The sequence below is a fragment of the Methanosarcina subterranea genome, from assembly GCF_055385895.1.
In genome coordinates, this window is sequence record NZ_AP042426.1 from 3,344,756 (window position 1) to 3,402,426 (window position 57,671).

Below are 57,671 nucleotides of genomic sequence, written 5' to 3' on the forward strand. Positions count from 1 at the left end.
ACGGGCCTTGGGAAAGCTATAGAGCTTGCAACAGGCGAAATTGAAGAAACGAATAAAACTCTTCTGGAGATGAGAGAGCGCCTGGTTGAAGGGCTTCTGAAGATCCCTAAAACCCACCTCAACGGGCATCCTACGCAGAGACTTGCAAACAATGTAAATGTCACATTCGAATACATAGAAGGGGAGTCTCTCCTGCTGCTATTGAACGCAAAAGGGATCTTTGCATCCACAGGAAGCGCATGCAACTCCACATCCCTTGAGCCCTCACATGTGCTTACAGCCTGCGGAGTTCCGCATGAAATCGTTCACGGTTCCCTCAGGTTGAGCCTTGGGAGGATGAATACGCATGAGGATGTGGACAGGGTGCTTGAAGTTTTGCCTGAAATTGTTCAGAAGCTCAGGAATATGTCACCATTGACCCCTCAGGAATACAGGACTTTTTGAGAAATACCTGGATTAATCTGGATAAAAGTTCATGATGACTCGAATAAAGAAAAATTCAGCTATTTGAGCAAAAAACTTCAGCTATTTGAGCAAAAAAGACCCGATCAGGTAGGCCGTTTTAGAGATTTGAGAATAGAAAAACAGTGCAGGAGGGCAATTCATGGATTATAGCGTTAAAGTGATAGACCATTTTTCGAACCCCAGAAACATGGGAAGCATCGAGAACAGCGACGGAGTAGGAGAGGTTGGGAATGCAAAGTGCGGAGACATAATGAAGATCTTCCTTAAAGTAGAGGAAGACCGGATTGTCGATGTGAAGTTCCAGACCTTCGGGTGCGGGGCTGCAATTGCATCAAGCAGTATGGCAACCGAACTTATTAAAGGAAAAACACTGAAAGAAGCCTGGGAACTCTCAAATAAAGCAGTTGCAGAGGCGCTTGACGGGCTCCCTCCTATAAAGATGCACTGTTCGATGCTTGCAGAAGAGGCAATCCATGAGGCAATTAACGATTATCTACGGAAAAAAGGACTTGAACCGTGGACAGAATAAGCTGCAGCATGTTTGAAAAATAGTCAATTTGAATAAGAAGCTATCTATAAACTAAAGTCGCTTTGAAATGAAATCTTTTTAAAAAAGGAACTATTAAGGAAAACGGAATTACTATGGAAGATCAGTTAATTGCAGAAAAAATAAAAAAACTTAAAGAAGAAAGAAATGCGATAATTCTCTCCCATTTCTATACACGCAGAGAAGTACAGGAGGTTGCGGATTTTGTAGGTGATTCTCTTTCCCTCTGCAGGGCAGCTGTGAATTCAAAAGCCGATATTATAGTTTTTGCAGGCGTCCATTTTATGGCAGAGTCCGCATCGATCCTTTCTCCTGAAAAATCAGTTATTTTGCCCGTCCCGGATGCAGGCTGCCCTATGGCAGATATGGTCACTGTAAAGGCTCTTAGAGAAGAAAAAGAAAAACACCCTGACGCAGCAGTTGTCTGCTACGTAAACAGTTCAGCTGCCGTAAAAGCGGAATCGGATATTTGCTGCACATCTGCAAATGCAGTAAATGTCGTAAATTCAATTGAGAACCGGGAAGTCATTTTTGTCCCGGACAAAAACCTTGGTGCATTTGTGTCCCTTCATACTGACAAAAAAATCCACCTCTGGCCCGGGTTTTGCCATGTTCATGACAACATCAGCGAGGATGACATCCAGAAATTAAAAAATGCTCATCCTGATGCAGAATTTCTTGCACACCCTGAGTGCAGGCCCGAAGTCCTTCTCCTTGCAGACCAGATTCTCAGCACCACCGGAATAGTAAAGCAGGTGGAAAAATCAGACTCCGGAGAATTTATAATCGGCACTGAGAAAGAGCTTTTTGAAAAATTAAAAAGAAAGCATCCGGATAAAAAATTCTATCCACCTTCTGAGAAGGCTCGTTGCTATAATATGAAAAAAATCACCCTCGAATCTATTCTGAACAGCCTTGAGAATATGGAATATGAAATCCATGTCCCTGAACATGTAAGGGTGAAAGCAAAAAAAGCGCTTGACAGGATGGTTGAGATCAGCGGAAGTTATTAAAGAAAGGATGGGAATCCCCCTTACTTACAAACGATCTTATTTCTTCAGGGGACATTTTCTAAATTTCTAATTTTTTTCTTTTCCTTTTTTTCTTTTCCTTTTTTTCTTTTTTCTTTTTTCTTTTTTCTTTCATTTTTCGACTGGCTGCCAGCTTGCCTGGCGGGGGATTTTATAATATCGAGATTTAAAAGTGGCTGGTCTGGTAGGTATTTGTAGGTATTTATTCCTGGCTGGCAGACCTGTTACAGTCTAAGATTTAATTAGAATATAACCATAGGGCACCTTTTTCTGCTAACAGAAAACGATATCAATCGATCAACAAGGAACTACTTTTCGGGCGTGATATCTTTTTCCAGTAAACAGATACTTATTTATTTCAGCGATAATTATTTATATTTATATCACAATTGTGAAGATGCAATCACAATTGTGAACATATATAAAACACGGATTTGTCAGAATGGCAGAGTGGTTATGCTTCCGGCTGCAACCCGGAATTATGTGAGTTCAATTCTCACTTCTGACTTCAAAACAGCTGAAAAGAGAAAGGAAAAAGGGAAACGTGTTCCGGAGATAAATGACGAGTTCTGGAGATAAGACGAAATGACCAACGAAAACGGGAATAAGGAAAAAGGGTTGAGGGAAAAAGCCCTTGAAAATCCGGGCATTTCTACCCTTGCGGTACATGCTGGTGCAAAGCCTGACCCTGCAACAGGAGCAAGATCAGTTCCGATTTATCAGACAGCAGCGTATGTATTTAATGATACCGAACATGCAGCTGACCTTTTCGGGCTTCGAAAAGAAGGCAATATTTATACGCGCCTGATGAACCCCACAACCGATGTCTTTGAAAAAAGAATCACTGCCCTTGATGGAGGCATAGGAGCCCTTGCAACAGCTTCCGGAATGGCTGCGATTACAACAGCTCTTCTTACTTTTACAAGACCCGGAGACGAGATCGTTTCAGGGGACAAGCTCTATGGGGGAACCTACGAGCTTTTCAATTATACATTCCCCAAACTCGGAAGGACCGTCAAATTCGTAGATTCGGGTAGCCCCGAAGAATTTAAAAATGCAATCTCCGGGAACACAAAAGCCCTGTATGTGGAATCAATCGGAAACCCAAAACTTGATGTCCCTGATTTTGAAAAGCTTGCAGAAATTGCCCATGAAGCAGGAATCCCTCTTGTAGTGGACAATACGGTAGCTCCCGTGATATTGAGGCCAATAGAGCACGGCGTGGATATAGTAGTATACTCTGCAACGAAATACATAGGAGGGCACGGGACTTCCATAGGAGGAGTAATCGTGGATTCCGGAAACTTTGACTGGAGTCCTGAGAAATTCCCTGAAATCTGCGACCCTGACCCCGGATACCACGGCTTGAAATATAAGGAAGCCTTCGGGAAGGCAGCTTTTATTGCAAAAGCAAGGGTGCAGTTCATGAGGGACACCGGAGCCTGCATCTCACCTTTTAACTCGTTCCTTTTCACCCTTGGGCTTGAGACGCTTCCCCTGAGAATGAAAAAACACTGTGATAACGCCCTTGCAGTTGCAAAATTCTTGCAGGACCACCAAAAAGTCTCCTGGGTCTCCTATCCCGGACTCGAGTCTCACAGGAGCCATGAACTTGCAAAGAAATACCTGAAATCCGGCTACGGCGCAATAATCGGGTTCGGGATCAAAGGCGAAACCCGGGAGTCCAAGAAGTTCATTGAAAGCCTTGAGCTCTTTTCTCACCTTGCAAATATAGGAGATGCCAAAAGCCTCGTAATCCACCCCGCATCAACAACGCACGAACAGCTGTCAGAGGAAGAAAAGAACGCATGCGGAGTAACTGAGGATTTTATCAGGCTTTCCATAGGAATCGAGGATGAAAAAGATCTTATTTTTGATCTGGAGCAGGCGCTTGCAGAGGTTTGAAAGGATTGAAAAGTTTGAAAAGTTTGAAAGGTCTGAAAGGTTTAAGCGAGAGGTTTAATCATGGCAATTTCTTCCGGAAGCTCCTCTTTTAAAAATCTTTTTTCGGGAAAAAAAGGTCAGAGTGTCGGAATAGTCCGTTCAATGAACTATAAAATCCCCGGAGCCTTCAGGCTTGAGAATGGAAAAGCCCTTTACGGCGTCAGGCTAGAATACGAAGTGTACGGGAAAATGAATGCCGATAAGAGCAATGTTATCCTGATCTGCCACGCCCTGACAGGCGACGCCCACGCTGCGGGGTTCTATGAAGGTGACAAAAAACCCGGCTGGTGGGACATTGTAATTGGTCCCAATAAGGCATTTGACACCGAAAAATACTGTGTAATCTGCTCAAACATACTCGGAGGCTGTAAAGGCTCTACAGGCCCTTCCTCCATAGATCCTGAAACCGGAAAAATTTACGGCATCTCATTTCCCGTAATTACTATAGGGGACATGGTAAATGCCCAGAAAAAACTGGTCGAGCACCTTGGAATAAAACAGCTTTTTGCGGTTGCAGGCGGCTCCATGGGTGGAATGCAGGTGCTCCAGTGGACAGTCAGCTACCCCGATATGGTAAAAAAAGCAATTGCAATAGCGACCACAGCATCCACAACCCCGCAGCAGATCGCATTCGGAGCAATCGGCAGGAAAGCCATAACGGATGACCCTAAGTGGAACGGAGGGGATTATTACGGGAAAAAGATACCTTCCCAGGGACTCTCACTTGCCCGCATGATAGGGCATATTACATACCTGAGCGACGCTTCCATGCAAAAGAAGTTCGGAAGGCTCGAGCGAGATGCGGATGCAGCAGGCGTGACAGGCACGACAGGCACGAATTTGTCTGAACTCTCTCCTGAGCTCTCCCATGATTTTACCCCGAACTTCCAGGTCGAGAGCTACCTGAACTACCAGGGAGACAACTTCACAAAACGCTTTGATGCCAATTCATACCTGTACATTACAAAAGCCGTGGATTATTTTGACCTTGCAAAGAACGGCTCCCTTATAGAGGGTTTTTCCGGGGTCACTGCAAAGTACCTAGTAATTTCCATCTCATCAGACTGGCTCTATCCCCCTTACCAATCTCAGGAGATTGTATCGGCTCTTACTGCAAACGGAGTCGATGCCAGGTACGAAGAAATCAGGTCTCAATACGGACACGACGCTTTCCTGCTTGAGGAGGGACAGTTGAGCTACCTGCTGAGGAGCTTCCTCTCGCAGATTCTTGTAAGTGATGTCATGAACCGGAACTTTTACACGGTTTCGAGAGACGAAACAATCGAGCATGCATCAAAGCTGATGGTAAAAGAACGTATAAGCCACCTGCCTGTCATATCCGAGGACGGAAAGCTTGAAGGCATAGTCACTTCCTGGGACATTACAAAAGCAGTAGCCTGCAAAATCAATGAGCTGGATGAAATAATCACACGGGATGTAAAGTACGTATACGAAGGGGAAAGAATTGAAAGCGCATCCTCAATAATGGAAGATTATTCAATCTCCGCACTTCCGGTTATCGACTCTGAGAACCGTGTAATAGGCATTGTTACAAGCGACAGCATAAGTGCTCTTATTTGTAAGTAAACGTAAAAATGAGTATTGATAAGTCAATGCATAGCGAAAATATCAACGCGTAGTAACTGTAAAATATCCACAGCACATTTTGAGGGAATTAAATTTGAGCCAGTTTGATAATCAGGTGACTAAGACGGAGGGAAACATAATAACTGGCTCATAAATAGATATACTCTGATGATTAATAAACTTTTTTAGAGGGTTTCTCTTAATAAGAGGTGTTTTAGTGTAATTGGGTTCGAATCGCACCCCTCACACTTTTATCGAGGGATATAGGTATCTCTAAATTTTTGTACGCATTTGTGTAAGGATCATGCAAAACCGCATTTTTTAGGAAGTTGTCCTAACAAAAAATTACTTTATTACGACATGTATAACTATTAAGGTAGTTATAATGTGGCAAGATTTGAAAAAATTAAAAAGTATTATTTTTTAGTTGATATTAATAATTTTAGGATTATATCTTCTATGCGATTTCCAGGCTTACTGTTAGCACTTCCAATGTATTGAATAGGTTTAAAAAACTGAATGAAGGGAGGTCTTGGAGAGAGCAGATAAAACCTTTTAACTTCTTCCTTGTAGGATTTCAGGCAATTGAAGAAAATGATAAGGCGGTTAAGCCTCTGGCTCCTTTTACAAAGGATTATCAGAAGATAGTTTATGAGCCGTTTATTGATTATGAAACTGGAGAAACTAAGGAAGGATCTCAATATTTCAAACCATTGAGTAGAACTATTTTGCAGTACGTTGAGCATATGGAAAATAAGTTTAAAGGAGATATAGGAGTTTTAGGGAGAAAACAGATTCAAGCTAATGGCCTAGTATCGTGAAAATTTAATTATGACACATAATGTTTTGACAGCTTCTCATCAGCATTCTTCTTCGTAAACTTCCAGTTTATTTTCTTTTTATTCTTATTCCTTCTGTGCATCCATGCATCTACTTCTTTGCTAAGTGTTTTTATGTCAGGTATTCGCCTTTTTGTACATTGTGTATCCATCACATTAATCTCTATTTCTGCAGCATTTAGCCAACTTGCATGCTTTGGTGTGTAATGGAACTCTATTTTTTCCAGTATCTTTTTTGCTTCTTCTTCGCTAAATGTCTCGTAAAATGATTTTTCTTTGTGGATATTTAGATTATCCGTAACCAGTCTGATGACTTCAGCTTTTGAATATTCTTCGATAACAAGATCTTTCATAAATTGTGCAAAATCTATCATTGTTCTTCTTTCAGTAACTTGAGTTATCCTTTCTCCCACTTTGAATTCCACAGCCATAAATATGTTTGCTGTTCCTTTCCTGATATATTCATAATCATACTTCTCTAGACTTCCAGGCTTCATGGGAATGGGCTTTCGCTTATCTTCGATAAGTTGTTTTGGTTTCTCATCGAGACAGACAATAGGTCTTTTCGGGTCGTAATCTTCTTCATATAGGTCAAGAACATCGTACATTCTCTTTCTGTATTCGGAATCAATTGTCTTAATGCACCACATCTTTTTCAGTCAGGGCTTAATTTTGCTTTTTTTCAAAATAAGTCTGATACTTTCTTTGTTTATTGTTTCAAAGCCTTCTTTTTTTCTTAATTCCTCACAGAGTAGTGAAAGTGACCATCTCTTTCTTCCTTCAGGAGGTTTTGTACATGCTTGAGCTATTATTTCGGCAACGTGCCTTTCAATATATTTTTCAGGTTGACCTGATCTTGATTTATCTACCAAAGCACTTTGTAGACCTTCTTCAAGATATCTTCTCCTTATCCTTAAAGCAGTGCTTCTCCCAACACCTAATATTTTAGCGACCTCAGTGTCTCCTTTTCCCTGATTTGCCAGTAATAGAATACGTGCTCTGGTAAGAGATCTAGCATTTTTCTTTCCTTTTCTTATAAAGTTTGTAAGGAATATAACTTCACTATCTTTAAGATTAATATTTAACATAAGATATAATATAGAATTCAAAATATATAACTGACTCATAACTATATTGTCACGATACTAGTTTACATTGGAAAGGAAGCCAACAACATTGAGGATCAACCTTTAGATGTGACAAAAACACAGGTTTTTATTAATTAGGAAGAGATCATAAAAAAGATTCTGACTTTAACTCCTGAAGAAGCTCGAAAAATAGGGATTAAGCATAGGAGTGAATTAAAGTATCTAAAGGAAAAAGCACGAGAAGGAAAGTTAAATTTTAATACACTAGTTATGAGAAAATTTTAAAATATAGGACTTTCGCAGTTAAAATGAGAAATTAATAGTATTAAATCTTTAACTTCAAAATATAAAAAAGAAGACTCAGTTCCAAAATCTAGTGGTAAAAGTCAGTGTAACATCACTACACAAAATTATAATTCTATAATTATGTAATGATGTTACGGCACAAACAATGGTAACTATAAACCTTACTCCTAATAACTTTTCGGAGCTTCCTGCTCTCTTAGATGTTTTTGGTCGTTTTGGAAACGATTATGAATATACCACACGAGGAATTTTTCGTAGAAAAATTCCTCCAGTCTGTTCTATTTGTAGCACTCCAATGATTCATAATGGCTATAATCCACATATCAAACAGGGTCTTGGAGAAATCAACATTGGTCGGTATAAATGCTCAAATTGTGGTAGTACATACGAAGAAAATCATAATTTTTGGAAAGATCTGAAGACTTTACTTTTTGATTCATTCAATGATTTCTTCCAGTTACTCAGATACCATAACGTTTCATACGATGGAATTTCTGATATAATGGATTTCATCCATCCAAGATCAAGAAGCACTATTTTAAGAGCATTCTACAAAGAAATGGAACAGGAAACTGTTCCATTTTCAGAAAACATACGTATAGTACATTATGACGAACAGCATCCAAAAGAAGGACGGTGTCAGAAATACCGTTTAACTTTACTGGATGCAAAAACTCAAAGAACGGTAGCAGATGAACTTTTTGAAAATAAGAGTTCAGAAACCATCAAGGAATTTCTACGGAAAAATCTTGATGCATCAGAGCCTGTGTTTATCGTTAAGGATTTTGATAAGAGATATCCTGATATATTAAAGGAAATTTTTGGGGATAAGTTAGTCCATCAATATTGTTTGATGCACTTAAACAAGCTTATAGTTAGTGATTTCCCAAAGAATACAACGATTGAACAGGAACTATTGAAATACAGGTTATTGAATATATTTTACAATCGAGAGAATGAGATTAAATTTCTGGAGGAACTTCTATCTGAAGAACTCAACGTAATTAATAATGAGGAAAAACATCAAGAATGGAGTAAAAAAGCAAAAAAGGAATTTAACCAATTTAGGCATAAATTAAAGCTTGAAAGAAGACGAAAAAAGGAAAATCTTCCACTTAATAGTCTTGAAAAAGCAAAATATAACTTCAATAAATTAATGGAAAATATAAGAACATATGATGAAACGGTTCAAAAACGATTGTTGATGATCAATAAACATTGGTTAAATCTTACTTTGTTCCATTATCTCCCAGGAGCGCCAGCGACAAATAACCCTATCGAAAGCTATTATTCAAAAAGTATAAAAACTGATAACAAGAAGCAGTTCAGGACTGATAAAGGAATTGAGAATCAGATTAAACTTACTCAAATGAGAGGATTAAATTTGCTCAAGAAACCACAAAAGTCATTTCTGGAATTGTTCAGATTATTTACTCCATTTAAGATTTAGTAAGATATAATTTTGAGAGATGAGTTAAGGATTAAATAGCGGAGCGTATTGATTTTAGTCTAAAAATACAGTGAAAAATTACAGGAGTAAAATAATTTCTTTGGCATTCATGCCAAAGAAATTATTTCTCAAGGATTATTACAGTTTATTTGGTCAGTTCGCAGAGAAAAATGAAGTTTTAAGGAAGGAAAAAATGAGAAATCACTAAATTATGGAATTGTGTCAAAAAAAAAGCGCTTTATGAAAATAAAGCGTTATTCCTGCTTCTTATGGTCTTATTCCGTAGTTACACCGTCAAATTTCGCTTCATTGGCTTCGGCTTCCTCCTTTGTGGCGCGCACGATGCCATCCTTGTGAACAGGCGGCGAATAGATCGTATAGAGTTTTAAAGAACCCGTTTTCAAAGTATTGATGACATTGTGCTGGGCACCTGCCGGCACCATCACAACAGATCCATTACCTACTTCATACTCGTTACCGTTAACTATGCACTTACCCTGCCCTTCTTCAAAACGGAAAAATTGGTCATTTTCCTCGTGAACTTCCATTCCTATTTCTTCACAAGGCTTGAGACTCATAATTACCAGTTGGCTGTACTTTGAAGTATAGAGTACCTTGCGGAAATTGTTATTTTCCAAAGTTGCCTTTTCGATATTAATAGAAAATCCTTTCGCTTTATTCTCTGTTGTCTTTCCAGTTACATTGGTCATCTCTTTAGCACTTACTGCCACTGCTGCCACTGACAGTAAAAAACAAACTGCCAGTAAAATACTCAGTGTCTTTTTTACTCTGCTAAATTGCATTCCCATCTTTCCACATCCCAAAGTTGTATCCAAATATATATAATTATTAAACGATTTCCAGGATCACTAGATTATTATTGGTATTAAATATATAATATAAAGAACCATTAATCAGAACTTATATATGATAAATATACATTAACCAATATTATAATTAAAATATAATATTGGCTCTGTAGAAATCCTTAATTTGATGCAAATTATTTCTACAACTTTTTTGTTTATATTGTAGACTAACAGTTTAAGTTTTATTTCTTTTACTTGGTTGAAGTACTTTCTTGCCCTGAGCACTTCTCCAAACCTCCTTTTGACAACAGAGAACGTTGTTTCCACTATATTCCGTTTATTGTATTTGATTTTGTCAAAGCTTAAATGCAGCTTTTTTCTGTATTTTCCCTTTACTTTCTTCCTCTTTCTTTCTCTTAAAGGTATAATTGAGTCTGCTTTGATTTCTTCTCTAACTAGAGCATGAATTTTTTCAGAATCATATCCTTTATCCATCACATAACATTCTGATTTTCTTGTCCTATTTGATTGTCTTATCAGAGCATTTGCATGTTTGACATCATGATCTGTTTTTTGACTGATTTTCCATCCTAATATCACTTTTTTATCTGTGTCTACTGCTATTGAAGTTTTCAGGAAGCTCCTTCGGAGCTTTCCTGTTCTTCGAGAGTAATAATAACTTGCATAAGAACTCGTAAACCCAGTTGCATCAATTGCAGTGATAGAGACACTTTCTCCGTGTAAGTAAAATAACTTTAGTACTTTTGACAAAATGAGATTAAACAGTAAAGAAGGAATTCGGGATACAAACTTTTGAAGAGTAGTGTAATGAGGAATCTTATCAAGGTCAAGTTTTTCCTTTATACCGTTCATGAGCTCGATAAGTTCTACAAAATCACGATAGTCTGTGCTTATATACTCCTTCAACAAAACCAGAACAAGAAGCTGATGTTGAGTATAAACGTGTTTGGAATATTTGCAGGAGTAAAGGTTCAGTCTAGAAGACTGAACCGTCTCAAGACTAAGATCAACAAATTTAATATACTTATTTGATGACAATAGGGATTGCTCCTTCGTTTTTTGTGGGGACAAAAAATAAGGAGCAATTTTACAATTTAATTTTTATAAATTTTTGGGTAAAAACAGAATTTAGAGGATTTCTACAGAGCCATAATATTGTAGATTTAATTATCACATAGGTATCCTATAATGAACTTTTTCACAATATTGTCCAATATTAGCAAAATTTTAAGTATTAAAAAGTTCTGTAAAATTGTAAACCTCAAATAGTCGCTAAACCAAATATAATACAGTGCTCAGAAATTTGGTTTGAAAAAGCCAGCTTCTAAAAAAAGAGATTTATTCATTTTCATAGGGCGACCTTTGAAAAGAGAAACATTGTTTTTTGGGAGGAAAACTTTCTAAAAGCACGGTTGTGTATTATACTTAGGCAGTGTGCCGATTTTTCTGTAAAATCACAAATTTTAATAAGTTTTTGAGTCAAAAATTCCATATCAAAAGATCCATTTTCCCCACAGTACACAATAACTTTACTTTGAATTTACAGCAAATTCGTGACACTGCCTTGCTTTCTCCCTCAGATACTTTAGTTCACTTCTATGTTTAATCCCTATTTTTCTGGCTTCTTCAGCAGTTAAAGCCAGAATCTCCTGTTTAATCTCTTCCTTAGTAATGAAAACTTGAGCCCCAGTAACATCCAAAGGCTGATCCTCAATATTATTAGCTTCTTTTCCCTATATAACCAGATAATAAGCTTGAATGTTTTTTTTAAGATTTCGAGTAAGTGGAAGCAAAATACAAGCAGTAAAACAGTAATCAAAAGGCTTATTTTTAGACTGGATATATGTTCCTCAAAATGATTTTGCTCTAAATAAACCGGTAATCGGTCAAATATTGTGTATTCCTATGGTATATGTAAATCTGAGTTCAGAAAAGATAGTAAAGGGGTAAGTAAAATAATAAGAAAGTGATGCAAACAAAAAAATAAAAAAGTGACTCAAGTTTTCCAAAAATCATCTAATGATTCAAGTAAATCCGAGAATTCGTTTACACATATTTTTTGGTTATTTATTCTAAGTAATGGTTTGTTTGTTTTTATATTTTTTACAGCAAATACAGAATATAAAGAATTCTTAAGATCCTCTTTGTCTTTATCTGAACTGTTATTAAGTATGCGACTTAAATGTTTAAGAGAATTTATTTCATTTAATTTTAACCATTCCTTAATAGACACTTTTAATTCTGGAGATTCTAGAAACTTACGTTCTTTAAAAGAAAGATCTTCTTGTGTATCTGTTGACAAATATTCAAGAACGTTTAATTGGTCAACAATGTCTAAAATATTTATAGTGTTATCAAGAGCAGAAACAGCTAATTTTTGTTCGTCTTTAAGATAATCAGAAGCCAAAGATGCAATTTTTTCCGTGATGTTTAGATTAATTAACTCAAGCTGACAAGTCTTTTCAATTTCTGTATCTAGAATTCCAAAGCTATATTTTGATGGACTGATTCTCACTACAATAAAGCCTATATTTTTCCATTTCTTTTCATCAGTTAGATCTTTAGTCTCTTCCCTTAATAAAGTTTCAACATCAGAAGTAATATCTTTAACGAAAGTTGAAAACTCAATATCTTTATGTAAAATACCAATTCTAGTAGAAGAAGAGTATTTATCAAAGTTATACTTTGCAATACATGAACCGTCTTCTAAAATATAATGCAAAGAAATATGGTTTTTTGTTTCAAAATCTTTAATCTCTTCATCGTTTTTGAAACTACTAATTAACAGACGCCCCACTACTTTGTCAATTAATTCCCCATGTGATGAATTTGTAAGAATGAAATATACCGAAAAAAGACCAGCATCTACAGCTCTATCCAAAGTATTTAGATTTATCTTCTTGAAAATATTAGAAAACGCTTTCTTAAACGCATCAAATTTTTCTTTATTCTTTATTGTTTTAGACAAATCTTCGATCATTTTTTGCATTATTATTTTACTCGATTCATGCCATTCCCCGCTAGACAATGAGCGTTCCATATATACACAGGTCTCTTTAGCAAATTTATCATTTTTAATTTTCTTTTCAATATCAGACGGGGTTTCTACGTTTTCATCAAAAAATATATCTGACAGGGAAAAACGTTCATTATTACCGGCTTTATGTTCACGTAGATTATGATAAGCCATCAAGACATGTATGGATTTACGGTTTTCTGATGCTTTTTTACACACCTCATTCCTAAAATTAATATCCGGATTTAAAATAATTGCTATTAATGCGACTACATAAGCCTTTTTGGTATCCACATCTACATCTATACCTAATGATTTACTCACTTTTTTCACATCTAATAACTTATCTAGTTCTTCTTCAAAAACACTCACAAAATTTTCGCTGAAAGATTTTTCAAAATCGATATTATCAATTGTTTCTTCACAATTTAATTGATTTTTCAAAGGAATGTTTTCTTTCTGAAGTTTTTCAAAATAATTTTGGAGAATGCTACATAAACGAAGATATAACGAAACATTATTTTTTATCAAATTTAACTCAAATTTTTGAGTCTTTAATAATATTTTTTGTAATGTTTCGTTTTTTAATTCGGCTTTTTTAGCATAATCGAGTTCTTTTACGTCAAGTAATATTATTGCCAACTGATACAATTGTTTGTTATCATTCTGAACCCGCGTCCAGAAAGATTCAGTCTTCAAACTATCTTCATAATAACACGATACAAAAAGATCCATTAATGTCTCATTGATAGGACATTTTCTACAAATATTAATAATGATAGCTTTTCTAATTTCGGAATCATTTTCCCCTTTGTGTTTAATTATAGGTTTTTTTGCTAAATCCACAATTTCATTATCCAGTTTATTGTCCTCTTTGTTCAAACCGAAATAATCTGTCACCATTTTAACTTTATAACATTCCAAATACCATTTTTCTCTGAATTTAGCCATGTCATCTATTTTTTCGCAAGTAGAACTCATACTGCGAACTACTGCGCCTGTTTCTTGAAGTGAACGTTTAAATTCCTCAAAAAAACCACCTATTGTTTCAATATCAGAGTTTATTGAACATTTATCATCATTTAACTCTTTTATATCAGCATCATTTTTTTGTACATTTTTTTCATCAAAAAATTGTTCAATTTTCGTATTGAGCTTAGACTTCGGCTTCAATAACGCGATATGAATTAAACCTATTTGAATAAGATAAACAAAAAACATTAGAGAAATTTTATAATATAAAGGAGATTCATCCGCAAGTCCCCAATCATATCCCAAAACAGTTATGGCTGTGAAAAATACAAAGCTTATTCCTCCAACAACGATGAGCAATTGCTGACTAAACCACCCTACCTGATCACCAAACCAATCTGTAAAAGTACCGATGTCTTTTTTAGCACGATTCAGGTACTTATTCAGATATTGATTGATTTTTAATTGAGTCGACTTGCCTACCTGGTCAAGTTCAGCTTCGTTTTCACTCCATTTAGTTATGAATTTTTCTTCGTGGTCTTCAAGTAAAAGAATAACCTATTGTTTAAACTCATCATCTAAACTGTTAGTATCATTTTCCATTGGGCATCCAGCTACTATTTAAAATACAAACAACCAAAAGCAAATTAACTTTTCGAAATGTACCAATATAGAATATTATAAATAAAACAAAAAAGTCAGGCATTTACCAAATTTTCCACTACGGCTTTTTTCTGTGACTTCAGGCAAAAGCTTGGTATTTAACTTGCTGTTTTCTTGAATTAAGCTCTGTATATGAACAGCCTGTTTCTGTGTGACCTCGTTTAGTTGGCTTATCTGGTCACCTTGAATCATGCTTTTTTCAGTTTCAGCTCTCAGAAAACCAAATATGTCAACTTTAAAACCATCTGCGTTTTTAACTCCTGCCCTCTCTACAATTCTATGAACTACTAGCTATTCTCATTGATTCTCTCTTACTTCTGTGCAGAAAGCCCTCAAAAAGCCCTACAAAGGGTCGAATCTATTTTCTTGATAATCACATGTCTTAATTTTCAAGTTCTTATGAACTCAATATACCCCATTCTGTCAATCGCATCTTAATATCTCTCATTTCATATCTCTATTCCAAGAACTTCTTTCGGGAGGTCTTTTTCCGTCTAAGAATCGTTTAAAAACATGTTTGAATGTAGAAGGAAGCTATCATTAGTCCTTTTTGGAGTTTTTTGTTTAACTTTTAATTGAGCTTCTTTTGGCAGAATGATTTGATTTCTTTCTCTGTAGTACCACTGCGGATTATCGTATAGTCTCTGTAGTTCTACATATCTCATTCCTGTCATGCAGTTCAATTCAAAAATGATTCCCAATGCTTCGGGGAGATATTGAATGAAATGATCGTACTCTTCCACGGTCAGAACTTTCAGATATTAACAAGTTATATTAAAAATAAATTAGGCAAATATGAATATAAAGTCCTTTCAAAAGATCATTCGATTAAACATGATCTTATTTTAAGCACATGCAAAAGATGTTTTGATCACCCGCAGCTTTCTCTTCAGATATCACAAAAACGCAGCCAGGAATCTGATTTCTCGTGTGCTTAACTTGATCATCAAGTGTATAAGGTTGCATAAGAAAAGAGCTATAATGAGCTTGAAATTTTTTACGTCAAACAATTTTTTGCTTGAAAACAATTTTTTGTATAATTTATTTAATATAATTTATGCTATTACTATATGCTGGAGTTGGGAAGTAAAGGGGTATCATCAAAATAAAAGAATTTCCTGGAGGTCGCTGATCCTTCTTCGAATCAATGTGCTTGGGGGAGCATAATATTCGAAGAGACTGTATTGGGGGATACGGTAGAACAGCTCCTCTGGGCTTCTTCTTACATCGCTTTTTACTTTTCTTTCATTGAGTTTATTTTAAAGCTTCATTTCTGCCTTACCAGGGTTTTATGAACATACTTTGGAATTGCAGTAATAGAAAGCCACGAAATTTTTAGCTTCAGGTTATAGCTTCAGGTAGTTCACAATGTTAGACTGTTAAATGATTTTCAAATAATATTTCATATTTAAGACGACTTATGGGGGTTAAAAACTTAATGAATAATGAAATGAAAGAACCAGAATATAATTTAGACAGAGCGATAGAATTTCTTGAAAATAGGAAAATAGAATCATTGAATAATATAGCTACTGAGGTTGAAAGAAAGGATTTGTTAAAAGAGTTCGAGAAGGGAATACAAGTACTCAAAGACAGGAAGAAAAGACTAATGAATATTCAGAAATTGACAGAAAAGAAAAAAAATGAAGAAGCTGATAAGGGAATACAAGTACTCAAAGATAGGAAGAAAAAATTATCAGATGTTCGAAAAGTAACAGAAAAGAAAAAAAATAGGGAAACCGAAAAAATGGGGAAACCGAAAAACGAAACGTGAAGAATATATAAAGAGGATATTTAATCAATCCTTCATTTCTTCAGCTTAATATTTCTTCAGCTTAATCCAAAACCAATTTTAGTAGGTGAGATAATTTCCTATTTGGTATGCAAGTACAGCATATCTTTTTATTAAATAGTTCTCCATTGGTCATCGGTTAAGGAAAAATCGTTATCACTTGCATTGATTTTCATAAAATTTGTTAAATTATTCATCAAATGCAAAACTGGAATCTGATATCGATTTCAATTTAAACACTAAACATTTGGGTTTGAGTTTTTCCGTCGAAATCGAGATCCGCAGCTCAAAATCCTTAACCGATGACCAATGAATAGTTCTCTGATTATCATAATGTAGAGTGAAGGTCAAAAGGAGAATAGAATTAAGCCACTAATCATTATCGAGGCCGGGTTTTCTTTAAGCTTGAATTCTTTGTATATCAGATTCGAGTCTATTCTTAAGTCGCTTGTAGTTGGGTTGGTAGGGTTTGTCTGAGAACTTTAGTAGACAGCTATATCAATGCAATAAAGAGGTTGGTCAAATATAATTTGCTCATCTTTGTTCTAACATTCATTTATAGATTGGTCATAGATATCTAGACCTAGTTTCTAGAAAAAATCCAAAATATAATGTAAATAATCTTGAGCAGACCCTCTCAATTTTGAGTATAGTTTTTTACACGAATAATTAAAAATAGAGTTTTAAGTGTCGCTCCGACAAAATGGATAGACATACAACCCTATACTAGTTTTGAAATTTTTGATCTGAACACTTTTTTTGCTTTGAGACAATTTTTCACGTAAGTAATTTAATATAAATTAGAAAAAGTATTGAATTTCAGAATCAACTACATACTTTTGAACATAATCTATGAATTAATGTCGGTAAACATCGAATATTGAGTTTTAACAGGATGGAGAATCCCCCCATGAAAGTATTGATTGTAGACGATAACCCCTTGTTTTTAGAGCTATCAAAGACATTCTTAGAAGTATTCCACGATATACCCTCCGATACCGTGGACTCTGCAAGAGAAGCTCTCAGTATGTTAGAGAAAGACTCCTATGATGTGATAGTCTCGGATTATAATATGCCTGTTATGAATGGTATCACGTTCCTGAGGACTATCCGTGATAAGAGGATCAACATTCCTTTCATTCTATTTACGGGAGTCGGAGAAGAACTTATGCACCAGGCAATAGAAAATGGTGCAAATTCTTTCCTCCAGAAAACGGGTGACCCAAAAACTCAGTATTCAGAGTTGTCAAAACGAATCTTGCAGGTTGTGAATAGCAGTACAGACCTTAATCCAGGTTCTTAGTGTCATGGCAACTTAATTATGGGGCGTTAATATTTAGATTACTCCTCATTGGTCATCGGTTAAGGAAAAATCGTTATCACTTGCATTGATTTTCATAAAATTTGTTAAATTATTCATCAAATGCAAAACTGGAATCTGATATCGATTTCAATTTAAACACTAAACATTTGGGTTTGAGTTTTTCCGTCGAAATCGAGATCCGCAGCTCAAAATCCTTAACCGAATACAAATGGATTACTCCTTACAAGTAGTCTTTTTCGTAATTATAATGGCTCATAAATAAATTTTCTAGATACTAGTGTTGAGTCAATCACCAAGTATTGAATAGTAATGAATTACTGTAATCTATTTCATACGACATTACTTGGTTGGCAGGACACTAGTAACTTTTTCTTAACTTTCTATATACATATACAGATTTTAAGAATCAACGTTCTGTACCTCATGTTTAAGAGAATTTAAAAATGAGTCAGGTTAGAGTTGAGTTTAACTGAACTCACCTCTCAGGTTCGATTTTTTATAATTCTAGCCGAAAGGCCCTTTTTTTAAGTTATCCGGAATTTCAGAGCTATTTTCAGCTTTTAAGCCCCACACCACGGCTTAGTTTTCAAGAACGGTAGTCCCAGGGTCCCGAAACAAAAAATTCAACTGGAAATTTCAGCCTCATGAGATAAAAACCAAATTTGAAGAATCCCATTTGTCAGCGACCTTTTGTATATATTCATTTTCTTAAGGTATCTCTATTGTTTATTGAAATAGTTTATATATATTCACTTTCTAAACTAAATATATGGAAGAGGGCAAGATCAAGAACACGATAACAAGGAGTTTCGAACTTCAGGACTACAAGATCGAAGGTGCAGAGCTTTCCGGCTTCTGGGCGGATCTTTTGAGCAAAGAAGAACTGACGGTTGAGGTAAACTACAGGTCTGAAAACAAAAAAAATTTCAGTCTCGAAGAAATAGAAACTCTTATTCGCAAAATCTGCGGGAAATGCGGGAGCTTTGAGGCTCAGCTGCCCGAAAACATAAAATGCGAAGTCACCTTCAAAAACTTCGGCGAAAAAGTTTATAAAACAGACCAGTCGGATTTTAAACCGGAGCCAAGGGAAATGGACGAAATTAAGGTCGCTTATCGCTTCTATGTAGCTTATAATGTTTAACTTATTACATTTAGATTATTACATTTAGATTATTACATTTAGATTATTACATTTAGATTATTACATTTAGATTATTACATTCAGATTATTACATTAACTTGTTATGTTTAGTTTAATATATTTAACCTGAAATCGGTAAAGATATCTCCCATTAAAAGAATTAACCAAAAACAGAAAACCGTAAGGAGCTTGAAAAAATGCCTCAACCCAGGAAAAATCCAGGTATCGCTGCAGTACTGTCATTTTTCATCCCTGGCCTCGGGCAGATCTATAACGGGCAGATCATGAAAGGGATTATTTTTATTATTCTTGCCTCGATTTTCGGATTCTTGACAGTGGTTTTAATTGGTTACATCCTTTATCCTTTGTTCTGGATCTACAACCTCTATGATGCTTATAATACTGCCAGGGAAATTAATGAGAGGCACAGCGGATATTACTAAAAGAATTAAAATGAGCTTTCAGGAAGAAGATTTTCTTCCATTTTTCAGAAACTGACAAATATAACTCTCACTAACTTAAACGGTGACCGGGAATGAACATCGAACCCACACTGAATATGGTATTCATTTTTTTGCTGATTGCATTTGTTGCCCTGCTGTTAATGTTTATTTATACAAAGAAAGTCACAAAAAAAATGCGTGAAGAAAAAGAGAAAGCAGAAGCTGACAGAATTGCCCGACAGATTGCCGAGAAAAAAAGACTTAAAGAGCTAATGGAAGAAGAAGAAGAAACAGAGCACACTCTAGGAAGGAAAATTTAAAAATGGAGAAAAGCCCTTTATCCTGTGAAAAGGGCATTCAATATTAAAGACTAAAACTAATTTCATTTGTATTCGGTTAAGGATTTTGAGCTGCGGATCTCGATTTCGACGGAAAAACTCAAACCCAAATGTTTAGTGTTTAAATTGAAATCGATATCAGATTCCAGTTTTGCATTTGATGAATAATTTAACAAATTTTATGAAAATCAATGCAAGTGATAACGATTTTTCCTTAACCGATGACCAATGAAACTAATTTAGGTATTTTTTCTAACTCCTTATTCCTTTCTTTTGTTGCCCAGAACGAACATTATTCCAAGTACTGCTGCAACAGGCAGGGCAATTGTGGGGAATTCGGGAATTTATGTACTTCCTGCAGTCCATGTACTGCCCACCAAAAGGTCTTTCCCTTCTTCACCAAATGAGATATGAACAATAATGCTATTTCCGTCAGCATTTTTTTGAAGATTACTGAATGAATTTTCTAGCTGAAGTACAATAGGCCCTCTTGTTTTCACGTTATTTTTTTTTGTACACATCGTTGAGAAATCTCCGAATCCGGCTTTGTTGAAGTCACCCTCTGCAATTGTCCAGATACTGCCTTTACCGCTATTGTCAGTCACCTGTACGACAGAATTGTCAGGAGAATTAACAATCCCGATCGCTTACATCTACATTTGAGGTACTGTCAAGAGCGGAGCTAACATCCTGAACAGTTATTGTATTTCCATCATAAGTCACTTTAATTTTAATCAAACCATCGTATTTATTATCATTTACATCAGTCAAATAAAATGTTGCTGCACTCGCAGAACCTACCGTAAATAACAAAAACACCATTATTCCTATAATATGTACTGCTTTCATTTTTTCAAACCCCGTTTAAAGAAACTGCGGAAATGTTTTTTAATATAATTATAAATAGATAAGCTTATTTAGTTAAATATACTTTGAACAGTATAGTTTCAAAAGAGTAAATTATCAGCCGCTATAGCCATCGAGTATTAAATTAAATTAAATTAAATTATGAAAAATATTGATATTTAAATTATATAAGAGTGCATATATAATACCTAAAAAACAGGAGAGGAAATGTATTTGACTTTTGGTCCTGAAACTTCATTGGGTGCTTATGGTTCTATGCTCAATATAATGCTCATTTTTTTACTTGCTTCAATTATAGCGTTGATAGCCATGTTCGTCTATACAAAGTATAGCAAAAAAAAATCTCTAGAAATGGGGAGGGTGGCTGAAGTCGAAAGGGAGCTCATGAAAGTAGAAAAGGAAACAGAAGAAGCAAGAAGGATAGAAGAAACAGGATACTCAGAAAGAGATGAAAGAGAATATGAAGACTGTGACTCTGACGATGATGGAGAATAAAAGTCAGGATGAATTCCTAAAAAATATTGAAAAAAAGAAAGTTTTAATTTTAGGGGGGTTAACGCTCCAGGAGGTTAATGTCTAGGGGGTTAACGCTCTAAAAAACTAATCGTTTATTCTTGTTTTCTGCGCCCGAAAATAAACATTAAACCCAATATTGCTGCAACAGGCAGGGCAACTGTGGGGAATTCGGGAATTTCTGTATGGCCTCTAACCTTACCACTACAGTCTATAGTTACATGTTCTCCAGTAGATTTGTCAAATGCAACATGTGCAGCTACGACATAACCGTCCCCTGAATTTGCTATAAGATTGTCTAGAGTAAGATCATTGGCTAATTTGATGGTAACAGGACCTGGCGATTTAATCTTTTGGTCTTTCGTAATCTGGGTTGCAAAGGGTCCAAAATTACCTACATTACCACTGTCAGCAGTAGGAGCATTCCATGTGCTGGTAGGTGCTATGACGCTAACTTTATCAGGTGTGGTTTTGATCCAGATATTCTTAAGATCTAGGTTTGAAATAGTGTAACCCTCATATGCTTTATTTTCAGGTTCGATGACCTTTAATGTCATAGTATTGTCCGTAGGATTATAATCTACTTGGACTTTTATAGATACCCATAATTATAATCATTAGTCGTCTCGGTCAAGTAAAATGTTTGTGCACTTGCCGTGCCAGCTGTAAGTAGCAAAAGTATAAGAATTCCCATAATGTATTTTAATTTCACCAGCAAACCTCCTTTAGAGAAATAAGCGACTGTTTTTTTATCAATCTATAAAGAGATAAACTTATTTAGTTAAATATACTTTAAACCGTATATTAAGGAAAAATCAGTATATTCGGCACTGGTAGAGATTTGAACCGAAGAGAAATTACAGAAATTCTTAAGACTTGAATAATATAACAAGATATATATAATTATAAAGACGGATAAGATAGAACCAAACTGTTAATCTGTTCTAAAATCCGTATCGAATTTTGGAAAGCTTGCTCTTTAAACGAGAATACATAACAAAAAATAAGATTAAGTATATATACATATGAAAAAATTAATATACATGCATATTTAAGGCGGGACAACGGGAAAAGAACTATGAAAAAGTAAAAAACTGACGGAAACGATCTTTACCTTTCAGGTTACTCCTACCTGCGCGCTGTTATATCTCTTTTTTCTGTTTCTTTATGAGCTTCCTTATCCAGATTAAACCCTCGAAATCCAGCCTATTGACAGCTTTACTCAGATCCTTACCAAATTACAGGATGATATCCAGGATATGGTTCTCAGAGCCACATAGTGTTTGTTTGTATGCATGAGTTTTTCTTTTATGAATCTGAAAGGATGCCTGAATCTGATGTCGGCACCCGGATTTTATAACTCATCGGGACAGGACATGAATCATTTGTTTTCAAAGCATGTTGATTATTGTAACAATTTATTCATAATTAGTAACATAAAATATTAATTGCATTAGAGACACTACTATTTTGAGTTCAGAAGTTCTGAGGTAAGCTCATGAAATTAAAACCGAGTAAAAGAGAGCAAATTTTTCCCCTGCCTGTTGCCCTTATTTCCACTGTCTCAAAGGAAGGAATCAGAAATGCTGCCCCCTGGTCTAATATAACTCCAATCCTTCGCCCCCTCAAAGAAGTGGTGCTTGCTTCCTGGCTAAAGCGCGACACTCTTACAAACATTCGTGAAACAGGAGAGTTTGTTATAAACATTCCTTCCATAGATATGGCAGAAGCTGTCATGGTCTGTTCCCGAAATTATCCACCAAAAGTAGACGAATTCGAAATGGCCGGGCTAAAGTCTCATATCTCTGAAGAAATAAGGGCTCCTGGTATTGAAGGATGTCTTGCCTGGGCGGAATGCACCCTTGTGGAAGAGGTCCTGAGAGAAAAGTTCTCCCTTATCATAGGAAAAGTCGTAAACCTGGAAGTTGATGAGAACTTTTTTGATGAGGAAGGCGGGATGGATTTTGAGAAAGCAAAACCCCTGTCCTGTATTCTAGGACCAAAAGGTCTTACTTTTACCTGTCCCAGAGATACCGGTAAATCGGCAGACTACTCCGAAATGTTTTTGTGAGGAAAAGAGACTTTAAGCCAGATGCCTTGACTTCCTGACATTTTGATTAAAACTTTCTAACCAAGATATTCTGAGATAAACATTCAAAGGCAAAAACTCAGTTTCTTGTGAGAAGAGGAGATAGCTAGCCTTATTTAAGGCTCAGCTAGATCTCAGACTACTCCAGTCTCACATACCTGCTTCACACAGTCTTTACTTCTTTTTCCAGTTTCTTTATAATCTCTCTGAGCTGAATTGCACGTTCGAAATCAAGCCTATCCGCAGCTTCTCTCATCTCGGTATCCAGTTCGATGATTACATTGGGGATGTCTGTCTTCGGGATATGCTTGGTATCTGTAATATCCACTACTTTTTCTCGTATGGGTTTTCGGATGGTTGTCGGGACAATGCCGTGTTCTTTGTTGTAGCCGATCTGCATTGTACGGCGGCGTTCGGTCTCACTTACAGCTTTTTTAATTGAGTCGGTCATTTTGTCAGCATAAAGGACAACCTTTGAACTGGAGTTTCGGGCTGCACGTCCTATGATCTGGATTAGGCTCTTAGAATCCCTGAGGAAGCCTTCCTTGTCTGCATCAAGAATACCGATGAAGCCAACTTCGGGGATATCGAGACCTTCCCTGAGCAGGTTGATCCCTACAAGGACATCGAATTTGCCAAGGCGCAGTTCGCGAATGATTTCTGTCCTTTCGATGGTCTTGATATCCGAGTGCAGGTAGCGAGCTTTAATCTCATTTCTGGCAAGGAATTCGGTCAGTTCTTCTGCGAGCTTTTTGGTAAGAGTGGTCACGAGGGCACGATCTCCCCTTTCCACTATTTTCCGGATTTCCTGCATAACGTCCCTGACCTGACCCTCGAGGGGACGTATCTCAACTTCAGGGTCAACAAGGCCTGTAGGGCGAATAATCTGTTCCACTATCCGGGCGGACTGCTCCCGCTCATAGTCTGCAGGGGTTGCCGAAACAAAGATCACATTTTTCATGTACTTTTCAAATTCATCAAACTTCAGGGGCCTGTTGTCAAATGCACTGGGAAGCCTGAAGCCATAATCGATAAGGCTCTTTTTCCGAGAGCGATCTCCGTTATACATGCCGTGCAGCTGCGGGATGGTCTGGTGGCTTTCGTCAATGACCAGGAGGAAGTCGTCAGGGAAATAGTCAAGCAGACAGAAAGGCTGTTCTCCTGGCTGCCTGTGATCAAAATGCCTTGAGTAGTTCTCAATACCCTTACAGCTGCCAGTCTCCTGAATCATCTCCATGTCATAGAGCGTGCGCTGCTTCAGCCTGTGAGACTCGAGCAGCCCGAGTTCGGGCAAGCGCTCTTCAAGCTCTTCAAGGATGGACTGGATTGCGCTTTTCTGTTCTTCTTCAGGGATGACATAGTGCCTGGCAGGATAAACGAAGAAGTAGTCCATTTCTTCCTTTCTCTCCCCTGTCTGCTTGTCTATCTCTGAGATCCGGTCTACCTCGTCCCCGAAGAGTTCAACCCGGATGATGTCATCGAAGTAACCAGGAATGATATCAATGGTATCCCCTTTTACGCGAAAGCGCCCGGGCATTAGTTCAAGGTCGTTCCTTTCAAACTGGATATCTATAAGTTTCTCAAGGATTTCCTTTCTCTGGACCTTATCTCCAACCTTCAGTTCAAACCCCATTTTCTGGAAGTTCTCAGGGTTGCCGAGCCCGTAAATACAGGACACGGAAGCCACCACAATCACATCCTGGCGCGACATAAGGGAAGCTGTGGCTGCAAGGCGCATCTGTTCAATTTTCGGGTTTATCTGCGCATCTTTTTCAATGTACTGGTCTTTGGCAGGAAGGTAGGACTCGGGCTGGTAATAGTCATAATATGAGACAAAGTATTCAACGCGATTTTCAGGGAAAAAGTCCCTGAACTCATTATATAGCTGGGCAGCCAGGGTCTTATTATGAGCAATAACAAGGGTAGGCTTCTTCACCTGGTTAAGAACATTTGCAACAGTATATGTTTTTCCGGACCCTGTCACTCCTAGAAGGGTCTGGAACCGCTCCCCTTTATTCAGCCCCTCCACAAGTTTTTCTATTGCCTGCGGCTGAGATCCCCTGGGCTCAAAATCGGAAACCAGTTTAAACTGAGGGCTGTCCCGGTACCGTGCATCATGTATTGTTTCGAATTTTTCTCCGGATAACGCCTCGGGCGTCTGGCTGGAAACTTTCATAGGAATCAAGACCTTCTTAAGTAAATGAGAATTATTGATATTATTGAAACTAACTGACATCATCAACTGAGGAGTGTCAAGGGCAAAGGATACGGCAAGGACTACAGGGTAGATGATTACAGGCCAGAGGACGACAATTCACTGTAGACTGCAATTTCCTGTAGACTGCAATTCACTGTAGGCGGCACTTTCCCATAATTACAGTTTAACGGGTATTAACGGATATTGAAATTTACGGGATCAATGACTTCTGCCTGAGCAGGCGATTATAGTTAATTGCAAACCTGTGGGCTTCGTCCCTGATTTCCTGAACAAAGAGAGAAGCTTTTTCATCTTTTTTGATAGGAAGAGGAGACTTAAGCCCCGGAACATAGATTTCTTCTTCACGTTTGGCAATGGAAATAATCGGAATCCTGAGCTTGAGTTTCCGGAGTTCCTGAAAGGCTGAAGAAAGCTGTCCTTTCCCCCCGTCAATAACTATCAGGTCAGGCATCTCGTGTTTGTCCTCAATCAGGCGGGAATAGCGCCTGCGTACAACCTCGGCAATGGAAGCGAAATCATCAATCCCTTCTACACTTTCTATTTTGAAGCGGCGGTAATTATGTTTATCAGGTCTGCCTCCCCTGAATTGCACCATTGAACCGACCGTAGCCGTGCCCGAGAGGTGGGAAATATCGAAGCACTCGATAACGTTCGGGAGCTTTGGAAGGGAGAGTTTACTCTGCAGGGCTTCGAGCTTTTTTCTGTCCCCGAAAAATCCTATTTCAACATTTTTCAGGACAAGATCAAGAAGCTCTTTTTTTTCTCCCTGCTTCGGAACCGTTGCTTTCACTTTCTTCCCCTTCACATGCGTCAGGAACTCAACCATGGACTCTTCAAGAGGTTCGGGAACTATCAGTTCCTCAGGCGGATCATTCTCGGAATAGTATTGCACCAGGAATTCTTCCAGAAACTCTTGCCCGAAGGCAAAGACATAATCCTGCTTGTCTTCCAGAGTCCCTTTGTAAACTTTGAAGAGCATGAGATAGACGGTATCGTCCCTGACAATATAGTTCAGGATATCCTCATCATATTTCTTCTGCCTCTCCATATTTTGCTTTTCCTGGAGGCTTTCAAGGGCTGCGATCTCGTCTCTAAGTTCCATAGCCTGCTCAAACTGTTGCCTGGCTGCCATCTCTTTCATCTCTATTTCCATGGACTCGATGAACTCCCTTATATTGCCTTTCAGGATAGAAGTCGCCCTTTTTACCTTCTCTCCATATTCCTCTATAGAAATACTCCCAATACATGGCCCGCTGCATGCTCCTATATGATAGCGCAGGCAGGCACGAGCAGGCATTTTTTTACAGGTCCTGAGCTGGAAGGTTTTTCTTACGACCTCAAAGATGTAGTCCCTTTCTTTTGCAGAAACGAAAGGCCCGAAGAACTCTCCTTCTCCGGTATTTTTCCGGGCAATCCTGATCCTGGGAAATTTTTCCCCGGTCAGGTGGATGCAGGCATATCGCTTTGAGTCCTTGAGGAGGATATTATACCTGGGCCAGTGCTTCTTGATCAGAGTGTTCTCAAGGAGCAGGGCTTCCACCTCAGTATTTGTGACAATGAAGTCAAGGCCCCTGGCAGCCTGCACAAGGCTCGCTGTTTTAGGGTCGTGATCCCTTTTCTGGAAATAACTGCTCACCCTTTTTTTAAGGTCCTTTGCCTTTCCCACATAGAGCACAACCCCTTCCTCGTCCCTGTAAAGGTAGCAGCCGGGCAGATGCGGAAGAGCATCCAGGTCAATCATTTTTGAGCCTCATTGTATTCAAATCCGGTATATTCAAATCTGGTTTATTCAAATTTGGTTTTCAGGTTTTATTATTGGGAGAATCTTTGGAAGAATCTTTTAAAGTACCTGTCCTTCAAATATTTCGTCTGCTCCGTCTTCAAATTCTTCTGGCTCTCCTTCGAGGCCTTCACTCGAGTCTTCTTCGAAATTTTCAAAATCGGTTTCAAAATCGGCTTCAAAATCTTCCCCGTCCTCAAAAATCGCCTCAACAAGCTGTGCCCCCGAGTCAAGATATGAGTTCCTTCCTCCCGATAGTCTGGGAGCAAGGAAGTGCCCGGTATAGCTTTCCGGAACCAGGGCAATTTCTTCTGGCGTACCTGTGGCAACAATCTCCCCTCCTGCGTTCCCGCCTTCGGGGCCGAGGTCAATTACATGATCTGCTGACTTGATGACATCCAGGTTGTGTTCGATGACAACCACGGTGTTTCCTTTTGCGACAAGACCATTGAGAACCGAAATCAATTTTTTAACGTCATGGAAATGCAGCCCTGTTGTGGGTTCGTCGAGAAGATAAATAGTCTTTCCAGTGCCCTTTTTAGAGAGTTCGCGGGTCAGCTTTATTCTCTGGGCTTCTCCCCCGGAAAGGGTAGTTGAACTCTGCCCGAGTTTGATGTATCCCAGCCCTACTCGCGTGAGGGTATCAAGCTTGCCTTTGATTGCAGGGACGTTTTCAAAATGCTCTGCAGCTTCTTCAACTGTCATGTCCAGAACTTCGGAAATCGATTTTCCCCTGTACTTTACCTCGAGGGTTTCCCGGTTATAGCGTGTGCCTTTACACTCTTCACATTCAATGTAAACATCAGGCAGGAAATTCATTTCGATCTTGATCAGCCCATCTCCCTGGCAGGCTTCACAGCGTCCTCCTTTTACATTGAAAGAAAAGCGCCCGGTTTTGTAACCCCGGATTTTGGCTTCCTTTGTTTCGGCAAAAACCTGTCTGATTGCATCAAAGACCTTGGTATAGGTCACAGGGTTCGAGCGGGGGGTCCTGCCTATGGGGCTCTGGTCGATAACAATTACCTTATCGAGCTCGGAATCAAAAACCAGCTCGTCATATTCCCCGGGTGTTACATTTGATTTGTTGATCTTCTTCATCAGGGCTTTGTAAAGAGTATCGTAGATAAGGGTAGACTTTCCGGAACCCGAAACCCCTGTGATTACTGTGAAAAGCCCTATGGGAACATTCACGTCGACGTCCTTCAGGTTATTTGCCCTGCAGCCTTTCAGCCGGATGAATGCGTCGCTCTGTCGGCGGAGAGCAGGAGGTTTTATTTGCTTTTCTCCTGAGAGATACTTGCCTGTCAGAGACTCCGGATTTCTCTCGATTTCTGCGGGTGTCCCTTCAGCTACCACATACCCTCCATGTATCCCTGCACCCGGGCCTATATCGAGCACATAATCCGCAGCCCGGATAGTGTCCTCGTCATGCTCTACCACGATAAGAGTGTTCCCCAGGTCCCGTAGGGTCTGCAGAGTCTGGATAAGCCGTTCGTTATCCCTCTGGTGCAGCCCTATCGAAGGTTCGTCCAGAACATAGAGTACTCCCATGAGATTTGAGCCGATCTGAGTTGCTAGCCTGATCCTCTGGGCTTCTCCACCCGATAGTGTACCTGCACTGCGGGAAAGGGTCAGGTAACCAAGCCCCACATGCTCAAGGAATCCAAGCCTGGAACGAATTTCTTTCAAGACCTGTTTTGCGATTTCTCGCTCTTTTTCCGAAAGCGCCATGTTTTCGAAAAACTGGATGCACTGGATAATAGAAAGGCCTGTTGTCTCAACAATTGACTTTCCGGAGAGCTTGACTGCGAGAACTTTTTCTTTCAGGCGCCTGCCCTCACATTTAGGACAGGGGCGGACCTGCATGAATTTCTCCAGCTCTTTTCGCCGGTACTCGGATTTTGTCTGGTTATAAAGCCTCTCAGACTGAGGGAGGAGCCCTTCCCATGCGCCCTTGTGGGACCATTGGGCGTCCCCGTTTTTCATGCTCATGTTAAAGTGGATGCGTTCATCTGAGCCATATATGAGGGCATTGTATTGCTTTTCTGAAAGAGCTTCAACAGGAGTAAAGATGTCAAAACCGAAATGCTTTGCAACAGCTGCCAGGTGCTGGCTTCGGTAGCCGTCAAGGTAGTTCCTGTAAAGAGCAACGGCTCCGTCGGCAATGCACAGGCTTTTGTCCGGAATTATGAGGTCAGGATCGAGTTCCATCTTAAACCCGAGCCCGTTACAGGCTTCACATGCTCCGAAGGGGCTATTGAAAGAGAACATCCTGGGCTGAAGTTCCTCAAAAGCCATCCCACAAACAGGACAGGCCATATTCGAAGAATACAGGTGGTCTTTTCCTTCCGAATCCACAGCGATCAGGAGCCCTTCGGCTTTTTTGAGGGCACTTTCGCAGGCTTCGACAAGCCTTGACCGGTCTTCGGCAGGGTCCAGGCGGTCAATTACCACTTCAATATCATGCTTTTTGTAGCGGTCAAGGGAGATTTCGTCATCTGTCCTGTGGATTTCCCCGTTTACCCTTACCCGCGTGAAGCCTTCGCTGTTCAGATCCCTGAAAAGCTGCTGGTAAGTCCCTTTTTTCTGGCGGACTATGGGTGCGAGGATTGTAACCATTCCTTCACACTCCCTGCTGAGGCTGTCAGCAATCCTTTCCGGAGACTGAGACTCTATTTTGATATCATGGATAGGGCAGTAAGGTGTCCCTACTCTTGCAAAGAGCAGCCTGAGGTAGTCATAGATTTCAGTTACAGTCCCCACCGTACTGCGGGGGTTTTTAGAGGTAGTTTTTTGCTCTATGGATATTGCCGGAGACAGCCCTTCAATGCTGTCCACATCCGGCTTGCTCATAAGCCCGAGGAACTGCCGCGCATAGGCTGAGAGAGACTCCACGTAACGCCTCTGTCCTTCGGCATAAATCGTGTCAAAAGCCAGGGTGGATTTCCCGGAGCCTGAAACACCTGTGATAACAATGAATTTGTCCCGCGGAAGTTCTACGGTAATGTCTTTCAGGTTGTGTTCCCGCGCCCCTTTAACGATGATATTTTTCATTTTCTTTCTCTCAGGTTTTTCGTATTAATTGGATGGATAAAATAAAGATTTGAAAAGTTTGAATTAAGACTAAAGATAAAAATAAATATTCTGGAACTAATCTGTAATCAGATATGTGTTTAAAGACCAGATACGTGTTAAAGATCAGATACGTGTTGATCAGACACATGTTTTAAGACTAATACATCTTTAAAGGAATATATTCTGTTTTAGTAGCACAGTTAGTCAAACTGATAATTCCAAATCATAATAAATAGTAAATCCAATAACAGATCCAGTTGATTGGACTGGTTTATCTACCGACATTCATTTTCTTCACCTATTCCCACCAGCAACAAGAATTTATTTATTTATTTATTTATTTATTTATTTATTTATTTATTTTAGTTAATTGTCTCAATTTTTCAACACATGTAACAGAACGCAGACTTTTTATTAATAAAGTTATATAGCGGGCTGAAAGTATTAAACAATGGTTTGTTTGCGAGATTCCTGAAGACTCAACTTCCCATTGTCGAATTTATTGTTTCTTTTACTTGCTGTTTTTTAACCTGATCTCTTGAATACTTTCATTTTCAGATACCCGAAACATTAGCTCTGTAGATTTATTTTAATAGTAACTCCACTTTAATAAAATCTGATACTATTATATTCTAGCAGTTGAGGTTCTCTCTGAAGCCCGGAAAATATTTCAAAAAAGAGGGTTCTGAGGAAAAGCCCCGTAAGAATACAATAAAAAGCTGACTATAATCGATGTAATACAACGATACGTACATCATGTTTATGGTATAAATAATTATCCAGTTTATTATATTTTAGTACCGAGATATAAAGGAGAGCTGATCCCAAAACTCAGAATTATGTTCCTGAACCTCTAGTTTGGAAAATCAATTACGCGTTCCGATCACTCCGGTGTTTTTTAATTTAACAAGAAGTGTGAGAATACTGGTGCGGTTTAAGGCAGTAACTAACCGGCATATTTATTTTCAAAGGAAATAACTGTTCCAATATTTGATTCATTATTAATGCCTTCTCAATAAAATCAGGTACCGGATATCGCGGCCTTGTTAAAGTTCATTTTGCCTTAGTTGCTGATATTTTTTATTTTTAATTCTTACTTCATTTTCTTTTACATTAAATTCTACAATTTTCTTCAAAATATCAAAAAGTATCGGTTTATAAATTGGAAATTGAACAGACCATTTTACTTGCTTATAAGGAGTCAGTTCCTTTTTGAAAGCAGTGATTGCTGAAGGGGTTGGATAAAATCCGATCTGATTTTTGTATGCGCAAAATGCACCAGGTTACCATTGAGCTTGAATGTGGACATTCCGTAACTTATCGTTTCTTCGGCTTCAGGTACCGACTCTCTGATAACTTTTCTCGGTTCTTCTAAAATATCCTGGCCATTTTGGAAATATTGCGATATATTCATCAATATTATTAAATTGTATTTTTAGAGTTATTTTTTCCATAATATTTGAAATAATCTAAGTTACTTAAATTTGAGAGAAATGTGGACGATATCAGAATTGAACTGGATGAATAAGAAAGTAAAATATCAAGGTAAAACAATTTAGCCTAACCTTCAGGAGCCTTTCAGGAGCTTTTCAGGAGCCTTTCAGGCCCTGTGAATCTGGCAGTTATCAGCCTATTGAAGGTAGAATTATAGAAACTAAGGATTTCATAAGAACTGAAAATTACAATCTCAGCTTAAAACCTAAAAGAAAAGTTCCTGGAATTATGCTGTCTTTTGAAAGACCGCTTTATTGAACACAAAATGTACAAAAAAAGATGAAAGGATTGACCTTTCATCCGTTATTTTTCATATATACCCTGCTTCTCCTTTTTACTTTCTTATGTAAAGGAATACGCTGAGCAGGCTAACTATGCCATAAATGATTTCAAAACCCGGCATGCCTGTACTTTCCTCCTGTCCGGATTTTTGATCAGCTTCCGATCCTGGATTCTTCGTGTTCTCTTCAGAGTTGCCAGACTCATCTCCAGGCTGGACTTCAATTGCAGTTTTTTCAGAGGCAATTGCCTCCCCTGTTATTGCAAAGGGAGAAAAGCCCGGGGTTTCGGCTGTGAAGTACATGTAAATATCGTCTTCATCGAAAAGGGTTGCTGGCAGCTGTTCCCATATTTTGTTGCTATATCTGTTCAGAGCAATGGAAGACTGATCTATCTTTTTATCCTGCAACCAGGATTTTTCAACCCTGAAACCGATTACAGGGTTTTCGATATTCTTTGAGGTTGCAAACCCGCTGTTTCCAACCCATATGTTAAAGAACTTATAAACTTCATCCGAAGGCAGCCCTGAAACAAGGGTAGATTTATTTTTTAACTGCTCAACAATCGCTGTGGTTTTACCTGCAGTCCTTTTTGCATCAAAGCCCACATACACAACGCAGGTTGCGTTCTTTGTAAAGTCAAACTGTATAGCTTTTCCGTTAGTAATGAAAACCTGGGAAAGTTCCTTAACTTCGACATTTCTTGCAGGTTCAGGAGAGCCACCGCCACCGCCACTGCTGTGACTGCTTCCACCACTACTGCCGCCATTTGAGCTGCTTTCTTGCAGTACAGTTATTGTAGCAGTTTTGTAGGCAGTCCTGTCTGCGTTATCCACTGTCAGGGTAACTGTATAGGTCCCTGCTGCCGAGTAAGTGTGTGTTGGATTCTGCTCAGTTGAAGTACATCTATCTCCAAAGTTCCAGCTTCTCGATATTGCATTTTGTGAAAGATCAGTAAAGAGGACTGAAAGGGGAGCACAGCCACTGGTGACATTTGTACTGAAGTCTGCTACAGGAAGTAATTTGCTATTGTTCTCTCCGATGACCTTTTCAACGAATGGATAGTACCTGAGTTCACTTACAGGGGTATCAGCAATCTTGAAGAACATGCCCTGGCCGATTTCCTCTTTGGAGCCTCTGGTCAGAGTGAAGATGTTTTCATTGCTGATCCTGAGGGTGTTACCGCTGATCCTTACATTGTCGAGATCGCCGAATTCATCGTCAGACTCGATGGTCATTGCGTTTCCGTAGTCAATGAGCCAGATACCTTGGATCTGGACAATATTGTCAGCTTCACTCTGGAAAACCTGGTTGGCGTGGATTCTCAGGACAACAACATCGTTTTCGCCCTGGATACCATCAAGCTCAACTTCCCAGGTGCTGTTTGAATTGCTATCGACTGAGAAGATCTCGTCGTCAACGAATTCTCCGTTCCTGGTGAATTCGAGCCAGACTTTCTGACCATAGATATCAATCTGCTTGGCTTCGATAGCATAGCCATGGCCGAGGTCGAGGAGTTCGCCCGTTCTGATGGTGTACTTGTCGTTGCTGTCAAGGACGAGCTTTGTGAACTTGTCAGCTTTGTCAGGGTTGATCGGTATGTATTGTTCTCCAAATAAGCACATAACAGGGTACTGGTCCCAGCTAACGGAAGGCTTGAAGTACTCGTAATTAACCATTTCGATGGTTGTTTCATAGACAAGGCCACTTTCAGGAATTAAGTCTCCGCTCATGCCGGAAACTTTGAGGAATTCTGTGGAGACATCGTCGTTGAGGTCGTAGTAGAAACCTGCGAAGTTGTTTGCATCCCATTCGAAGTTACCTGTTCCGGATGCAACCTGTCCCCTGATTTCATAGGTTCCGGGATCTGTAATCTTCTTAAAGACATAGAACCTGAGCACATTGGAGCTGGTGTCAGCTACCCTGAAGTACATCTCTTCAGCAAGTTCCTGATCAGAGTTTCTGGTCAGAGTGAAGGTGTCTTCATTGCTGATCCTGAGGGTATCACCGTTGATTCTAACATTATCGAGCTTGCCGAATTCATCATCAGGCGTAATGGTCATTGCATTTACGTAATCAATGAGCCAGACACCTTCGATCTGAGCAATGCTGCCAATTGCGTCCTTGAGTATCTGGTTGACATGCACTCTGAGGACAGCGACATCGTCTTCGTCCTGGATGCCATCAAGCTCAACTTCCCAGGTATTGGCTGAACCGATGGCAGTTGAAACAGAGATGATTTCATCGTCTACGAATTCTCCGTCCTTGGTGAATTCGAGCCAGACTTTCTCACCGTCAACATCGACCTGCTTGGCTTCGATAGCATAACCTTCGCCGAGGTCGAGGATTTCGCCGGTTCTGATGGTGTACTTGTCATCACTGTCAAGGACGAGCTTTGCAAGCTTGTCAGCTTTGTCAGGATTAATCGGTATGTATTGCTCTCCAAAGAGACAGATAACGGGGTACACGTCCCAGCCGGCAGGTGTATTTTCGTACTCGTAAGCAACCTGCTGGATGGTTGTCTGGTAAACGATGCCGTTTTCTCCAATTATATTGCCTTCAGTGCCTGCAACATCTACAATGGAAAGGGACTCAGTTTTCATGTTATCATCAATGGCATAGTAGAATGCTGCAAACTGAGTTGCATCGATTGTAAGGATATCACCTACGCCATATTTTGTGATAACGTCATCGATATCAGAGCCATCAAATACAGGACTACGGATCTCAACGTTATCGTTTATAGGAGTTCTCTCTACAGTTATCAGAGTAGTTTTTGTAGCCGGGCCATTTGCGTTGATCGCAGTCAGTTTAGCTGTGTAAGTCCCTGTAGAAGTGTATACATAAACAAAGCTTGCCTCGTTTGAGTCCTCAATTCCGTCATTGTTAACATCCCAGCTCCTCGATATTGCATTTTGTGAAAGGTCAGTAAAGAGGACTGAAAGGGGAGCACAGCCGCTGGTGACATTTGTACTGAAGTCTGCTACAGGAAGTAATTTGCTGTTGTTCTCCCCGATGATCTTTTCAACGAATGGATAGTACCTGAGTTCACTTACAGGGGTATCAGCAACCTTGAAGAACATGCCCTGGCCGATTTCCTGATCAGAGTTTCTGGCCAGAGTGAAGATGTTTTCATTGCTGATCCTGAGAGTATCGCTGTTTATGGAAACATCATTAAGTACGCCGAATTCATCGTCAGAATTTATGGTTGTGGCGTTTATGTAGTCAATGAGCCAGAGACCTTCGATCTGGGCAATGTTGTCAACCTCACCATGGAAGACCTGGTTGGCGTGGATTCTCAGGACAACAACATCGTTTTCGCCCTGGATACCATCAAGCTCAACTTTCCAGGTGTTGTTTGAACCGCTAACGATCGAGATGATTTCATCATCTATGTATTCTCCGTCCTTGGTGAATTCGAACCAGACTCTCTCACCGTCAATATCGACCTGCTTGACTTCGATAGCATAACCCTGACCAAGGTCAAGAAGTTCGCCCTTTCTGATGGTGTATTTGTCATCACTGTCAAGGACGAGCTTTGCGAATTTGTCAGCTCTGTAAGGGTTGATTGGTATGTATTGCTCTCCAAAGAAGCTGATGACAGGGTACATATCCCAGCCTGTAGCTGTGTTGGAGTACTCGTAATCAACGGTCTTTATAGTGGTACTGTAAACTAGACCGCCTTCAGGAATCACGTTTCCACTCATGCCGGAGACTTTGAGGGATTCTGTGAAAACATTGTCGTTAAGGTCGTAGTAGAAACCTGCGAAGTTGGTTGCATCCCAGGCGAATTCACCTGCTCCGGATGCAACCTGTCCCCTGATTTCATAAGTTCCGGGATATGTGATCTTCTTAAAGATATAGAACCTGAGCACATTGGAGCTGGTGTCAGCTGTCTTGAAGTACATACCTTCAGCGAGTTCCTGATCAGAGTTTCTGGTCAGAGTGAAGGTGTCTTCATTGCTGATCCTGAGGGTATCACCGTTGATTCTCACGTCGTCGAGCTTTCCGAATTCATCGTCAGACTCTATAGTCATTGCGTTTGCATAGTCAATGAGCCAGATACCCTGGATCTGGGCAATGCTGCCAACTGCGTCCTTGAGTATCTGGTTGACATGCACCCTGAGGACAACGACACCATACTCGCCCTGGATACCATCAAGCTCAACTTCCCAGGTGTTGGTGCCGTTATCAACAACCGAAATAATCTCGTCATCTACATATTCTCCATCCCTGGTGAATTCAAGCCATATTTTATTGCCAGCGACATCGATTTGCTTGACTTCGATAGCATAACCTTTGCCAAGGTCGAGGAACTCACCGGTTCTGATGCTGTACTTATCGTCACTGTCAAGAACAAGCTTTGTGAGCTTGTCGGCTTTGTCAGGGTTGATCGGTATGTATTGTTCTGCAAAGAAGCCGATAACAGGATACATGCCCCAGTCTTCAAACTTGTAATTAGTAGCCTGAATGGTTGTCTGATAGACAATGCCGCCTTCTCCAATAACATTGCCTGCAGTGCCTGTAACATCTCTTATGGAAAACGATTCGGTTTTCACGTTATCGTCAATGTTATAGTAGAATGCTGCAAACTGAGTTGCATCGATTGTAAGGGTGGTACCGTCTCCGTATGTATCGATAATATCGTCGATATTAGAGCCTTCATATACAGGACTACGAGCCCCAACGTTATCGTTTATGGGAAAAGCGGCAGTATATGGCTTTTCTATTATTACGGAGGCAGTGTTGCTGTTTTCGTTCGAAATAGATACATATTGCCCCCTGGCCGCAGAATTTTGTACCGGAGCTGCCGATACCGTAGACAACACGAGAATTAAAAATAAAAAAAGTGTTATTGAAGCTAAAACTATTGAACCTTGTTTCTTCTTAGTATTCATTCATATGTCCTCTGTTCTTTAATTTACTGGTATTATCAAAAATAAACACCATAAATATAAAAATACTGAGAAAAATTAGTAATGATAACAGTATTAGAAAATTTAAACCTTTCTATTCGAATTTAGATTTTTGCATATATAGCCAATTTTTCGATATCAAACGGCTGTTTTACTGTAATCAGTCATCCTTATTAGAAAACGTACCCGAGTTTTCTCTTTGGAAGTTCTCAAAATAAAATTCTCAGAACAAAGTACAGGTTAGTTCCTGGGCTCTCTGTTGAACGTTCAGGACATGGATAGAATTATTTCAGAGGCATTTTTAAAGCACCTTCATGCGTCATCGGTCAAGCGTTAGATAAGCACTCATGGATTCTTTTTTTGTTGACAGTAATTCTTCATAAATGTGGAATCCAGTTACATGGTTGATATTCCAGGATCAGACTTCCCGGCGCGGCTCTGCGTCAATCGAATTATGGAGTGGGATTTCTGGCTTTATAGTGATAAATCGAAGACGAAATATAGCTATAAAACGAGCTCTCATTATAAACTTGTAAATGTCGATCTAGAGAAGAGTAATTCAAAAAGATTATAACCAATACATTTATAGAAATGTAGTGAAGAAGTGAAGAATTCTGAGCCTTATCTAATAAATAGTATTTCATTTGTATTCGGTTAAGGATTTTGAGCTGCGGATCTCGATTTCGACGGAAAAACTCAAACCCAAATGTTTAGTGTTTAAATTGAAATCGATATCAGATTCCAGTTTTGCATTTGATGAATAATTTAACAAATTTTATGAAAATCAATGCAAGTGATAACGATTTTTCCTTAACCGATGACCAATGAATAGTATTTATCATTAGGGGTGGCTAATTTTGTCCATAAACATAAAACAGAATTTGATCGAACATTTTAATAGTACTCCGTCTTTTCCATTCTTGTTTATAGGCTCTGGATTTTCACGACGTTACCTAGGGCTCGATGACTGGGCCGGAATTTTGAAAAATTTTTGTGTAGACATAAAACCCTATGAGTATTATCTGTCAAAAGCGGATGGAAACTTAGCAAAAGTAGCAGAACTGATGTCAGATGATTTTTGTGAATGTTGGTGGACAAACGACAAATATAGTGAAGATCGAGAAGAGTATAAAGATTTTGCGGTTACGCATACCTCTGCTCTTAAAACAGCCATTGCGTCATATATAAAAAAACTATCATGTCAAGAGTGTATTGATGAGTCGTATGTAGAAGAAATAGAAGCACTGTCAAAGTTGGATGTGGATGGAATAATCACAACAAATTGGGATCAATATTTAGAAAAAATATTCCCAAGTTATAAAGTATATATTGGACAGAGAGAGTTATTTTTTTCGAATCCTTTATCAATAGGTGAGATTTACAAAATACATGGCTGTTGCTCAAACCCAAACAGTATGATCCTTACAGATAGCGATTATAGAGATTTTAATTCTAAAAATGCTTACTTGGCTGCAAAATTGATTACTATTTTTGTTGAACATCCAATAGTGTTCATTGGTTATTCAATAAGAGATGAAAATATCCAAAACATCCTTACCTCAATTGTTAAATGTTTAAAATCTAATGATGTAGAAAAAATAAAGGATAACTTAATATTTGTAAGAAGGAACAAAACAAATTCAGTCGAAGAAATAAGTAATAGTTTTGTTCATGTCGATGATACTTCAATTCCTATAAAAGTTGTTACAACAAATAATTTTGCACCAATATATGAGGCTATTGCAGAAACTAAAAGAAAAATCCCAGTCAAAATTCTAAGGCACTGCAAACAGCAACTCTATGAAATTATCAAAGATAAAAATCCGGAAAAAAAACTTTGTGCAGTGGACTATGAAAAAATAGAAGATATGAAAGATGTCGAATTTGTAGTTGGAGTAGGAGTAATATCTCAATTTGTTTCTAAAAAAGGATATTCACTCTTGTCTTACGAGGATTTATTCTCATTTTTCTTCGATATAGCGAAATACGAAACGGATTCGATATTGGAAAGTACATTACCTGCATTACTCTCAAGAACTTGTTACCTACCTGTGTATAAATTTTTGCATGACCAAGGAATAAGCTCAAGATCTGATTACGAAGCTTCTAAGTACAGTTTGAAAACTAGAATAGATATTAAACCAGATAAATTTAAGGGAGGTAATGGTTTAAAGAAACAGTTTGAAAAGAACGCAACAGGTAAAACTTTAGAAGAAATTATCAGCGAATTCCTTCCTGATAAGGTCCTAATATACACTCCATTTACCGATTGGTCTTCAATGAACCTTGAAATATTAGAGACATTTTTAAAAGAAAACTTGAATCTGCTAAATGGTAATCAATCAGCTAATTACAAAAAATTAGTCTGCCTTTATGATTATTTGAAATATGGTTGGGATTAAACCAACTTTCTGCAGATGTTTTCAAAAACGAATCTTTTTCTTCCATCACAAAAAGGATGAGCTCGTGAACCTTTTTATTTTAGAATTCAAAATCATCTATATCTGTTATCATATGCCGGAGCATATCTTTTTTGGTTAACTTCGTATTATTGCGTTCTAAATCTTTACGTATTTCTAGCAAAAGGTTTGCGAGTAAAACTATCATTTCATTTGGTTTATTGATTTCACTTGTTTTGCGGTTTCCATTTTCTTGTTTGAATGTTTGTTGCATCAAATCAGTGCTTGATAGGTTAATATCCATATTTTTGAACTTCCTTTGCCTATCTTGACCCAACTGTTTGAAAAAGAGAAAAAAGTACCGCGCAAATAGTCAGTATAAATCCTCCAATTAAAAAATTAAGGAAATTAACTGGCCATATCTCATAAAGCAGGGTTCCACAATATCCAAGGTAAAAAGAATAGAGAGGAACCATAACCAAAACAATTATTAAAACAGAGAAACCAGCTTTTTCACGGAAAGAAGCATAACTACTTGAAATTCTCTGCAATAAATAAGGAATAGCAAATATATCAAGAAACGCAATAGTGAAACCGAATAAAAGATATGAAATTAGGTCAGTGGGTATAAAATCTGAAAATCCGAAATCGTCCTGAATTTTTAAGTCTCCTTTATTTTTACCAATTAGTTTGTAAGAACTAGTGTTATTAACTCTTTCGTTTTTGTTTATATTTTGAGAAGTTGTGGAGGGCATGAATGGAGATTATGAATCATTTATCGCAGCTTAATTCCCGTTTATCATATCTCTTAATCAAACAAGCGGAAACGCCTTTTTGGAAGTTTTGGTAATTTATGGAAAGCCAAAGACGAGCAATTTAGTGCTTAACTCAACTTTATGAGCGATTCAAAACAGATTCAACACTGTCTATCAAGTTTAGAATGCAAAAAGGATTTTGTCTGCAAATGCGGCGAGTACTCTGTATACCACTGATCTTTACAATCAATTATCACAAGTTTAGAGTGCAAAATGCAAATGCGGTTAGTACACCTGCATACGAGCCTTTTGTTTTCGTTATTGGGTGCTATATTTCAGTATTGCAGCATTGCAGTATTCCAGTATTTCAGTATTTCAGTATTCCAGTATTTCAGTATTCCAGTATTTTGAGCACTTTGTTTAGGAAAAGAAGGATTTTTATGCGGCTGATCTAAAGGCTTAAATGGAAGGACGTTCATGTGGAGTTTGGATAAAGAATTTTGAGTGTCCAGGTAAAACAAAAGTATTATACTAGAAGTGTAATTTAACATTTGGAAGTTCTAAAAAGGAGTGACTGATTCACAAATTAAAAACAATAGCTTAAAAGAAAAGAATCGCCAGAAACCCTGGTACGGTTTCCAACGACAAACCTAGATAATAAATTCAACTGTGTATGTACAATAGTACATACATACCGTATATATATTTATGCCATTTGAGCAAACATCAATGTGGCAGTCTAGTTTTGGATGATTTTTGAGGACTTAATTAGTTTAAACTGCGCAAAAAAAGGAGCAGACATGCTAGTTGAACTAATGATTATAGCGATAGCTATGCAAAACTTGGAATTAATGGACATCGACTTAATAACTGGGATAATAGCAAACCTTGTAGAAATTATAGCTAGGATAATAGAAATTTGCCTAGTGTTTAGAAAATTGTAAAGACCTTAATCCAAGGTCTTTAATTTTTTATTTTGGAATTACCGAGTAGAAGAAAATTCAGAAAATAATGTTGAAGTGTGGTGGAAATTTTGGCAATAATACCACCAATGAGGAAATTATGGATTTTGCTACAAAATTAATTATCATAAGTATCATAGTAACCGCTATTTTTGGTATTCCCGCTTATATTTCTGCATATTATACTAGAAAAGACCATAATAAAAAAAATCAAGATTTTGTTACTCATGAAAAACTTGTTTTAAACGAAAAAAGTAAAGTAAAAAAGGTTCTCTTAGAATTTTGTAATGATTGGAAATCATACTCAAATAGTAAAGAACTTTATTCAAATGAAGATCCAGAATATATTGCATTCATATGCATGAACCATCGACTTGAGTATCATTTAGATCAATTTAATCTTGTCTCAAATGAAATAAGCGATCTACCCAAATCTGTGTCTGATAAATTATTGGAGTTCGTGTCACGAATGCGTGTTATGGTAGGTCGATCTAATATTGTTGATGTTGCCGTATGGAGCAGGAAATATCCTTCTAGTCTTGTAAACCAACTTGATGAACTTTTGGCCGATATAAGGGAAATGTATGTAAATTTAGATGAAATTTGTAGTATCACTGAGTTGCGCTAAATTAGATAAAGATAATTTAGAGCCTTAAAGCCAAAGTCCGGCTTTCTGGCTTCATGATATAGTTTTTGAAGTCCAAAAATATCTCTAACCCAAAAAATGTTCCCACTACCTTTCGAGACCATTCAACAACCCCTGTTTTTAGGTTCACGGTCTTAACTATATTGGAAACTCCCCTGTTTTAGAGGAAGTCAGGTCAAAATCGATAACACTTTAAAATAGATTTAATAAATAAATTAGGGTAATATCTGAATTTTTTATTAATATAGTTATATCTCGGACTGAAAGTATTAATCAATCATTTTTTCAGTTACTTCCTGAGAGTACGAAATGCCCCGTAATGAATTAAATCGATTTTTTTATTACACCGGGAGCGCAGAAGGTCACGAATACCCCGTCCTTTACAGGCTGTCCGACAATTCAATTTCAGGATAAAAAGATAGTAAAAAAGGCATTTAGGGCTTTTAAATTGGAGAAGAAAGAGTTCAGTTATTACTGGAGGTAATTATCGGGCAGCCTATTCAGGTTGGGGTGGCCGTACGTAATTTGATTTTAGCATAAATTCCCACCCCGCAGTCAACGACCTCTGCCCATTGGTCCGAAGGCATCAGAAGGGTGCATTTTGACATCGTAGTGGCACGAACTGGCCGTCGTTCTTATTCTCGTGCCTGGGTTTTTGCAAGAGCAGTCCATTGCTCCTGCCGATGCCAATCGATCAATGGCCACTTATAATGCAATGCACAGATGAATGGTGTTTAATAGTTTTTGTGCCTGGGTTTATGACCTTTTCTGGAGGGGTTGTTCATCCTATTTACCGGCTTTGGCAACCTAATTTCCGGTCTTTCAATTACAATCTTCTTCAGAGCAGGTAGTGCCTGTTCCTTAATATCTACATCATTGTCTTTTAGCACACTCATGAAATTAGCATGGTCATTTTTGGAAAGGATATTTATCGCTTTTCCTTCTGTTCCTGCTCGTGCAGTTCTTCCGATCCTGTGAATATACTGTTTACTCTCCCTGGGAATATCATAATTGTAAACATGGGAAACACCCTGTATATCAAGTCCTCTTCCGGCTACATCTGTGCATACAAGGACACCTATGTTCCCGGAATGGAATTTTTCCATTATGCGAGTTCGTTCGTTCTGTGTCAATCCGCCATGAATTGCCACGGCATTGATACTTGATTTTCTAAGGTTTTTTGCGACTTTGTCAGTGTTTCTTTTTGTGTTGCAGAAAACCATCCCGAGGTTTGACTTCTCATTTTGTAGAAGGTACACGAGCAGAGATAATTTCATTTCATCCTGTACTTTATAAACGACCTGATTCAATTTTTGCGGGTCGATATAAGACTCTGCTGATACTCGAACCGGGTTTTCCATGTACTTGCGGGAAAGCCGGACAATATCTTTTGTAATGGTCGCAGAGAACAAAAGGGTCTGCCTGTTTTGAGGACATTCCTTGATAATTTTCTCTACATCCACTTTGAATCCCATATCAAACATCTGGTCTGCCTCATCAAGGACAAGGGTTTTCACATTACTGAATTTGATGGTATTTCTGCTGATATGATCGAGTAGCCTACCGGGTGTTCCCACAACAACCTCGGCATTTTTTAATTCTTTAATTTGTGGATTGATCCCTACACCGCCATAGATAGTTGCGATATTTAACGGGTCGTATTTTGAGAATTTCCTGAAAGAATTTGCCACCTGCTCCGCCAGTTCTCTTGTAGGGGTCAGGATCAAAGCCTGAATTCCTTTTCCTTTTTCGGAATTTTGTAATATGCCGGAAGCAAATGCGAGTGTTTTTCCGGAACCTGTTGCGGCTCCGGCTATAACATCTTCCCCAGCAAGTATTAGGGGAATTGATTTTTCCTGTACTGCTGTAGGGCTTTCAAAGCCATGATCATTTATTGATTTCAAAACAGCATTACTGAGACCTAGTTTTTTAAAATTATTCATAGTTATACTTTCCGTGATTTGTCTGAAAAAGCAATTAAGTAGCTTGTTCATATTTGTATACTTAAGATATATTAAAAACAATTAAGAGCTATAAGCACAACTTTAGAAAAGTTAAGATTAATTTACTGCTTAAAAGTTAATAATTGCTTATAACGGTGAACTCTCCCTTTATACTTTTGCCTATTTTGATGATGTGATTTACTCAGCATTCATTGTTCTTCCAAAGGTTCGACCCCGAATGGGTAGACCCGGAGGCATGACTTACGAAGGATATCAGGCTGCAATGGATAAGATGTGGCCCACAATGGAAGAGCCGGACGGGGAAGGCATAGACCTGCACACAGACGACCACAAGCGGCGGTTTATAGCGACCAGCAAGGGTGTAATCTTCAGTCAAGCGCCCCCCTTAACCGAAGAAGACAGGTTAGAAGCAGACTGGCTTTGGGACAGCATAGCTATGCCAGGAACCAGCCTGGGTACCGTGACCCCTAAGAAGAAGACGCACTAAAAAATTATAAGATAGACGACACAAAATTTAAGTGCGAGGGTGAGATTCTGAATTCCTTATCCTTCAATCAAACTGCGACATGTAAGGCAAAGTCCTCTTTTATTTATAGCTTTAATTGAGTGTCCGTAACATGCTTCTCTTTGTAAGGAAATTGCTTTTCAAAATCCTCCAGTTCCTCATTTTCTATTTTAAAAACCTCGTCCTCATTAAATTTTCCTGAAATGCCCCTCAGGCTACCATCGTAGAGTTCCAATGCCATAAATGCATCAAAATCATCACCCCAGGATGTCTGGATATTATATTCTTTAGCATTGACGAAACCAAAACGATGATAATAGTCGGGATTTCCGAAAATGATAATACCCTTATATCCCAACTGCCTTGCTTTTTCGATAGAATGATTCATTAATAAAGAACCAATCCCCTGTTTTTGATATGATGGCAATACTGCAAATGGACCCATACATAAAACTTCGAATTCTTTATTTTCCTTATTCAGGACCTTAGCTCTTGAATAGATAATATTGCCGACGATTGTATCCTTATCACATGCAATAAAATCCAATTCTTTTACAAATGCAGGTACTTTTCTTATTTTATGCACTACAAGATGTTCATCACATCCTGGTTTGTATAAATCCCAGAATGCTTCTCTTGTCATGTATTCTACACTTTGGAAATCCTTTTCTTCTTCTAATCTGATAGAAATGTTCATTGTCGTTCTCTCCTCCTATCTTTTGAATGACTCTTAAATCAAAATATTTAAGACATGGTAACTTCTATCTAAAATATAGAAAGTCGTAAATATTTTTTATATAATCTTTTTGCTAATGTATCATTCCTCAAAATGCTTTTTTTTGTACAATTATACGTACGTGTAAATATAAATTTGTAAATAGTTGAGTTTATTTAGATTAATCATTTAGATAAATTTTTCAAACAACTTCATAAAATCAAATATTGAATTGTTTAAGTGAAAGCGTACAAAAAATTCGAGCTCCTTATTACCCTATTCCTTAGTACGGGAGATTAGATTCGAACCCATGAATTCCTTTGAATCAATTTAAAAATCCAATCTCTTCAATGAAATTGCAGCATTTCAGAAGCAAATCCCTCTGGGTATAGTATCCTGCAACTCACTCAGAGCCTCTAATTGTAAAGGGAAAACGGCAAATAATAAAAAGCCTAATTATAAATTTACATAATCAGTTTCCTGCTTTCTCTAGCCGTTCTTGTGCCAGGTTATTTTTCTTATAGTGTGGTTGTTGAAGTGTATTTGGAGCTGATTCCTCACGGAGAACACCTGCATACACCCGGGAAGATGGGGTTGGTTTTGTCCCCCTGAGTTAGCCCAGTATATTCCTCATCAAGTTTCCCAATATTGCTGGCTTGGGCCCTATATATGACGCTATTTCGGGAGCTTTATACGGTCCCGCTGCTTTCCAGTGGATCGTCCTGGGCAGTATTTTTGCAGGCGGAGTGCAGGATTATTTTTAAGATATGTTAAGTATCCGCCATGAGGGAAAGAGCATTTCAGAGATAGATCACAAGAAGTATCTACCCCTTATTCGGAGCTGCCCTGTTGATAATGGCAGTAAGCATCGGCTCCATGCTTCTCATCAAAGGATACGAGATACCTGAAATAACCTTCAGGAGTATTCATCCTGAAAGCCTTCATTTTTGTGGCCTATGCTTTATAACCATCACCTGTGGAGCTGTTAGCGGGTTCCACTCGACCCAGTCTCCGATAATGGCCCGATGTCTTATTAATGAAAAATATGGAAGGCGTATTTTCTACGGAGCCATGATAGCAAAGGAAACTATCGCCCTTATCCGGGCTGCTGCAATGTCTTTCTGTCCGGAAGGAGTAGGCGGTCTGAATAAAACAATCACTGGGAGGTGCTGCCCTGGTGGTAAAGAATGTATCATTGGGTTCGCTGGGACCTGCAGGAGGAATTCTCGCTATCCTGGGAGTTATTGCCTGATCCATCACATCCGGAGATACAGCATTCAGGAGTGCACATCTACCATAGCTGATGCTATGAGTCTGGACCAGAGACCTTTAAAAGTACCGCCGCCGCTTGTGGCTTGTTTGCCACCTTTTTAAGGAGAAGATCTCTATCATTATCTTTACCCAATGAGTGAATAATGAAGAAAGATTTAGAGATGAATAGTTTGAATAAGAAATAAAAGGGTTGGATCCAAAAAAAGAGCGCGAGGAGAAGAAAATAAATCTTTAACCGATGACCAGTGAATGAGAATGTAATCTGCAAGAAATAAAAAGGAAATGTGAAGTCGGAGAAGTGAGGTCGGAGAAGTGAAGTCGGAGAAGCAAAGTCGGAGAAGCGAAATAGGAGAAATGAAATAAAAGAAGTAAGTAGGGGAAATGAAATAAGAAAAGTAAGTAGGAGAAATGGAATAGGAAAAGTGAGGTGGGAAAAGATTTCAGGAAAACTATGTCAGATCCTGGAATCTTTTCCTTGATATCCAACCCTTGTTCGTTCTTACTTTTTGCAAAACCCGTTGAGGTTTTACCCCAATTTCTTAATGCATGTGCCCATTTTTTATGGGTCTCTCACTTTTATCGTTATCAGGCACTGTTTTTTTTGACCAGTGCCCTGCAAGGAAAGCTCCGGACAGGTTGTGCCAGATGCTGAAGATTGCACCCGGAAGCGCTGCCGCAGCAGTGAAATGTTTTATCGCAAGAGCAACACTGAGGCCTGAGTTCTGCATTCCGACCTCGATTGCCAGGGTCCTTGCTTCTTTTTCGCTAAGCCTGAATGCTTTTGCGACTCCATAGCCGCCTGCAAGCCCAAACCCGTTGTGCAGGATTACTGCAAGCAGGACCAGGGGGCCGCTTTGTTCAAGGTTTTCGCTGTTCGTCCCTATGATTATGGCAACTATTATCACTATAGCAGCGGCTGAAATTGCCGGAAAGATGTCCCTGACTGTTTTTATTCTTTTTTCAAAGAAGTAGTTTATTAAAAGCCCGAGAACTACAGGCACAATTACGATATTTACAACACTTACAAGCATACCTGTAACGTCAACGTCCACTGTTTGCCCTATAAACAGCCAGGTAAGGAACGGAGTTACGATAAAGGCAATCATCGTGGAAACAGATGTGAGTACTATAGAGAGTGCAACATCCCCTTTTGCAAGGTAGCAGATCACATTCGAAGCCGTGCCACCAGGGCAGCAGCCAAGCAGGATTACACCCGCCGTAAGGTCTGCAGGAAGATTTAAAGCCAGGCAAACTATCCACGCAGCCAGAGGCATAAGGGTGTACTGCATCAGAGTGCCCAGAAAGACCACAAAAGGCCTTTTCAGGACTGCAAGGAAACTGTCCACTGAAAGTGTAACTCCCATTCCGAGCATGATCAGGCTTAAAAATGGTACAATGAGATTACTGTGTGGGGCAAAATATTCCGGATATACGTATGCCACTGCAGATAGGAGTACCGCCCATAGGGGAAATAATTTTGTGAATTTTTGAAACATTTTCTGTACACCATCTCTTCAGATAGACACCTGAGTCATTAAATAAACTGAGATTGTTATTTAAATATATACCTATTTATTCTCGATAAATAATAAAGCTGTAATTAATTTAGAAATAGTAGCAACGATACATAATATCTATTATACCGGAGTTTACATTTTGTAGTATAAAGCCGCATAAGGCAACATGAAAAAGTAGAATTTTTGCATATTGTACGAACTCTGGTTCTCTTGAAGCGGGATTCCCTCCCAATAACTTTTTGAAATTTGTGGTTTTACAGAAAAATCGACACACTACCAATATCAAATGAATGTTTGTTCTAATGATATTTTTGGCAGGCCTGGAAAATGGAAGCTTTATTTAATTCAACTGCTATCGGTTAAATTTTATCCCATTATTAGCTTTTATCCAGTCATTAGTTTTCATCTTGTTATTAGTTTTTATCCTGTTATTAGTTTTCATCCTGTTATTAACTTTCATCCGATTAAATGCTCAGGGTACTCAGAATTTCTCGGACGTCACTTGCTACTTATATATACAGGCTCTGCCGATACAATCCCCCATGAGACTGGATTCATACCTTGTAGAGATGGGACATTTTAAGTCCAGGGGACGAGCCAAGACTGCCATTGGTGATGGAAATGTTAAAGTCAACGGCACTGTAGTAACAAAAGTCTCCAGAGACGTCTCAATTGATGATATAATAGAAGTTGTCGAGGGCCTGGACCAGCCACAGGGCTACTTCAAACTCAGGCTTGTTCAGGAGGAAAGCGGGATTCTTAAACAGGGGGACACAGTTCTTGACCTGGGATCGAGTGCAGGCGGTTTTCTCCTTTTTGCGTCTGAGATTGCAGGCAATGTAAAAGGCATAGAATTCAGCCGGGATTTCAGGAGCGAGCTTGGTAAAATCGCATATGAGCGGGAAAATGTTGAGGTAATATTCGGGGATGTATTTACCATACCTCTTAAAGATCTCTCTGAGAAGCCCGTGGACGTTATTCTCTCAGACATGACCCTTGAGCCGGAAGACTCGATTAAAGCCCTTGCCAGAATGCTTCCTCTCCTGAAAGAAGGGGGAAGGCTGCTCCAGGTAATAAAAACTCCAAAAAAGAAAAACCCGAAGCCGATTCTGAGCAGGATTGAGAACCTGGGGCTTGAGATCCTGCAGGTCATCAGTTCCGAAAAGCAGGAGATTTACGTAGTTGCAAAAAAACCTCTGCCTGAAGAAAGAGAATCAAAAGGAATTCAAACGGATGAAAGCTGAGGAAAAATCTGGTTCCTCTTCGGATAAGTACAGTTGTAAGGATATATGCAGTAAGAATACATGCGCTAAGGATATGTGCACTAAGGATACATGCACTAAGGATACATGCACCAGGGATACCTGCACCAGGGATACCTGCGTTAAAGAAACCGGACTGAGGGTCTATGGGCATGGAAAACCTGTTCGCCTCTTTGTTGCAGGGTTGCACGGAGATGAGTGGAGAGACACAACGGAAATCCTGATGAAAATCGAGCCTCCTGAAAAAGGCACCCTTGCATTGATCCCTCTCGTCAGGAAAGGAGAATATACTTCAACTCTTGATCCTGCTTACTATCCGGTAATGGGAATAAGTATACTCGAAGCCATTGAAAGCCTGAACCCTGAAGTTTATATTGAGCTCCATTCTTATTCCAGAGAAAATCTTGAAAAACTTGCAGGGAGGGACAGGCTGGAAAGGATCGGAGTGCCTGCCTACAGCATCCTGAAAGCAGGAGTATTACTGGGTTCGGTTTCTCCCTGGATCCGGAGGAAGTATTTTCCAAAAGAAGCCCTTTGCCTTTCTTTTGAGATCCAGAAAGGAAATCCCGGGTCAAGAGAGTTTGCTGCCAGCATGCTTGAAGTCCTTAAAGAAACCGGATCAAGGGATGAATTCGTTGAATACCTGAAAAAAGAATTTCCTGAACAGGCAAGAAAAGCTATAGAGGATTACCGGCATTTTTACGGGGAAATCTGAGAGATTGTCTTCTGATAATTTGAGAGATTGTCTTCTGATAATTTGAGAGATTGTCTTCTGATAATTTGAGAGATTGCCTTCTGATAATTTGAGAGATTGTCTTCTGAGATGTATAGCAGGAAAGGGCACTTTACTCCTCAGAAGGTAGCACTGAAAGATTTTCAAAAGGAAAATATTGAAAGATGCCGAGAAGAAAATATTAAATGCAACAAAATATTAAATGCGGCATATAGTGAAATTGTACTTCTGGAAAACCAGGTTTTTATCCGTACCGCAGTAAAGCGTTCAGTTCCGAGTCTGTTTTAAGGAATGCCTTCTCTTTTTCTTGAAGTGTGCGTTGAGCGATTTCAATCCCGCTTTTCATAACGATCTGTTCGGAGTAACTTGCATTGTTATATAGCGCTATCAGTTCGTTATAGTACAACCTCTCTTTCTCATAATCAAGGGCCTTTATTTTCCAGTCCCGGTATAGAGAAATGAAACTCCTGTAGTTTTTCGGATTACTGAAGGTCAGTCCCTGGTAGTACTTTTCATTTTCATCGCTATATACAATGTAACCAGCAGTACATTCTATAGCTAGCCATGAACCCGGAGAAACTTCAGCCAGGACCCATGCATGATTGAAGCCGTCAATAGTGCTCGAGTTCGACACATTCATATTACTGTAAGTACGGCTAGGGACTTCAATCTCACCAAGATTCCCGGAGTCAGGGCTTTTATGGACAGTTTTCGCATTTGCGATCCTGTTACCGCCTGCGGATTCAAAATTTCCTACTGAGATTCTTGCGTTAATTCCTTTTGCCTTTAACATATTCCAGATATCCTGGGCCATGTTATCGCAGTCATAGACATCATCTTTTGAATATGTATGGCTACTGGAGTATTCTGTCGCTATTTGCTCGCACAACCGGATATTCTTATCAGTCTGTATCCGACCCTGAGGTATCGGGCTGTTTACAGCAGGAGACTCATTAGAGCCAAGGGCAAAAGTTGAGTACGCAGTCAATAAGGTTCCTAAAACACAAATTAAAACCACAATCCAGATACTTTTAAAAATGCATCTGTAGGTGGGTATTTTGCGGTTATTAAAAGAGAAAAATACTGATTTTGTAAAATGAATTTCCCGGGAAGTAGAAGTTTCGGACTCAAACTCCTTTACCTCATGCTCGGAACTTTCTATATCGGGTTTGTTTTTAATTCTCTTTCCGCAACCTGAACAAAAAAAATCTTCCTGATCTACTATTAATCCGCAGTTATTGCAGTACACTTTCCACTACCTCATCAGGGAATTATCTTCATCGGGAATTATCTATAATTTTAAGAAGCTTAAGATCTCAGGACCTGTTAAATGAAAAATTAAGTTTATTAACCACAGTTCAAACTTTTTTTTCATTAAGTCCGTTCAGAAACAATTTATTCGGACAAGTTGTAGGTTTACTTAGTCAGGATTCAGTCCACTGAAGCTCGGTTGATCAATCCAATTGATTTACCCACCATTTCCCTCAGACCAGACACATGCAGCCTGAAAAGTATCACGTAAATTAGTTTCTATTTAGCCAAAGGCTGGACCTAAATCTCTCAAGAATATTCATTCGAATATAAAAATAACTTACATATATAATTGAGTCAGTTTAATAATAGTTTAATAGTAAAAATTAGTGGAATAATAAAATAAAAAATAAAAAAATAAATGTGAAAGATAAAGAATAATTATGAAACGGAAAAAATGAGTATGAGAGATAAAAAATAAAACAGATGGTCTAAAGATATAAAAAGAGAAAAAGAAAAGCCTGAAATATAGCACTTCTTCCAAAAAAGGGAGCTGCAGAAAAACATCTGCAGCCTTTTCTGTAATAAATAAATTACTTCCTCTTCAATTGTCAAACTGAAAAGATTCGGGTTTTATCTGCGCATGTTAAGTGCAGGTGCTGACATACCGTCGTAGGTACTTGCCATATGCTCGGGTCTGACGTCCTGCATTGAAGAACTCTGAGCACGAAGCATGCTGTCCACACGGAGCACCATTGCTGCAGCTTCGGAACCTGCTTTGATGGAGTTGACCTTTACCCTGAGAGGGTCAACAACGCCTTTTTCAAGCATATCTTCAGCAGCACCTGTATGGATGTTTAAACCGGCATTCTTGTTTTCTGTATGCTTTGCACGGAGGTTCAGGATGGTATTGATGGTATCCAGACCTGCGTTTCTTGCAATTGTCCTGGGAATTTCCTCAAGAGCTTCAGCAAAAGCTGTGATTGCCATCTGTTCACGCCCGCCTATACCGGAAGCATAAGAACGGAGTGAGAGTGCAACTTCCATTTCCGAAGCCCCGCCTCCGGCAACAACCTTTCCATCTTCAACCACACATTTCACAACTCTGAGGGCGTCATCAATTGCACGTTCCAGGTTGTCTACAACATGCTCGGTTCCGCCGCGGAGAACAATTGATACTGATTTTGCACCCTTGCAGTCCCTGAGGTAGGTTTTACCCTGATCGTCGTCCCTGTCCTGCTCAAGGAGCCCTGCGTGCCCGAGTTCTTTTTCAGTAAGTTCCTTGATATTTCTTACAGGTCTGCCCCCTGTAGCGTCAGCAAGGTGCTGCATATCATCATTCTTCACCCTGCGGGTTGCGTAGATTCCCCTGCTCTGGAGGTAGGCTGCAATCTTGTCGTCCATGCCTTTGGAGCAGAAGACAGCGTTTGCGCCTGCCCTGATAATATAATCTGCCATCTCAAAGAGGGATGCATCCTCCTGCTTTACGAAATTCTCGATATCACTTACATTGCTGATCTGGAGCTTTGACTTGTTTGCAGTCTTTCCGGTCTCCATAGGAGCATCAATGAGTGCGATATTGGGATTTACAATTTTGAGAGGGAAATTTTTATCGAGTGCAACCTTATCGAGTACGACTCCTTCCACAAATTCCGTCTTCTCAACAAGCCCACCGATATCTTTTGTAAGGATAACGTTTTTAAGGTCAGCTTTTCCTTCCTCTTGAATGGAAAGAACCGCATTCACGCAAAGTTCTGCAATCAAACGATTGTATTTTTCAGAAGCCTTGCCAGTGATAGAGGTCCGGGCAGTTTTTATAAGCAGTTCTCTGTCGTCCTCACCTACAGTAACTGCCAGGTTCTCAAAAGCCTCAATAGCTTTATCTGCTGCAAGCCTGTATCCTTTGACAACAACTGACGGGTGGACTCCTCTTTCAATAAGGCCTTCTGCTTTTTCCAGCAGAGCGCCTGTGAACACAACAGCGCTTGTAGTTCCGTCACCTGCAGAGCTTTCCAGAGACTGGGCAACCTCCACAATCATTTTGGCTGTCGGATGCTCAATGGACATATCGTGTAAGATAGTAGCACCGTCATTTGTGATGGTGATATCCCCCAGAGGGTTAACAAGCATCTTGTCCATTCCCCGGGGTCCGAGCGTACTCTTAACTATATTTGCCACTGCTTTTGCAGCTGCAATATTCATGCTCAGTACATCTTTTCCCTTTGTTTGTTCTTTTCTCGGATCTATTATGTAGATTGGCTGGCCACCTTTATCCATCTGAACAAAACCTCCTGAAAATACATAGTATGAATTGAAGAATAAATAGTTGATAATTTGAAGTTGTTTTCCGGCTTACGATTGCTTTTTCTAAGGTCTCGAACCTGAGAACTATATTTTACGCAATTTGTCTGACTTGCAGATAGTAATTGATCAAGAAATTACTGATAATACTTCTATAAAAATATACCGGTAAGACCTGCGGATTTACAAAAAGAACGCTGTTTCCGCATCCTGTTATCCTGCAGCTCCTGTTATCCTGTAAAGACGAAAAGGGAGAACCCTTTTCTGCTTGCTACAGGGATCTGAAGGAAAAATGTTTACAGGAAGCGCTTCTGCCGTTAACTTTTATCACTTAAAAGAATATCTTAATAGTTTCATTCTTTTATGTGAAATATCCGGCTTTTGTGCTCTTTTTCGGTGAATTTGTTTGTGATCCTGTTTAATTCGTTTGTGATCCTGTTTAATTCGTTTGTGATCCTGTTTAATTCGTTTTCTATCCTGTTTACTTTTGCCTGGTTATAACCTTCACAGACCCGTCTTTTTCTCCGATATAAAGCTCATCAACATTACAAAAAACCCCGTGCTCAACCACTCCCGGGATTGCAGACAATTGAAGAGCAAGAGCTTCAGGGTCTTTTATGACACCAAATTCTGCATCAAGGATAAAGTTCCCGTTATCCGTGATTACAGGCCCGTCTTTTTTTACAGCAGACCTGAGACTTGTCTTTCCACCCAGTTCCCGGATTTTCTTTACGACAAGTTCTTTTGCAAAGGGCAGGACTTCCACGGGCACGATTTTATCAAGCTGTGTGCCTGTTTTCGACTCGTCAGCCACAACCACAAACCGTTTTGCTGAAACAGAAACTATCTTTTCCCTCGTATGAGCCGCTCCTCCTCCTTTAATGGCACGGAGTTCGGAGTCTATCTGGTCAGCTCCGTCAATTGCAAGGTCCAGTTCGGGGTGCTGGGAAAGGGTTGTCAGCCTGATTCCGGCATCTATAGCGAGCATCTCGGATTGGTAAGAGGTAACAACCCCCAGGATATCGAGCCCTTCTTCCCGAACCCGGCGTCCAAGTTCCTTTATGGTGTATGCAACTGTTGAACCTGTGCCGAGCCCGACAACCATCCCGGAGCTGACAAGCCCTGCTGCAGCAATTCCTGCTGCCCGTTTTTCTGGAGAATCAGTAGAAGTATTTCTTTCCGTCATTTTATGTTCCGCCTTTCAGCTTTAAAAAAGTTAATAAATATTTCTCAAAAACAGGAAGTCCTTTCAAGTTTAAAAGAAAAAATAAGAGGGTTTCAGGGAGAAAGTCTTCTCCTGTCCCTCGGGAAGAGTACGGTATCCCTGATATTGTCAGTCCCGAGCATGGTCATGACAAAACGCTCACAACCCAGTCCCCATCCGGCATGCGGGGGCATTCCGTATTCGAAGGCTTTAAGGTAGAACTCAAAGCCGTCAGGGTTTAAGCCCTGGGACTCGATCCGGCTCTTAAGCAGGTCAGGAATGTGAATACGCTGGGCTCCGGAAGAGAGCTCCATTGTACGGTGCATCATATCAAAGGACTTGCTGAATTCAGGCCTGTCCTCATAAGGCATGGCATAGAAAGGTTTGATTTCCGTAGGCCAGTCGATAACAAAATAGTGGGACTCACCTGTAGTTTCGTAGACATAATCTCCGACTGTGTGTTCTCCAAGAGTGCCCAGGTCATCTCCCCAGTGCATTTTCTCTTCCGAGCGGCTGTTTATGATCTCTATTACCTCATCATAGGTAAGCTTCAGGAAAGGAGTCTTCGGGACCTTCAACTCAACCCCGAGTGCTTCAAGGGAGCCTTTGCAGTTCTCAATTACACGGGCGTAGACGTAAGCGACCAGGTTTTCCAGGATCTCCATTACATCAAAGTGGTCGGCAAAGCTGACTTCGACATCAATAGAAGTGGCTTCGTTTAAGTGCCTGCGGGTATCGTGCTCTTCTGCCCTGAAAATAGGGCCAATTTCAAAAACCCTGTCAAACCCGCCGCTCATGAGGATCTGTTTAAAGAGCTGGGGACTCTGGTTGAGAAAGGCTTCCCTGTCAAAATAGGTGATCGGGAAAAGAGCAGTCCCACCTTCGGTTGCGGTAGCGACTACTTTTGGGGTTGCTGTTTCAATAAAGTTGTGTTTTACAAAATATTCCCTGATAGCCTGGAGAGATTCATGCCTGATTTTGAAAACCGCAGTTGTCTCGGCTCTTCTCAGATCAATAAAGCGGGAGTCAAGTCTTGTGTCCAGTTCGGCTTCCACCTTTCCTGTAGTGTCCATGGGAAGAGGGGAAGCTGCGACGTTCAGGACATTGATTTCTTCAGGGAGCAGTTCATAACCATTCGGAGCTTTCTCTTCAAACTTGACGGAGCCAGTTACGGAAATTACGGACTCGCGAACGAGCCTTCTTGCTGCATCAAAGAGCTCTTTGTCAATCTTTTTCTTTACAAGTGTGACCTGAGCCTTTCCTTCCCTGTCCCTTAGAACAACGAAACAGATTCCTCCGAGGTCTCTGACCTCGTGGACCCAGCCTGCGAGGGTTATTTTCTGACCGTTATCAACTTTTTCGGGCTTGACATCGGTTGTATAATGTGTTCTGAGATTTGCTAAAGACATAAATTCACCTTAATTAGGGGATAAATTAAACGTAAATATAAGAATGAAGCTGAAACGTAGGTGAATAGTCATAACTCATTATTAATGTATTTGTTGCAGCACCCGAGTTTCGCTTCCCGAGTTTCGCGTCGGGAGCACGAGGTCCGTTTCACTCGCTTCGCTCGCTCAAGCAGACTATTTATAAAAATCACAGCTTTTACCTCACGAATTGCGCCTCGCCCGAATTGCGCCTAGGGAGTACGCGTCCTTTTCGCTATGCTCAAGAGGACTAATTTATGGATCTAGCATTGCTTCTGCTTTAACTAAAAAGAGTTATTGAAGTTTCGATCTGGTTTTGAAGCTATGACCTGTGATCCAAAGGTTATCTTTTGTGTTTGAGAGGGCTGATTTGTAAACAATGAGATCTTGGTTTCCATGTGGGTTTAAAAGAAATAAAAATCAGATAGAGAGTTAAATAAAGGGTAAAAATGAAATACAAGTGTAAAAACTGAAGTTTAGAGGAGAAAATAACGTGAAAAAGGAAATAATAATTTTTCTGATAATTTTGGGTGTGCTTTTTGCTGCTGGTTGTGCTGAAAATGGGAATTCGGATGAGCCTTCGCCTTCCACACCTGCTGAGGAAGTAGATAACGGAGAAGCTGCAGGAACCGAAGAGACCGTTACAGGAGCGGAATCTGAGATTATTGATATTGAGATCCGGGACTACAAATATATACCCCAGAATCTCACCGTTAAGGTAGGACAGACGGTCAAGTGGACTAATAATGATACTGTTCTTCATGACGTTGTGGGTTCGGGTATCGAATCCGAATACCTTCAAAAAGGGGAGACATTTACATATACTTTTGAAGAGGTAGGGACTTACCAGTATATCTGTACACTCCACCCCTGGATGGAAGGAGAGGTAATTGCAGAGGTCTGAATAACGAAGTAGCTCTTAAAATAGGCTCAGTAAAATCAATTTAAGGTACATCCAGAAACATCCTCGTGAAGTTTCACTTTTCTACTTTTTAAGCTTGTTTGACGGCTCTAAGAGGCTTATATATGGATAGAATGTAAAGCTTTTATAGGGCTGTAAATAACCCTAAAATAAAGGAGTGGGACTGACAATGGGTGAAACAGATATTAGTGAAATCGATCCAGCGTGTAGAAGTGCACCAACTAAGACGATGAAAGATGGTGGAGTAACAAAAATACTTCATAATATTGATTCCTTTGTAGCAACCGGGATAGTACCAAAGGACTGGAAACCAGATCTCATTTTTGGAGACGAAATCGTCTGGAAAGGATGGCTTTATACCCTCCAGTACGAGGAAAAGAAAAATGGTGAGATAACTAAACATTATGTTTGTCTGTATCCTAATGATTAAGGCTCTTTAGAGCCTCTAAAAAATCTGGTGTAAGGGAAACGAATATACCAAAAATACAGTCAAATCCAGGAATATTCCGAGTTGAGTTATATTTTTTTACTTTTTTGAAAACAGTTTGATATTTCTTTATCTAACTCATCCTTTTGATATAGAGTCATGTATTGTGAAAATTCTTTCTACATGAAGACAATGTTCCACCTTTAAGGTGAACTTGATGAATAAGTCCTCAATTTTCGGCACTCTGGAAACAAGGTTTTGATATGTCGGATAGGGTGCGCTGGAGAGTAATATGGATATGAACCTTTGTAGACATTTTACTTACAGACTTTTTTATAAGCTCAGAGCCTGAAAAAAAAGAATTAAATTTGACTTTATTCGAAATCCAGAGATATTTTTTTGA

45 protein-coding genes and 1 pseudogene (1 of these 46 cut by a window edge) are annotated in these 57,671 nt (G+C 39.1%); 24 read left to right on the plus strand and 22 right to left on the minus strand.

Annotated features, from left to right (window positions below):
* From nifS to ACZ5A8_RS14550, 7 genes are all read left to right on the plus strand, one after another.
* Positions 1-444, plus strand: the 3' portion of a protein-coding gene (gene nifS / locus ACZ5A8_RS14520) for a cysteine desulfurase NifS (RefSeq protein WP_464534148.1). It extends 714 nt beyond the left edge of the window; the window shows 444 of its 1,158 coding nt (coding positions 715-1,158); its start codon lies beyond the left edge, outside the window; the stop codon is at positions 442-444.
* A 160-nt stretch (positions 445-604) separates the two neighbouring features.
* Entirely contained in the window at positions 605-994 is a 390-nt protein-coding gene (gene nifU, locus ACZ5A8_RS14525; RefSeq protein WP_464529899.1) for a Fe-S cluster assembly scaffold protein NifU, read from the plus strand.
* Positions 995-1,107: 113 nt separating this feature from the next.
* Positions 1,108-2,025, plus strand: coding sequence for a quinolinate synthase NadA (nadA, locus tag ACZ5A8_RS14530; protein WP_464529901.1), 918 nt, complete (start codon positions 1,108-1,110; stop codon positions 2,023-2,025).
* Between the two features lie 468 nt (positions 2,026-2,493).
* The gene (locus ACZ5A8_RS14535) at positions 2,494-2,622 is read left to right on the plus strand and encodes a hypothetical protein (RefSeq protein ID WP_464529903.1); all 129 of its coding nucleotides are present in this window, start codon (positions 2,494-2,496) and stop codon (positions 2,620-2,622) included.
* A gap of 6 nt (positions 2,623-2,628) precedes the next feature.
* The gene (locus ACZ5A8_RS14540; protein ID WP_464529905.1) at positions 2,629-3,948 is read left to right on the plus strand and encodes an O-acetylhomoserine aminocarboxypropyltransferase/cysteine synthase family protein; all 1,320 of its coding nucleotides are present in this window, start codon (positions 2,629-2,631) and stop codon (positions 3,946-3,948) included.
* 60 nt (positions 3,949-4,008) lie between these two features.
* A complete protein-coding gene (metX, locus tag ACZ5A8_RS14545) occupies positions 4,009-5,574 on the plus strand; it encodes a homoserine O-acetyltransferase MetX (protein WP_464529906.1) in 1,566 nt (521 codons plus the stop codon).
* Between the two features lie 497 nt (positions 5,575-6,071).
* Positions 6,072-6,395, plus strand: a complete 324-nt coding sequence (locus ACZ5A8_RS14550) for a hypothetical protein (RefSeq protein ID WP_464529908.1) — start codon at positions 6,072-6,074, stop codon at positions 6,393-6,395.
* 8 nt (positions 6,396-6,403) lie between these two features.
* Here ACZ5A8_RS14550 and ACZ5A8_RS14555 read toward each other — a convergent pair.
* Positions 6,404-7,501, minus strand: a pseudogene (locus ACZ5A8_RS14555) (IS630 family transposase).
* Positions 7,502-7,952: 451 nt separating this feature from the next.
* Between ACZ5A8_RS14555 and ACZ5A8_RS14560 the strand changes: the two are divergent.
* Entirely contained in the window at positions 7,953-9,257 is a 1,305-nt protein-coding gene (locus ACZ5A8_RS14560) for an ISNCY family transposase (protein ID WP_464529910.1), read from the plus strand.
* Between the two features lie 275 nt (positions 9,258-9,532).
* Here ACZ5A8_RS14560 and ACZ5A8_RS14565 read toward each other — a convergent pair whose 3' ends face one another.
* The 4 genes from ACZ5A8_RS14565 to ACZ5A8_RS14580 all read right to left on the minus strand — a co-directional run bounded on the left by ACZ5A8_RS14565 (position 9,533) and on the right by ACZ5A8_RS14580 (position 14,435).
* Positions 9,533-10,093, minus strand: coding sequence for a cupin domain-containing protein (locus tag ACZ5A8_RS14565; protein ID WP_464529912.1), 561 nt, complete (start codon positions 10,091-10,093; stop codon positions 9,533-9,535).
* A gap of 105 nt (positions 10,094-10,198) precedes the next feature.
* A complete protein-coding gene (locus ACZ5A8_RS14570; protein ID WP_464529913.1) occupies positions 10,199-11,125 on the minus strand; it encodes an IS5 family transposase in 927 nt (308 codons plus the stop codon).
* A gap of 491 nt (positions 11,126-11,616) precedes the next feature.
* Positions 11,617-11,787 carry a hypothetical protein gene (locus ACZ5A8_RS14575; protein WP_464529915.1) on the minus strand — a complete coding sequence of 57 codons (171 nt, stop codon included), beginning with the start codon at positions 11,785-11,787 and terminating at the stop codon, positions 11,617-11,619.
* A gap of 296 nt (positions 11,788-12,083) precedes the next feature.
* Positions 12,084-14,435 (minus strand): hypothetical protein, encoded by a 2,352-nt coding sequence (locus ACZ5A8_RS14580; protein WP_464529916.1) that lies wholly within the window; start codon positions 14,433-14,435, stop codon positions 12,084-12,086.
* A 1,741-nt stretch (positions 14,436-16,176) separates the two neighbouring features.
* Between ACZ5A8_RS14580 and ACZ5A8_RS14585 the strand changes: the two genes are divergently transcribed.
* The 5 genes from ACZ5A8_RS14585 (at position 16,177) to ACZ5A8_RS14605 (ending at position 19,758) form a co-directional block, all read left to right on the plus strand.
* Positions 16,177-16,512 (plus strand): hypothetical protein, encoded by a 336-nt coding sequence (locus ACZ5A8_RS14585; RefSeq protein WP_464529918.1) that lies wholly within the window; start codon positions 16,177-16,179, stop codon positions 16,510-16,512.
* Between the two features lie 928 nt (positions 16,513-17,440).
* On the plus strand, positions 17,441-17,833 hold the full coding sequence (locus ACZ5A8_RS14590) for a response regulator (RefSeq protein ID WP_464529919.1): 393 nt from the start codon (positions 17,441-17,443) through the stop codon (positions 17,831-17,833).
* Positions 17,834-18,623: 790 nt separating this feature from the next.
* Entirely contained in the window at positions 18,624-18,995 is a 372-nt protein-coding gene (locus ACZ5A8_RS14595; RefSeq protein WP_229390287.1) for a hypothetical protein, read from the plus strand.
* A gap of 197 nt (positions 18,996-19,192) precedes the next feature.
* Positions 19,193-19,438: a DUF5683 domain-containing protein gene (locus tag ACZ5A8_RS14600; RefSeq protein WP_464529921.1), complete on the plus strand. Its 246-nt coding sequence runs from the start codon at positions 19,193-19,195 to the stop codon at positions 19,436-19,438.
* Positions 19,439-19,530: 92 nt separating this feature from the next.
* A complete protein-coding gene (locus ACZ5A8_RS14605; protein ID WP_464529923.1) occupies positions 19,531-19,758 on the plus strand; it encodes a hypothetical protein in 228 nt (75 codons plus the stop codon).
* Positions 19,759-20,036: 278 nt separating this feature from the next.
* Here the strand turns inward: ACZ5A8_RS14605 and ACZ5A8_RS14610 are convergent, their stop codons facing one another.
* Genes ACZ5A8_RS14610 through ACZ5A8_RS14620 form a run of 3 tightly spaced genes read right to left on the minus strand, consistent with a single transcriptional unit; the run spans position 20,037 to position 20,625 of the window.
* A complete protein-coding gene (locus tag ACZ5A8_RS14610; protein ID WP_464534150.1) occupies positions 20,037-20,120 on the minus strand; it encodes a PEF-CTERM sorting domain-containing protein in 84 nt (27 codons plus the stop codon).
* Positions 20,121-20,381 carry a hypothetical protein gene (locus ACZ5A8_RS14615; RefSeq protein ID WP_464529925.1) on the minus strand — a complete coding sequence of 87 codons (261 nt, stop codon included), beginning with the start codon at positions 20,379-20,381 and terminating at the stop codon, positions 20,121-20,123.
* A 25-nt stretch (positions 20,382-20,406) separates the two neighbouring features.
* Positions 20,407-20,625, minus strand: coding sequence for a hypothetical protein (locus tag ACZ5A8_RS14620; RefSeq protein WP_464529927.1), 219 nt, complete (start codon positions 20,623-20,625; stop codon positions 20,407-20,409).
* A gap of 231 nt (positions 20,626-20,856) precedes the next feature.
* On the opposite strand from ACZ5A8_RS14620, the gene ACZ5A8_RS14625 reads away from it, so the two are divergent.
* Positions 20,857-21,138, plus strand: coding sequence for a hypothetical protein (locus ACZ5A8_RS14625; RefSeq protein ID WP_464529928.1), 282 nt, complete (start codon positions 20,857-20,859; stop codon positions 21,136-21,138).
* A 113-nt stretch (positions 21,139-21,251) separates the two neighbouring features.
* Here the strand turns inward: ACZ5A8_RS14625 and ACZ5A8_RS14630 are convergent, their stop codons facing one another.
* On the minus strand, positions 21,252-21,713 hold the full coding sequence (locus ACZ5A8_RS14630) for a PEF-CTERM sorting domain-containing protein (RefSeq protein ID WP_464529930.1): 462 nt from the start codon (positions 21,711-21,713) through the stop codon (positions 21,252-21,254).
* 941 nt (positions 21,714-22,654) lie between these two features.
* On the opposite strand from ACZ5A8_RS14630, the gene ACZ5A8_RS14635 reads away from it, so the two are divergent.
* Positions 22,655-23,227: a flavin reductase family protein gene (locus tag ACZ5A8_RS14635; RefSeq protein ID WP_464529931.1), complete on the plus strand. Its 573-nt coding sequence runs from the start codon at positions 22,655-22,657 to the stop codon at positions 23,225-23,227.
* Between the two features lie 181 nt (positions 23,228-23,408).
* On the opposite strand, the gene uvrB is transcribed toward ACZ5A8_RS14635, so the two are convergent.
* From uvrB to ACZ5A8_RS14655, 4 genes are all read right to left on the minus strand, one after another.
* Positions 23,409-25,421 carry an excinuclease ABC subunit UvrB gene (gene uvrB / locus ACZ5A8_RS14640; RefSeq protein ID WP_464529933.1) on the minus strand — a complete coding sequence of 671 codons (2,013 nt, stop codon included), beginning with the start codon at positions 25,419-25,421 and terminating at the stop codon, positions 23,409-23,411.
* Positions 25,422-25,653: 232 nt separating this feature from the next.
* Positions 25,654-27,204, minus strand: coding sequence for an excinuclease ABC subunit UvrC (gene uvrC / locus ACZ5A8_RS14645; RefSeq protein WP_464529934.1), 1,551 nt, complete (start codon positions 27,202-27,204; stop codon positions 25,654-25,656).
* A 99-nt stretch (positions 27,205-27,303) separates the two neighbouring features.
* Positions 27,304-30,297 carry an excinuclease ABC subunit UvrA gene (uvrA, locus tag ACZ5A8_RS14650; protein ID WP_464529936.1) on the minus strand — a complete coding sequence of 998 codons (2,994 nt, stop codon included), beginning with the start codon at positions 30,295-30,297 and terminating at the stop codon, positions 27,304-27,306.
* Between the two features lie 1,849 nt (positions 30,298-32,146).
* Positions 32,147-36,988, minus strand: coding sequence for an S-layer protein domain-containing protein (locus ACZ5A8_RS14655; protein WP_464529937.1), 4,842 nt, complete (start codon positions 36,986-36,988; stop codon positions 32,147-32,149).
* Positions 36,989-37,863: 875 nt separating this feature from the next.
* Here ACZ5A8_RS14655 and ACZ5A8_RS14660 point away from each other — a divergent pair.
* Entirely contained in the window at positions 37,864-39,408 is a 1,545-nt protein-coding gene (locus tag ACZ5A8_RS14660) for an SIR2 family protein (protein ID WP_464529939.1), read from the plus strand.
* Positions 39,409-39,487: 79 nt separating this feature from the next.
* Here ACZ5A8_RS14660 and ACZ5A8_RS14665 read toward each other — a convergent pair whose 3' ends face one another.
* Complete coding sequence (locus ACZ5A8_RS14665) at positions 39,488-39,709, minus strand: hypothetical protein (protein ID WP_464529940.1); 222 nt, start codon at positions 39,707-39,709, stop codon at positions 39,488-39,490.
* A gap of 19 nt (positions 39,710-39,728) precedes the next feature.
* The gene (locus ACZ5A8_RS14670; protein ID WP_464529942.1) at positions 39,729-40,160 is read right to left on the minus strand and encodes a hypothetical protein; all 432 of its coding nucleotides are present in this window, start codon (positions 40,158-40,160) and stop codon (positions 39,729-39,731) included.
* A gap of 749 nt (positions 40,161-40,909) precedes the next feature.
* Between ACZ5A8_RS14670 and ACZ5A8_RS14675 the strand changes: the two genes are divergently transcribed.
* A complete protein-coding gene (locus tag ACZ5A8_RS14675) occupies positions 40,910-41,104 on the plus strand; it encodes a hypothetical protein (RefSeq protein WP_464529943.1) in 195 nt (64 codons plus the stop codon).
* A gap of 118 nt (positions 41,105-41,222) precedes the next feature.
* The gene (locus ACZ5A8_RS14680; RefSeq protein ID WP_464529944.1) at positions 41,223-41,750 is read left to right on the plus strand and encodes a hypothetical protein; all 528 of its coding nucleotides are present in this window, start codon (positions 41,223-41,225) and stop codon (positions 41,748-41,750) included.
* Positions 41,751-42,502: 752 nt separating this feature from the next.
* On the opposite strand, the gene ACZ5A8_RS14685 is transcribed toward ACZ5A8_RS14680, so the two are convergent.
* Entirely contained in the window at positions 42,503-43,672 is a 1,170-nt protein-coding gene (locus tag ACZ5A8_RS14685) for a DEAD/DEAH box helicase (protein ID WP_464529945.1), read from the minus strand.
* Between the two features lie 277 nt (positions 43,673-43,949).
* Between ACZ5A8_RS14685 and ACZ5A8_RS14690 the strand changes: the two genes are divergently transcribed.
* The gene (locus ACZ5A8_RS14690) at positions 43,950-44,219 is read left to right on the plus strand and encodes a hypothetical protein (RefSeq protein WP_464529947.1); all 270 of its coding nucleotides are present in this window, start codon (positions 43,950-43,952) and stop codon (positions 44,217-44,219) included.
* A gap of 103 nt (positions 44,220-44,322) precedes the next feature.
* On the opposite strand, the gene ACZ5A8_RS14695 is transcribed toward ACZ5A8_RS14690, so the two are convergent.
* A complete protein-coding gene (locus ACZ5A8_RS14695) occupies positions 44,323-44,934 on the minus strand; it encodes a GNAT family N-acetyltransferase (protein WP_464529948.1) in 612 nt (203 codons plus the stop codon).
* 873 nt (positions 44,935-45,807) lie between these two features.
* On the opposite strand from ACZ5A8_RS14695, the gene ACZ5A8_RS14700 reads away from it, so the two are divergent.
* Positions 45,808-46,326 (plus strand): carbon starvation CstA family protein, encoded by a 519-nt coding sequence (locus tag ACZ5A8_RS14700; RefSeq protein ID WP_464529949.1) that lies wholly within the window; start codon positions 45,808-45,810, stop codon positions 46,324-46,326.
* Positions 46,327-46,763: 437 nt separating this feature from the next.
* On the opposite strand, the gene ACZ5A8_RS14705 is transcribed toward ACZ5A8_RS14700, so the two are convergent.
* The gene (locus ACZ5A8_RS14705) at positions 46,764-47,720 is read right to left on the minus strand and encodes a bile acid:sodium symporter family protein (RefSeq protein ID WP_464529951.1); all 957 of its coding nucleotides are present in this window, start codon (positions 47,718-47,720) and stop codon (positions 46,764-46,766) included.
* A 563-nt stretch (positions 47,721-48,283) separates the two neighbouring features.
* On the opposite strand from ACZ5A8_RS14705, the gene ACZ5A8_RS14710 reads away from it, so the two are divergent.
* On the plus strand, positions 48,284-48,985 hold the full coding sequence (locus ACZ5A8_RS14710) for a class I SAM-dependent methyltransferase (protein WP_464529952.1): 702 nt from the start codon (positions 48,284-48,286) through the stop codon (positions 48,983-48,985).
* Positions 48,924-49,718: a DUF2119 family protein gene (locus ACZ5A8_RS14715; protein WP_464529954.1), complete on the plus strand. Its 795-nt coding sequence runs from the start codon at positions 48,924-48,926 to the stop codon at positions 49,716-49,718. The genes ACZ5A8_RS14710 and ACZ5A8_RS14715 overlap by 62 nt, the downstream gene beginning before the upstream one ends.
* Before the next feature lie 262 nt (positions 49,719-49,980).
* On the opposite strand, the gene ACZ5A8_RS14720 is transcribed toward ACZ5A8_RS14715, so the two are convergent.
* The 4 genes from ACZ5A8_RS14720 to aspS form a co-directional block, all read right to left on the minus strand.
* Complete coding sequence (locus ACZ5A8_RS14720) at positions 49,981-50,985, minus strand: hypothetical protein (protein ID WP_464529955.1); 1,005 nt, start codon at positions 50,983-50,985, stop codon at positions 49,981-49,983.
* 635 nt (positions 50,986-51,620) lie between these two features.
* The gene (gene thsA, locus ACZ5A8_RS14725; protein WP_464529957.1) at positions 51,621-53,264 is read right to left on the minus strand and encodes a thermosome subunit alpha; all 1,644 of its coding nucleotides are present in this window, start codon (positions 53,262-53,264) and stop codon (positions 51,621-51,623) included.
* Positions 53,265-53,769: 505 nt separating this feature from the next.
* Positions 53,770-54,474, minus strand: coding sequence for a ribose 5-phosphate isomerase A (gene rpiA / locus ACZ5A8_RS14730; RefSeq protein WP_464529958.1), 705 nt, complete (start codon positions 54,472-54,474; stop codon positions 53,770-53,772).
* Positions 54,475-54,566: 92 nt separating this feature from the next.
* Positions 54,567-55,901, minus strand: coding sequence for an aspartate--tRNA(Asn) ligase (aspS, locus tag ACZ5A8_RS14735; RefSeq protein WP_464529959.1), 1,335 nt, complete (start codon positions 55,899-55,901; stop codon positions 54,567-54,569).
* Positions 55,902-56,412: 511 nt separating this feature from the next.
* On the opposite strand from aspS, the gene ACZ5A8_RS14740 reads away from it, so the two are divergent.
* Positions 56,413-56,823 (plus strand): cupredoxin domain-containing protein, encoded by a 411-nt coding sequence (locus ACZ5A8_RS14740; protein WP_464529961.1) that lies wholly within the window; start codon positions 56,413-56,415, stop codon positions 56,821-56,823.
* Between the two features lie 187 nt (positions 56,824-57,010).
* Positions 57,011-57,271 carry a hypothetical protein gene (locus tag ACZ5A8_RS14745; RefSeq protein ID WP_464529962.1) on the plus strand — a complete coding sequence of 87 codons (261 nt, stop codon included), beginning with the start codon at positions 57,011-57,013 and terminating at the stop codon, positions 57,269-57,271.
* The last annotated feature ends 400 nt before the right edge of the window (positions 57,272-57,671 follow it).

What these genes read in the sequence shown, in the direction of transcription:
- ACZ5A8_RS14605 (WP_464529923.1), top strand. Translation starts at nt 19,531, where the DNA reads ATGAACATCGAACCCACACTGAATATGGTATTCATTTTTTTGCTGATT.
- ACZ5A8_RS14670 (WP_464529942.1), bottom strand. Translation starts at nt 40,160, where the DNA reads ATGCCCTCCACAACTTCTCAAAATATAAACAAAAACGAAAGAGTTAAT.
- ACZ5A8_RS14690 (WP_464529947.1), top strand. Translation starts at nt 43,950, where the DNA reads ATGGGTAGACCCGGAGGCATGACTTACGAAGGATATCAGGCTGCAATG.
- ACZ5A8_RS14655 (WP_464529937.1), bottom strand. Translation starts at nt 36,988, where the DNA reads ATGAATACTAAGAAGAAACAAGGTTCAATAGTTTTAGCTTCAATAACA.
- ACZ5A8_RS14710 (WP_464529952.1), top strand. Translation starts at nt 48,284, where the DNA reads ATGAGACTGGATTCATACCTTGTAGAGATGGGACATTTTAAGTCCAGG.
- uvrB (WP_464529933.1), bottom strand. Translation starts at nt 25,421, where the DNA reads ATGAAAGTTTCCAGCCAGACGCCCGAGGCGTTATCCGGAGAAAAATTC.
- ACZ5A8_RS14630 (WP_464529930.1), bottom strand. Translation starts at nt 21,713, where the DNA reads ATGACATTAAAGGTCATCGAACCTGAAAATAAAGCATATGAGGGTTAC.
- thsA (WP_464529957.1), bottom strand. Translation starts at nt 53,264, where the DNA reads ATGGATAAAGGTGGCCAGCCAATCTACATAATAGATCCGAGAAAAGAA.
- ACZ5A8_RS14600 (WP_464529921.1), top strand. Translation starts at nt 19,193, where the DNA reads ATGCCTCAACCCAGGAAAAATCCAGGTATCGCTGCAGTACTGTCATTT.
- ACZ5A8_RS14585 (WP_464529918.1), top strand. Translation starts at nt 16,177, where the DNA reads ATGAATAATGAAATGAAAGAACCAGAATATAATTTAGACAGAGCGATA.
- metX (WP_464529906.1), top strand. Translation starts at nt 4,009, where the DNA reads ATGGCAATTTCTTCCGGAAGCTCCTCTTTTAAAAATCTTTTTTCGGGA.
- ACZ5A8_RS14635 (WP_464529931.1), top strand. Translation starts at nt 22,655, where the DNA reads ATGAAATTAAAACCGAGTAAAAGAGAGCAAATTTTTCCCCTGCCTGTT.
- uvrA (WP_464529936.1), bottom strand. Translation starts at nt 30,297, where the DNA reads ATGAAAAATATCATCGTTAAAGGGGCGCGGGAACACAACCTGAAAGAC.
- ACZ5A8_RS14680 (WP_464529944.1), top strand. Translation starts at nt 41,223, where the DNA reads ATGGATTTTGCTACAAAATTAATTATCATAAGTATCATAGTAACCGCT.
- nadA (WP_464529901.1), top strand. Translation starts at nt 1,108, where the DNA reads ATGGAAGATCAGTTAATTGCAGAAAAAATAAAAAAACTTAAAGAAGAA.
- ACZ5A8_RS14620 (WP_464529927.1), bottom strand. Translation starts at nt 20,625, where the DNA reads ATGAAAGCAGTACATATTATAGGAATAATGGTGTTTTTGTTATTTACG.
- ACZ5A8_RS14665 (WP_464529940.1), bottom strand. Translation starts at nt 39,709, where the DNA reads ATGGATATTAACCTATCAAGCACTGATTTGATGCAACAAACATTCAAA.
- ACZ5A8_RS14675 (WP_464529943.1), top strand. Translation starts at nt 40,910, where the DNA reads ATGATTTTTGAGGACTTAATTAGTTTAAACTGCGCAAAAAAAGGAGCA.
- uvrC (WP_464529934.1), bottom strand. Translation starts at nt 27,204, where the DNA reads ATGATTGACCTGGATGCTCTTCCGCATCTGCCCGGCTGCTACCTTTAC.
- ACZ5A8_RS14540 (WP_464529905.1), top strand. Translation starts at nt 2,629, where the DNA reads ATGACCAACGAAAACGGGAATAAGGAAAAAGGGTTGAGGGAAAAAGCC.
- aspS (WP_464529959.1), bottom strand. Translation starts at nt 55,901, where the DNA reads ATGTCTTTAGCAAATCTCAGAACACATTATACAACCGATGTCAAGCCC.
- ACZ5A8_RS14560 (WP_464529910.1), top strand. Translation starts at nt 7,953, where the DNA reads ATGGTAACTATAAACCTTACTCCTAATAACTTTTCGGAGCTTCCTGCT.
- ACZ5A8_RS14705 (WP_464529951.1), bottom strand. Translation starts at nt 47,720, where the DNA reads ATGTTTCAAAAATTCACAAAATTATTTCCCCTATGGGCGGTACTCCTA.
- nifU (WP_464529899.1), top strand. Translation starts at nt 605, where the DNA reads ATGGATTATAGCGTTAAAGTGATAGACCATTTTTCGAACCCCAGAAAC.
- rpiA (WP_464529958.1), bottom strand. Translation starts at nt 54,474, where the DNA reads ATGACGGAAAGAAATACTTCTACTGATTCTCCAGAAAAACGGGCAGCA.
- ACZ5A8_RS14695 (WP_464529948.1), bottom strand. Translation starts at nt 44,934, where the DNA reads ATGAACATTTCTATCAGATTAGAAGAAGAAAAGGATTTCCAAAGTGTA.
- ACZ5A8_RS14745 (WP_464529962.1), top strand. Translation starts at nt 57,011, where the DNA reads ATGGGTGAAACAGATATTAGTGAAATCGATCCAGCGTGTAGAAGTGCA.
- ACZ5A8_RS14700 (WP_464529949.1), top strand. Translation starts at nt 45,808, where the DNA reads ATGGCAGTAAGCATCGGCTCCATGCTTCTCATCAAAGGATACGAGATA.
- ACZ5A8_RS14595 (WP_229390287.1), top strand. Translation starts at nt 18,624, where the DNA reads ATGGAAGAGGGCAAGATCAAGAACACGATAACAAGGAGTTTCGAACTT.
- ACZ5A8_RS14590 (WP_464529919.1), top strand. Translation starts at nt 17,441, where the DNA reads ATGAAAGTATTGATTGTAGACGATAACCCCTTGTTTTTAGAGCTATCA.